47 protein-coding genes and 9 pseudogenes (2 of these 56 cut by a window edge) are annotated in these 57,671 nt (G+C 59.4%); 25 read left to right on the top strand and 31 right to left on the bottom strand.

The features are described from left to right. On the top strand, window positions 1–1,576 hold the 3' portion of the coding sequence (locus tag ACZYHG_RS33200) for a hypothetical protein (RefSeq protein WP_464615242.1). The gene continues 998 nt to the left of window position 1, outside the view; only the last 1,576 of its 2,574 coding nucleotides appear in the window; its start codon lies beyond the left edge, outside the window; the stop codon is at window positions 1,574–1,576. A 98-nt stretch (window positions 1,577–1,674) separates the two neighbouring features. Here the strand turns inward: ACZYHG_RS33200 and ACZYHG_RS33195 are convergent, their stop codons facing one another. Continuing rightward, entirely contained in the window at window positions 1,675–3,126 is a 1,452-nt protein-coding gene (locus ACZYHG_RS33195) for a type ISP restriction/modification enzyme (RefSeq protein ID WP_464615349.1), read from the bottom strand. Between ACZYHG_RS33195 and ACZYHG_RS33190 the strand changes: the two genes are divergently transcribed. The 4 genes and pseudogenes from ACZYHG_RS33190 to ACZYHG_RS33175 all read left to right on the top strand — a co-directional run. Continuing rightward, complete coding sequence (locus ACZYHG_RS33190) at window positions 3,094–4,119, top strand: IS5 family transposase (protein WP_464615241.1); 1,026 nt, start codon at window positions 3,094–3,096, stop codon at window positions 4,117–4,119. The genes ACZYHG_RS33195 and ACZYHG_RS33190 overlap by 33 nt on opposite strands. Window positions 4,120–4,155: 36 nt before the next feature. Continuing rightward, window positions 4,156–5,145, top strand: a complete 990-nt coding sequence (locus ACZYHG_RS33185; RefSeq protein WP_464615238.1) for an IS5 family transposase — start codon at window positions 4,156–4,158, stop codon at window positions 5,143–5,145. A gap of 314 nt (window positions 5,146–5,459) precedes the next feature. Continuing rightward, on the top strand, window positions 5,460–6,488 hold the full coding sequence (locus ACZYHG_RS33180; protein WP_464615240.1) for an IS110 family RNA-guided transposase: 1,029 nt from the start codon (window positions 5,460–5,462) through the stop codon (window positions 6,486–6,488). A 254-nt stretch (window positions 6,489–6,742) separates the two neighbouring features. Further along, window positions 6,743–7,141, top strand: a pseudogene (locus ACZYHG_RS33175) (transposase); the annotation flags it as partial. A gap of 33 nt (window positions 7,142–7,174) precedes the next feature. On the opposite strand, the gene ACZYHG_RS33170 reads toward ACZYHG_RS33175, so the two are convergent. Beyond that, a complete protein-coding gene (locus ACZYHG_RS33170) occupies window positions 7,175–8,119 on the bottom strand; it encodes a LysR family transcriptional regulator (protein ID WP_464615239.1) in 945 nt (314 codons plus the stop codon). A 169-nt stretch (window positions 8,120–8,288) separates the two neighbouring features. Between ACZYHG_RS33170 and ACZYHG_RS33165 the strand changes: the two are divergent. Continuing rightward, window positions 8,289–8,789: pseudogene (locus ACZYHG_RS33165) on the top strand (IS5 family transposase); the annotation flags it as partial. Continuing rightward, window positions 8,781–9,236: pseudogene (locus ACZYHG_RS33160) on the top strand (hypothetical protein); the annotation flags it as partial. The pseudogenes ACZYHG_RS33165 and ACZYHG_RS33160, both read left to right, overlap by 9 nt. 27 nt (window positions 9,237–9,263) lie before the next feature. On the opposite strand, the gene ACZYHG_RS33155 reads toward ACZYHG_RS33160, so the two are convergent. The 3 genes from ACZYHG_RS33155 to ACZYHG_RS33145 form a co-directional block, all read right to left on the bottom strand. After that, window positions 9,264–10,253, bottom strand: coding sequence for an IS5 family transposase (locus ACZYHG_RS33155; RefSeq protein ID WP_464615238.1), 990 nt, complete (start codon window positions 10,251–10,253; stop codon window positions 9,264–9,266). Between the two features lie 521 nt (window positions 10,254–10,774). Further along, window positions 10,775–11,485, bottom strand: coding sequence for an SMC-Scp complex subunit ScpB (gene scpB / locus ACZYHG_RS33150; protein WP_464615237.1), 711 nt, complete (start codon window positions 11,483–11,485; stop codon window positions 10,775–10,777). Window positions 11,486–11,488: 3 nt separating this feature from the next. After that, entirely contained in the window at window positions 11,489–12,514 is a 1,026-nt protein-coding gene (locus tag ACZYHG_RS33145; RefSeq protein ID WP_464615236.1) for a DUF1403 family protein, read from the bottom strand. A gap of 167 nt (window positions 12,515–12,681) precedes the next feature. Between ACZYHG_RS33145 and ACZYHG_RS33140 the strand changes: the two genes are divergently transcribed. Genes ACZYHG_RS33140 through ACZYHG_RS33130 form a run of 3 tightly spaced genes read left to right on the top strand, consistent with a single transcriptional unit; the run spans window position 12,682 to window position 14,467 of the window. Beyond that, window positions 12,682–12,939 carry a type II toxin-antitoxin system VapB family antitoxin gene (locus ACZYHG_RS33140; RefSeq protein ID WP_258581089.1) on the top strand — a complete coding sequence of 86 codons (258 nt, stop codon included), beginning with the start codon at window positions 12,682–12,684 and terminating at the stop codon, window positions 12,937–12,939. Next, entirely contained in the window at window positions 12,939–13,325 is a 387-nt protein-coding gene (locus ACZYHG_RS33135; RefSeq protein WP_258581088.1) for a type II toxin-antitoxin system VapC family toxin, read from the top strand. Before ACZYHG_RS33140 ends, ACZYHG_RS33135 begins: the two co-directional genes overlap by 1 nt. 2 nt (window positions 13,326–13,327) lie before the next feature. Then, entirely contained in the window at window positions 13,328–14,467 is a 1,140-nt protein-coding gene (locus tag ACZYHG_RS33130; protein WP_464615235.1) for a site-specific integrase, read from the top strand. 31 nt (window positions 14,468–14,498) lie between these two features. Here ACZYHG_RS33130 and ACZYHG_RS33125 read toward each other — a convergent pair whose 3' ends face one another. The 4 genes from ACZYHG_RS33125 to repA all read right to left on the bottom strand — a co-directional run bounded on the left by ACZYHG_RS33125 (window position 14,499) and on the right by repA (window position 18,721). Next, on the bottom strand, window positions 14,499–14,846 hold the full coding sequence (locus tag ACZYHG_RS33125) for a helix-turn-helix domain-containing protein (RefSeq protein ID WP_258581086.1): 348 nt from the start codon (window positions 14,844–14,846) through the stop codon (window positions 14,499–14,501). Between the two features lie 271 nt (window positions 14,847–15,117). Then, window positions 15,118–16,323, bottom strand: a complete 1,206-nt coding sequence (gene repC, locus ACZYHG_RS33120; RefSeq protein WP_464615234.1) for a plasmid replication protein RepC — start codon at window positions 16,321–16,323, stop codon at window positions 15,118–15,120. A gap of 155 nt (window positions 16,324–16,478) precedes the next feature. After that, entirely contained in the window at window positions 16,479–17,444 is a 966-nt protein-coding gene (repB, locus tag ACZYHG_RS33115; protein ID WP_464615233.1) for a plasmid partitioning protein RepB, read from the bottom strand. 74 nt (window positions 17,445–17,518) lie between these two features. Next, window positions 17,519–18,721, bottom strand: coding sequence for a plasmid partitioning protein RepA (repA, locus tag ACZYHG_RS33110; protein WP_258581083.1), 1,203 nt, complete (start codon window positions 18,719–18,721; stop codon window positions 17,519–17,521). A 1,354-nt stretch (window positions 18,722–20,075) separates the two neighbouring features. Here repA and ACZYHG_RS33105 point away from each other — a divergent pair. After that, entirely contained in the window at window positions 20,076–20,414 is a 339-nt protein-coding gene (locus ACZYHG_RS33105; protein WP_464615232.1) for a hypothetical protein, read from the top strand. Between the two features lie 230 nt (window positions 20,415–20,644). Here ACZYHG_RS33105 and ACZYHG_RS33100 read toward each other — a convergent pair whose 3' ends face one another. The 3 genes and pseudogenes from ACZYHG_RS33100 to ACZYHG_RS33090 all read right to left on the bottom strand — a co-directional run bounded on the left by ACZYHG_RS33100 (window position 20,645) and on the right by ACZYHG_RS33090 (window position 22,320). Beyond that, a complete protein-coding gene (locus ACZYHG_RS33100) occupies window positions 20,645–20,848 on the bottom strand; it encodes a helix-turn-helix domain-containing protein (protein ID WP_258581082.1) in 204 nt (67 codons plus the stop codon). Further along, window positions 20,827–21,126 (bottom strand): autoinducer binding domain-containing protein, encoded by a 300-nt coding sequence (locus ACZYHG_RS33095; protein WP_464615348.1) that lies wholly within the window; start codon window positions 21,124–21,126, stop codon window positions 20,827–20,829. Before ACZYHG_RS33095 ends, ACZYHG_RS33100 begins: the two co-directional genes overlap by 22 nt. Before the next feature lie 75 nt (window positions 21,127–21,201). Beyond that, window positions 21,202–22,320, bottom strand: a pseudogene (locus ACZYHG_RS33090) (tyrosine-type recombinase/integrase). 268 nt (window positions 22,321–22,588) lie between these two features. On the opposite strand from ACZYHG_RS33090, the pseudogene ACZYHG_RS33085 reads away from it, so the two are divergent. Further along, window positions 22,589–23,265 (top strand): annotated as a pseudogene (locus ACZYHG_RS33085) (DUF1403 family protein); the annotation flags it as partial. Window positions 23,266–23,269: 4 nt separating this feature from the next. Then, window positions 23,270–23,512: pseudogene (locus ACZYHG_RS33080) on the top strand (SMC-Scp complex subunit ScpB); the annotation flags it as partial. A 573-nt stretch (window positions 23,513–24,085) separates the two neighbouring features. On the opposite strand, the gene ACZYHG_RS33075 reads toward ACZYHG_RS33080, so the two are convergent. From ACZYHG_RS33075 to ACZYHG_RS33065, 3 genes are all read right to left on the bottom strand, one after another. Next, window positions 24,086–25,927, bottom strand: a complete 1,842-nt coding sequence (locus ACZYHG_RS33075) for a type II toxin-antitoxin system HipA family toxin (RefSeq protein ID WP_464615231.1) — start codon at window positions 25,925–25,927, stop codon at window positions 24,086–24,088. Window positions 25,928–26,388: 461 nt separating this feature from the next. Beyond that, the gene (locus tag ACZYHG_RS33070; protein WP_258581075.1) at window positions 26,389–26,754 is read right to left on the bottom strand and encodes a response regulator; all 366 of its coding nucleotides are present in this window, start codon (window positions 26,752–26,754) and stop codon (window positions 26,389–26,391) included. A gap of 54 nt (window positions 26,755–26,808) precedes the next feature. Further along, a complete protein-coding gene (locus ACZYHG_RS33065) occupies window positions 26,809–27,165 on the bottom strand; it encodes an ATP-binding protein (RefSeq protein ID WP_464615230.1) in 357 nt (118 codons plus the stop codon). Window positions 27,166–27,172: 7 nt separating this feature from the next. On the opposite strand from ACZYHG_RS33065, the gene ACZYHG_RS33060 reads away from it, so the two are divergent. The 5 genes from ACZYHG_RS33060 (at window position 27,173) to pmtA (ending at window position 32,099) form a co-directional block, all read left to right on the top strand. Beyond that, window positions 27,173–27,415: a hypothetical protein gene (locus ACZYHG_RS33060; protein ID WP_464615229.1), complete on the top strand. Its 243-nt coding sequence runs from the start codon at window positions 27,173–27,175 to the stop codon at window positions 27,413–27,415. 333 nt (window positions 27,416–27,748) lie between these two features. Then, on the top strand, window positions 27,749–28,906 hold the full coding sequence (locus ACZYHG_RS33055; protein ID WP_258581072.1) for an IS110 family RNA-guided transposase: 1,158 nt from the start codon (window positions 27,749–27,751) through the stop codon (window positions 28,904–28,906). Window positions 28,907–29,693: 787 nt separating this feature from the next. Beyond that, window positions 29,694–30,539, top strand: a complete 846-nt coding sequence (gene panB / locus ACZYHG_RS33050) for a 3-methyl-2-oxobutanoate hydroxymethyltransferase (RefSeq protein ID WP_464615228.1) — start codon at window positions 29,694–29,696, stop codon at window positions 30,537–30,539. Further along, a complete protein-coding gene (gene panC, locus ACZYHG_RS33045) occupies window positions 30,536–31,426 on the top strand; it encodes a pantoate--beta-alanine ligase (RefSeq protein WP_464615227.1) in 891 nt (296 codons plus the stop codon). The genes panB and panC overlap by 4 nt, the downstream gene beginning before the upstream one ends. A 76-nt stretch (window positions 31,427–31,502) precedes the next feature. After that, complete coding sequence (gene pmtA / locus ACZYHG_RS33040; protein WP_464615226.1) at window positions 31,503–32,099, top strand: phospholipid N-methyltransferase PmtA; 597 nt, start codon at window positions 31,503–31,505, stop codon at window positions 32,097–32,099. A 662-nt stretch (window positions 32,100–32,761) separates the two neighbouring features. On the opposite strand, the gene ACZYHG_RS33035 is transcribed toward pmtA, so the two are convergent. From ACZYHG_RS33035 to ACZYHG_RS33025, 3 genes are all read right to left on the bottom strand, one after another. Next, complete coding sequence (locus tag ACZYHG_RS33035; protein WP_464615225.1) at window positions 32,762–33,034, bottom strand: bifunctional hydroxymethylpyrimidine kinase/phosphomethylpyrimidine kinase; 273 nt, start codon at window positions 33,032–33,034, stop codon at window positions 32,762–32,764. Window positions 33,035–33,245: 211 nt separating this feature from the next. Further along, a complete protein-coding gene (locus ACZYHG_RS33030; protein WP_183455314.1) occupies window positions 33,246–33,494 on the bottom strand; it encodes a DUF982 domain-containing protein in 249 nt (82 codons plus the stop codon). A 39-nt stretch (window positions 33,495–33,533) separates the two neighbouring features. Beyond that, on the bottom strand, window positions 33,534–35,183 hold the full coding sequence (locus ACZYHG_RS33025; protein ID WP_258599844.1) for an MFS transporter: 1,650 nt from the start codon (window positions 35,181–35,183) through the stop codon (window positions 33,534–33,536). Window positions 35,184–35,486: 303 nt separating this feature from the next. Here ACZYHG_RS33025 and ACZYHG_RS33020 point away from each other — a divergent pair. Next, window positions 35,487–35,909: pseudogene (locus ACZYHG_RS33020) on the top strand (IS5 family transposase); the annotation flags it as partial. An 823-nt stretch (window positions 35,910–36,732) separates the two neighbouring features. Here the strand turns inward: ACZYHG_RS33020 and ACZYHG_RS33015 are convergent. After that, entirely contained in the window at window positions 36,733–37,059 is a 327-nt protein-coding gene (locus tag ACZYHG_RS33015) for a hypothetical protein (RefSeq protein ID WP_464615224.1), read from the bottom strand. A 263-nt stretch (window positions 37,060–37,322) separates the two neighbouring features. Beyond that, window positions 37,323–37,484: a hypothetical protein gene (locus ACZYHG_RS33010; RefSeq protein ID WP_464615223.1), complete on the bottom strand. Its 162-nt coding sequence runs from the start codon at window positions 37,482–37,484 to the stop codon at window positions 37,323–37,325. A gap of 1,221 nt (window positions 37,485–38,705) precedes the next feature. Between ACZYHG_RS33010 and ACZYHG_RS33005 the strand changes: the two genes are divergently transcribed. Continuing rightward, entirely contained in the window at window positions 38,706–40,082 is a 1,377-nt protein-coding gene (locus ACZYHG_RS33005; protein ID WP_258581067.1) for an AAA family ATPase, read from the top strand. 471 nt (window positions 40,083–40,553) lie between these two features. On the opposite strand, the pseudogene ACZYHG_RS33000 reads toward ACZYHG_RS33005, so the two are convergent. From ACZYHG_RS33000 to ACZYHG_RS32975, 6 genes and pseudogenes are all read right to left on the bottom strand, one after another. After that, window positions 40,554–40,896: pseudogene (locus ACZYHG_RS33000) on the bottom strand (site-specific integrase); the annotation flags it as partial. 304 nt (window positions 40,897–41,200) lie between these two features. After that, window positions 41,201–41,518, bottom strand: a complete 318-nt coding sequence (gene fdxB / locus ACZYHG_RS32995; RefSeq protein WP_464615222.1) for a ferredoxin III, nif-specific — start codon at window positions 41,516–41,518, stop codon at window positions 41,201–41,203. Further along, a complete protein-coding gene (locus tag ACZYHG_RS32990) occupies window positions 41,515–42,210 on the bottom strand; it encodes a CCE_0567 family metalloprotein (protein ID WP_464615149.1) in 696 nt (231 codons plus the stop codon). Before ACZYHG_RS32990 ends, fdxB begins: the two co-directional genes overlap by 4 nt. An 18-nt stretch (window positions 42,211–42,228) precedes the next feature. Next, window positions 42,229–42,492: a hypothetical protein gene (locus ACZYHG_RS32985; protein WP_464615150.1), complete on the bottom strand. Its 264-nt coding sequence runs from the start codon at window positions 42,490–42,492 to the stop codon at window positions 42,229–42,231. Between the two features lie 79 nt (window positions 42,493–42,571). Beyond that, window positions 42,572–43,729, bottom strand: a complete 1,158-nt coding sequence (locus tag ACZYHG_RS32980) for a TlpA disulfide reductase family protein (RefSeq protein WP_464615151.1) — start codon at window positions 43,727–43,729, stop codon at window positions 42,572–42,574. 404 nt (window positions 43,730–44,133) lie between these two features. Continuing rightward, on the bottom strand, window positions 44,134–44,214 hold the full coding sequence (locus tag ACZYHG_RS32975) for a hypothetical protein (protein WP_464615347.1): 81 nt from the start codon (window positions 44,212–44,214) through the stop codon (window positions 44,134–44,136). 137 nt (window positions 44,215–44,351) lie between these two features. On the opposite strand from ACZYHG_RS32975, the gene ACZYHG_RS32970 reads away from it, so the two are divergent. The 4 genes from ACZYHG_RS32970 to ACZYHG_RS32955 all read left to right on the top strand — a co-directional run bounded on the left by ACZYHG_RS32970 (window position 44,352) and on the right by ACZYHG_RS32955 (window position 49,133). Beyond that, on the top strand, window positions 44,352–44,753 hold the full coding sequence (locus tag ACZYHG_RS32970; RefSeq protein WP_464615221.1) for a transposase: 402 nt from the start codon (window positions 44,352–44,354) through the stop codon (window positions 44,751–44,753). A gap of 766 nt (window positions 44,754–45,519) precedes the next feature. Then, window positions 45,520–46,878 (top strand): dicarboxylate/amino acid:cation symporter, encoded by a 1,359-nt coding sequence (locus ACZYHG_RS32965; protein ID WP_464615220.1) that lies wholly within the window; start codon window positions 45,520–45,522, stop codon window positions 46,876–46,878. 253 nt (window positions 46,879–47,131) lie between these two features. Then, window positions 47,132–48,163, top strand: a complete 1,032-nt coding sequence (locus ACZYHG_RS32960) for a LacI family DNA-binding transcriptional regulator (RefSeq protein WP_258581064.1) — start codon at window positions 47,132–47,134, stop codon at window positions 48,161–48,163. 166 nt (window positions 48,164–48,329) lie between these two features. Next, window positions 48,330–49,133, top strand: coding sequence for a TIM barrel protein (locus tag ACZYHG_RS32955; protein ID WP_183455299.1), 804 nt, complete (start codon window positions 48,330–48,332; stop codon window positions 49,131–49,133). Between the two features lie 50 nt (window positions 49,134–49,183). Here the strand turns inward: ACZYHG_RS32955 and ACZYHG_RS32950 are convergent, their stop codons facing one another. The 3 genes and pseudogenes from ACZYHG_RS32950 to ACZYHG_RS32940 form a co-directional block, all read right to left on the bottom strand. Beyond that, on the bottom strand, window positions 49,184–50,101 hold the full coding sequence (locus tag ACZYHG_RS32950; protein ID WP_258581063.1) for a LysR family transcriptional regulator: 918 nt from the start codon (window positions 50,099–50,101) through the stop codon (window positions 49,184–49,186). 526 nt (window positions 50,102–50,627) lie between these two features. Beyond that, window positions 50,628–51,545, bottom strand: a complete 918-nt coding sequence (locus tag ACZYHG_RS32945; protein WP_258581062.1) for a LysR family transcriptional regulator — start codon at window positions 51,543–51,545, stop codon at window positions 50,628–50,630. Window positions 51,546–51,803: 258 nt separating this feature from the next. Next, window positions 51,804–53,076, bottom strand: a pseudogene (locus ACZYHG_RS32940) (IS256 family transposase). A gap of 562 nt (window positions 53,077–53,638) precedes the next feature. Between ACZYHG_RS32940 and nifA the strand changes: the two are divergent. Further along, a complete protein-coding gene (nifA, locus tag ACZYHG_RS32935; protein WP_464615346.1) occupies window positions 53,639–55,459 on the top strand; it encodes a nif-specific transcriptional activator NifA in 1,821 nt (606 codons plus the stop codon). 245 nt (window positions 55,460–55,704) lie between these two features. Here the strand turns inward: nifA and ACZYHG_RS32930 are convergent, their stop codons facing one another. Beyond that, window positions 55,705–57,609, bottom strand: a complete 1,905-nt coding sequence (locus ACZYHG_RS32930) for an ABC transporter ATP-binding protein (RefSeq protein WP_464615219.1) — start codon at window positions 57,607–57,609, stop codon at window positions 55,705–55,707. Continuing rightward, on the bottom strand, window positions 57,609–57,671 hold the end of the coding sequence (locus tag ACZYHG_RS32925; protein WP_464615218.1) for an ABC transporter ATP-binding protein. Its footprint extends 1,806 nt past the window's final position; the window shows 63 of its 1,869 coding nt (coding positions 1,807–1,869); its start codon lies off the right edge, out of view; it ends in the stop codon at window positions 57,609–57,611. The genes ACZYHG_RS32930 and ACZYHG_RS32925 overlap by 1 nt, the downstream gene beginning before the upstream one ends.

Here is a 57,671-nt window from a genome sequence, read left to right as displayed (position 1 = left end):
TCACAACCTGCCGGGGCTTACCACGGAAGACTGGGACACCATCGAGGTCAACCAGACCCAGTACGAGGACACTCCGTCCGCAGGCATTCGAAGCGGCGTCGCACTGGCCGAAGGAACGCGTGTCCTCTTCGATTTAGGAGTGTTGAGAGAATTTGAGAACGTGGCTTTCACGTTGAATGCTTCTGATGGCAGCGAAATCAGCCAAGCGGGAGGGCTCACCGTTGAAGATCGTTTTGCCGTTCTGGAATTTTCAGCGCGTGACATCGACAGGGCCACAACGCTCCAGGGCACAATGGCAGGCGGCGTCGTTCTCAAACTTATCCTCCATCATGCTGGTATGGTGGAGGAGCAGGCGCGCACCGGAACGCAGCGGCGTTTCAAAGATGCTCTGCTCAGCCTGGATAGCGACACTCCAGACATAGCTCTGCTAATTCAGTGCATTGATAAGATCATATTTGATGAAGACAACGCCGTCGCGCCGACACCGCTTAGAAAATCCGTTGCTCGCAGCGTGGATCAGCCAGACGAGTCCGATATTCCTGAAACGCTGGCCATCGATGTAAGCGAGATGAGGAAGCGCGGAAAAAAGCGTCGCTTGGAGCATTCGAGCGACTTTGCATATTTGCTTGATGCCCTGATCTTCCACCTGCGTATGCAGGACGACAGGTCGCACGAAGAGACCGATCGATTTGGCCGGACCGAGGAAGAACAGATTGGCGCTGACGACGATGCCGATGGTCAGATCACGAATCTTACGTCCGAAAAACAAGCTGATCTGCTTCGCATTTGTCATTCGAAGGTACGCACCATCATCAACAGGATGGTATCGCAGCTAAAAGCCTTCTCCGAAGGAAAGCAGTCGCTTCCAAAAGTATTGATCCGCTTGTTGGGTGTGCTGGCCGTCCTTCGAGAGTTGCGAACCTGCGATGGACGTGTCGCATGGGTCGCAAAAGGCACAACTACAGTTCCGAGGGATCAGCGGCTCCATCTCCTTGAGGCAGTCATATTGAATCTCTTTGAGCAAGACTCTTCATCCAATACGTCACTGCTCAGCCTGGAACCGCTTGGAGAGGATTTTGGCGAAAGCGATGATGTGGCGCGTCTGAAGGGCTTGCTGCTGTGGCTGGCTTGGGACTGCGGACTGACTTTGAATCTGCAGAAGCCATTCAGGGAGAGTCCTGAAGCAGGCGAGCAAAGGATTAAACAGAACGCGATGATTCTTGCGCTCTCGCAGATCATCCTTTCAGACGAAGCGGTGATCCATGAAGCACGTCAAAGCATCGGCGGCCTAGCCACAATTGAGCTGGATTGGCTAAAGGATATTCAGCGATTGGCCGACGACTGCGAAACACTTCGCGGGGATTTGCCAAAACTGCAAAAGGGAGAAGGCGCGGAATCCGGCGACATCGCGTTTCATCGAACAGCTCACGACTGGATTATTCGGATGGTTGCGAGCCGCAACGGCAATAAAGTCTCACTAATTGCGCTGAGTGAAGACAAGCCCCGCCTTGTCTACCGGGCCGACCATCTGACTGTGGCTCAAATCTCGTTTGGAGACCCATCTGCTGACGCATGAATGCCCGAACGCGCTAAAGCGGTCAGCCACTGAGCGGTTGGCGCGCCATCCTTCTTTCGAACGGCCATCCATCACTACCCGTTACTGTGCGGCTTGCGCTAAGTCACCGGGGCAGCAAAGGCATCTGGCCAACCACCATGACGGTCGATCACTTGATCGATCTCCGCCATAAGCCGGATGGTTTCGCGCAGCGCGACTGTGATGCGGCGGTAGTGGAGAATGTCATCGGCCGACAGAACGCGCCCCGATGACGGGCTCTTGCCGCCCTTACCCGCGCGGTCTTTCAGCCACTTCTCGCAGACCTGATACCCGCCGATATGAAAATCCCATACATCCGGAGTAACGTCCTCGAACCAACAAGACGCGTTTATCATCACCTTGCCATTCTCGTATCTCGGATATCCCCTCTCCACGCGGGGCTCCGTCTTCCCGATAAAGCGAGTTTCGGGATTGGCGATCTGGCTCGCTTGCGTGAAATCGAGCAGGTGCAACGCTGCAAGCCCCCTGCCCACCGCGACCAAGCGGCGAAAGACTTGGGGATCGGAAGGGATTGGCACGCGAGGGAAATCTGATTTCAGGAAATCACCATAGCGTATGCGATAGGTGGGTGAGTGCAGCACCGCATAAATGTAGTCAAAAACGTCGCGAGGACCGAAAGTCTGCTTGAGATCGCCGCGCCCCATTCGAACATCGGATAACGATGGTGATGCGTGGGACGTGGAGGATCGCAGGTCTGCATCCGGCTTGATGTCGATTCGACTGCTATATGCCATTCCAACGGAAGCAGAAAAGCTCTTTGCGAATTCAGCTCCAATGTTTGGTGCGATATCAAAACGATTCTGCTGTGTCTGATATAGAAAAAGCGGGAATGTCGACGACTGAGTTGTTCTTTCTCCGCACTTCGTTTCAACTACCATATTCGAAATAAAGCAGTGATCCATAGTGTTCGACTTATTGCTTCGTGCTGATATTAGCGAAACATTAGGGTGTCGAAGGTGCGACATAACGCGATCTCGCCGATGAACAGCGACATGCGAGTTATATACAGTATATCTATAATCGAATGGTCGATAGTGGATCGGTACAATCTGATCAGACAACGTTTTAAGGTTGGATAAATGTGCTTTGGCCTTTGAATAATTCCATTGGTTTTGAGTACACAGCTGAAATAGCGCTCTTGCCGCTGCTTCGTTCGCAGTGCCGATTAGTGCACGGACTTTTTCGCCTGCTTCTTGGGCAGTCCACGAAATGGCGAACTCGTCATGCGTGGTGACGATTCCAGGCGCCGGATCGCCATTTGGCGAGAAAATTGCGGGTAGGCCGAAGAAGGCGCGGTACTCTGTTTCAACACCGACGTCCTTCTTCTCGAATGGCCACTCCGGTGAAACGGATTGGATAGGCTCAAGCTTAACCCCCGAAAAGGTGCCTGAGCTCAGGAAGCAGCGTTGGTGCATGGATCCTTTGTCAACGGTTTGGCGATAGGCAGGCAGGATCGAAATCAGCTTGATTTGAGTGCCATGCCGTACAAACACAACGCAGATCGTCGTCATCACGTGGGAAAGATGAAATTCAGGGTGACGAATTGGCGTGACTACGAAGCAGGTCTGCGCCGGCGTGGTAGCCTGAGCTTATGGGTAACGCCGGAGGCACTGGCGGGATGGCGCGCTCCGCGACGCAAGACCCGCGGCGGCCAAGCCCGGTATTCCGATCTCGCCATTGAGACAGCGCTGACGCTGGGTTGCGTCTTGGCAATGCGGCTGCGCCAGACCGAGGGATTGCTCCACTCGCTGCTGGATCTCATGGGGCTGAAAGTCCCAGTTCCAGATCATACGACGCTGAGCCGTCGGGCACAGAAGTGGGAGCCATCAGCCCGACGAAACCCGCCGCTGCCGGACGGCCCGCTGCATGTGCTTGTCGATAGCACGGGATTGAAAGTCTACGGCGCCGGGCAATGGCTGGAGCAGAAACATGGCGCCAGATCACGTCGCAACTGGCGCAAGCTGCATCTGGCAGTGGATGCCAAAAGTGGCGCGATCATTGCCCAAAGGCTGACAGATCAGGACACGGATGATCCTTCCCAGGTGGCACCGCTGCTCGATCAGATCGACGGCGAGATCGACCAGTTCACAGCCGACGGAGCCTATGACGGCAAGCCAACCTATCGGTCTATCCTGCAGCACAGCGCAACCGCGAACATCGTCATTCCACCGCGTTCCACGGCGGTGGAAAGCGGTGATGCCGGACCGCCTGGTCAAAGGGACAAGCACATTGCCGCAATCGCAAGCGACGGTCGGCGGAAATGGCAGGCAGCCACCGGCTACGGCAAGCGGGCGCTGAGCGAAACAGCCATCGGACGATACAAGGGGCTGATCGGACGGCGCCTGCGAGCACGCTCTCTTCCGGCTCAACAGACCGAGGTTGCCATCGGTTGCATCGTTCTCAACCGCATGCTGGCATGGGCACGCCCGGAGTCTATCGGCGTCAAGTCACGCAGGCATAACCAACGGCGTTGGTGCACGGATCTTTTATTGGTGTGGGTTTAGGCAAGCGGTCACCGCAATAGCCTTTGTAGCGTAGCCATGCCTTTCAAACACAATACCAGCCGCCGCCATCATATTGAGAAGATGAAGTTCAGGGTGACGAACTGGCCAGAATATGAGGCAGGACTTCGTCATCGCGGCAGTTTGACCCTGTGGGTGACGCCGGAAGCCCTGTCCAGGTGGCAAGCGCCAAGACGCAAGACACGTGGCGGCCAGCACCGCTATTCTGATCTGGCGATCGAGACCACCTTGACGCTGGGCCTTGTGTTTGGCCTGCGGCTGCGCCAGGCAGAAGGCTTGCTGGAATCGGTGCTGCAACTGATGGGGCTGGCGCTCGCTGTCCCCGATCATACCACCCTGAGCCGTCGGGCGCGGAAATGGCAATCGCCCAACAAACGTCATGATCGCCAGGTTCCGCCGGAGGGACCAGTGCATGTTCTTGTCGACAGCACCGGCCTGCAGGTCTACGGCGCGGGTCAGTGGCTGGAGGAGAAGCACGGCGCCAGATCCCGTCGCAGTTGGCGCAAGCTGCATCTGGCACTGGATGCCGACAGCGGCGAGATCATTGCCCATACCCTGACTGATCAGGACACTGGCGATGTCTCTCAAGTTGAGCCACTACTCGACCAGATTGGCTGTCCGATCGGACAGTTTACTGCTGACGGCGCCTATGACGGAAAACCGACTTACGACGCAGTCATCGATCACAGCGCTGCCGCCGCAATCGTCATTCCGCCTCGCGTCAACGCGGTCGAACCATTCGACGATAGACCTCCCGGCCCAAGGGACCAGCATATCGCCGCAATCGGCAGAGACGGCCGGATGAAATGGCAGGTCTCCAACGGTTATGGCAAACGCTCGCTGGTCGAGACCGCCATAGGGCGATACAAGTCCACCATCGGGCGGCGTTTGCGGGCACGGTCGCTTCCCGTTCAGCAGACCGAAGTCGCCATCGGCTGCGCCGTCCTCAACCGCATGCTTGCCTGCGCACGCCCGAAATCCGCCCGCCGCAAGGCGGCTACGGCATAGTCTGCCGCTTCAAAGATCGACATCCGCTCAAGTCCGGACCCATGCACCAACGCCACGGCCAGACCGAGGGTCAGATCACCAAGGTCAAACTCATCAAGCGGCAGATGTACGGCCGCGCCAAGATCGATCTGCTCCAGGCGCGCCTTGTCGGTGCAACTTAGGATGAGATCGCAGCGAGAGTGCGTCAGACCCAAAATTGGACGCCGATCCGGGGTCAGTTTTGGAAACGATGACGTAATTGCTGCCGTCGCTCCTTTGAACGAAAACTCGGCTGACGGCAAAAGCCGCCGACCATTGAGATCAAGGAGGCCGCAGTGAAGCAATATGTCGGACTGGATGTGTCGCAGAGAGAGACGAGCGTCTGCGTGGTCGACGATACTGGAAAGACGGTGTTCCAGGGAAAGGCAAAGTCCGATCCAGGAGCCTTGACGGAGCTGCTGCATAAACGTGCGCCTCACGCCGAGCGCATCGGATTTGAGACTGGTGCAATGTCCAGCTGGCTCTGGCACGAGCTGAAAAGGGTCGGGTTGCCGGTCGTCTGCCTTGATGCTCGGCATGCAAAGGCAGCGCTTTCAGTCCGAATGAACAAGAGCGATGAGAACGATGCCCGCGGCCTGGCCGAACTGGTTCGCGTCGGCTGGTATCGGGAAGTGAAGGTCAAGAGCGCAGAAAGTCAGGCCACCCGGTCCATGCTCGTCGCACGGTCAAGACTTGTCGAGATCCGTCGCGATCTCGAAAACCAGACACGGTCCATGCTGAAGGAATATGGGCTGCAGTTCAGTCGATCGATTGGGTCACAGTTCCGGCGAAAGGTTTGGGAACTGGTTGCTGACGGCCATCCGCTTCGCCCTTTGGTTCAGGCGCTTCTGTCTGTCCATGAGCAGGTCTGCTGTGAACAGGAGAAGCTTGATCGGCAGGTCCGGCATCTCGCTCGTGAAGACGAAACCACACGCCGGCTGATGACAGTCCCCGGCATCGGCGTGGTGACCGCGCTCACCTTCCGCCACACGATCGACGATCCCTCGCGCTTTCGCTCGGCCGCCAACGTGGGAGCCTATCTCGGCCTGACTCCGCGACGAAAGCAGTCCGGTGAAACGGATATCAATGGCCGCGTCTCACGTTGGGGAGATCGACTGCTGCGAACCAATCTGTACGAGGCGGCCAGCGTGCTCCTGCACCGGACGAAGAAATGGTCCACGCTGAAAGCCTGGGGGATGCGCCTGTCGAGACGGATCGGCTTGAAGAAGGCAAAGGTGGCGGTGGCACGGAAGATCGCCGTTCTGCTCCACTGCCTCTGGGTTGACGGCACCAGCTTTGAGTGGGGTAACGAAAAGATGGCTTAGTCGACTCCACCCCAAACGAGTTCTCGGGCTGCTATCAACGCGGAACTCGTGATGTCCCCGCCGGGACGGTGGTTGCGGCGACCTCGGTCAAACGGCTGACAGCAGTTCATCTGCATCTCGTTGGAAACGTTGAGGCGCCCGACCCGAACATCATCATGAGGCATTCGACCTCGGAAAGGACCATGACCCCGGCGATGGCAATGCGAGATCCGGATTGACAACTACCCGCCATTAAAGGGCCGTTTGACAAGCACCGCTATTCTGATCTGGCGATCGAGACCACCTTGACGCTGGGCCTTGTGTTTGGCCAGCGGCTGCGCCAGGCAGAAGGCTTGCTGGAATCGGTGCTGCAACTGATGGGGCTGGCGCTCGCTGTCCCCGATCATACCACCCTGAGCCGTCGGGCGCGGAAATGGCAATCGCCCAACAAACGGCATGATCGCCAGGTTGCGCCGGAGGGACCAGTGCATGTTCTTGTCGACAGCACCGACCTGCAGGTCTACGGCGCGGGTCAGTGGCTGGAGGAGAAGCACGGCGCCAGATCCCGTCGCAGTTGGCGCAAGCTGCATCTGGCACTGGATGCCGACAGCGGCGAGATCATTGCCCATACCCTGACTGATCAGGACACTGGCGATGTCTCTCAAGTTGAGCCACACCAATAAAAGATCCGTGTACCAACGCCGTGTTCAGGCAGAAATTCCACTTATAACCCCTGTCCAAATTTCCCGATCCAGCTCTGCCTCCTGCATCATTATCTCTCGCATCCAGATGCTTGCCGGATCGCTATTGTGGAGAGCCGGCCACTGGGCGGCTTCGGTGAAACCGGGAAGCGGCAGCGGAAGTTCGACAACCTGAAGGGGAAACGTGTTTTCGAAATGCCTGACCAGCCGGAGGGGCACGGTCGCTATACGAGCTGTGCCGGACACCATGGGCGGGATCATGCTGAAGCCCTGCACGACGACTTCGACACGTCTTTTAAGACCATGCTCAAGCAAGAACCCTTCCTCGATGGAGGGCTTCAGCAAACGTCCGAACCTGACGCAGACGTGCCTCATCGACATGTATCTCTCGAATGTAAGGTGCCGTGGCAGCTGCTTGTTCGTGGGACAGCCTACGCATACGAGCCTCTCGTGGAAAAGCGCCACTCTTGGATGCGCGTTCGACATGAACACATCCGGAGTGATCAAAAAATCGACCTCACCACGCCGGAGGACCTCATCGGGGCTGCCGTCGAGAGGCATCAATTCGAAGCTGACGGCGGGGGCTTCCCGGGCAACACGCTCCACGACCTTTTCAAAAAACACGAGCGTGACGAAATCGGAAATAATGATCCTGAAGCGGCGATCGGATCGAGCAGGGTCAAACGGATCCGACGAAATAAACGAGGACTGGATGTTTTGGAGGGTCTCGCGGACTGCGGGGCCAAGTGCTGCCGCACGTGGTGTCAGAATACGTTCTCGGCCGCTCATGCTGAACAGTTCATCGCCGAAAAAATCGCGCAGCCGGGCGACGGCCGCACTCATGGCCGGCTGACTGAGGTTGATGCGGCGTGCCGCCGCCGAGAGATTGCGCTCGGCCAGCAGGGCGTCGAGCACGACGAGAAGGTTCAGATCAAGCCCTTTGAAACGCATGCCTGCGGCTATCCATAGAGGGTCGGCATTCCTGGCGTGCCTCAGGCTACCGGTCATCGACCGCGTGGCCGACCATTAGTTTAGCACTTTCTAATGGCGTTGGTGCACGGATCTTTTATTGGTGTGGGTTTAGGCAAGCGGTAACCGCAATAGCCTTTGTAGCGTAGCCATGCCTTTCAAACACAATACCAGCCGCCGCCATCATATTGAGAAGATGAAGTTCAGGGTGACGAACTGGCCAGAATATGAGGCAGGACTTCGTCATCGCGGCAGTTTGACCCTGTGGGTGACGCCGGAAACCCTGTCCAGGTGGCAAGCGCCAAGACGCAAGACACGTGGCGGCCAGCACCGCTATTCTGATCTGGCGATCGAGACCACCTTGACGCTGGGCCTTGTGTTTGGCCTGCGGCTGCGCCAGGCAGAAGGCTTGCTGGAATCGGTGCTGCAACTGATGGGGCTGGCGCTCGCTGTCCCCGATCATACCACCCTGAGCCGTCGGGCGCGGACATGGCAATCTAACAAACGGCATGATCGCCAGGTTCCGCCGGAGGGACCAGTGCATGTTCTTGTCGACAGCACCGGCCTGCAGGTCTACGGCGCGGGTCAGTGGCTGGAGGAGAAGCACGGCGCCAGATCCCGTCGCAGTTGGCGCAAGCTGCATCTGGCGCTGCCGCGCGGGCGCGCCTCTTCAACCGGCAAGCACGACCAGGTCGTCAATTATCGGCATGTCATCCATTCGCTGCGCCGCAAGCCGATGGCGCTGCTCAACCTCGTCTATCGTGACCAGCTCTTCCCCCGCGAGGCCTACCGGCGAACCTTCGACGTGCTCATAAAGCGACTGCCTGAGCGGCAGGCCTGCCGCACCATGGTCGAGCTTCTCGCCATGGCGCACGAGCGCGGCTGCGAGAGCGAACTGGCTGATCTACTGACCGCCTCGCTAGAGGCACGGCGATTGCCCGACATGGCTGCTTTGCGCGAACGGTTCGCGCCGGATCCCGCCCGGCTGCCGAGTGTCGTCGTGCGTCTTGCTCCGGCGTTGGTGCGCGGATATGAAATCGAACGCATTTCGATCATTAATGTAGTTGGTTATGGCGTTGGTGCATGGGTCCGGACTTGAGCGGATGTCGATCTTTGAAGCGGCAGACTATGCCGTAGCCGCCTTGCGGCGGGCGGATTTCGGGCGTGCGCAGGCAAGCATGCGGTTGAGGACGGCGCAGCCGATGGCGACTTCGGTCTGCTGAACGGGAAGCGACCGTGCCCGCAAACGCCGCCCGATGGTGGACTTGTATCGCCCTATGGCGGTCTCGACCAGCGAGCGTTTGCCATAACCGTTGGAGACCTGCCATTTCATCCGGCCGTCTCTGCCGATTGCGGCGATATGCTGGTCCCTTGGGCCGGGAGGTCTATCGTCGAATGGTTCGACCGCGTTGACGCGAGGCGGAATGACGATTGCGGCGGCAGCGCTGTGATCGATGACTGCGTCGTAAGTCGGTTTTCCGTCATAGGCGCCGTCAGCAGTAAACTGTCCGATCGGACAGCCAATCTGGTCGAGTAGTGGCTCAACTTGAGAGACATCGCCAGTGTCCTGATCAGTCAGGGTATGGGCAATGATCTCGCCGCTGTCGGCATCCAGTGCCAGATGCAGCTTGCGCCAACTGCGACGGGATCTGGCGCCGTGCTTCTCCTCCAGCCACTGACCCGCGCCGTAGACCTGCAGGCCGGTGCTGTCGACAAGAACATGCACTGGTCCCTCCGGCGGAACCTGGCGATCATGACGTTTGTTGGGCGATTGCCATTTCCGCGCCCGACGGCTCAGGGTGGTATGATCGGGGACAGCGAGCGCCAGCCCCATCAGTTGCAGCACCGATTCCAGCAAGCCTTCTGCCTGGCGCAGCCGCAGGCCAAACACAAGGCCCAGCGTCAAGGTGGTCTCGATCGCCAGATCAGAATAGCGGTGCTGGCCGCCACGTGTCTTGCGTCTTGGCGCTTGCCACCTGGACAGGGCTTCCGGCGTCACCCACAGGGTCAAACTGCCGCGATGACGAAGTCCTGCCTCATATTCTGGCCAGTTCGTCACCCTGAACTTCATCTTCTCAATATGATGGCGGCGGCTGGTATTGTGTTTGAAAGGCATGGCTACGCTACAAAGGCTATTGCGGTGACCGCTTGCCTAAACCCACACCAATAAAAGATCCGTGCACCAACGCCGATCAGCGGAGGATGTTTGCCCAGCAGGACTCAGGTTGGTAGACGAAGAGGCGCTCACCCGGCAAGCACTCGCTTCGAGGCCTGCTCCAAAGCTTATGTGTGTGCCCTTCGATGCACCAGCAGTCCGCGGATACTCGTTGCAGCGGCCTTAGGCCAATTCGCATCCCAGATTCAGCTGAGATCTAACATTGGACCTTGGCTAGACGCGCGCGATCGACGAAGTCAATCGAGTGGAGGCGAGCAAAGCGCACGAATTTACACCTAAATGGCTAGCATTGCTGACAAACGAGGTCCGGCTGAATTTCGATCGTTGTCCGAAATATGTCTACAAATTTCGGACAACGACGGCGCCAAAGAGCTCCTGACCGCTGTCTGCTGGAGCCGTCAGCCTATTGAGAAGCCGCTAACATGCGCAACCGCCAGCCGCTGCTACGCGGCAGCGGGCGGCTAATCCTCGATCTCGAGGTCGGCGTTTTGATAGGACAAGTCGGGCACTATATCGCCCGCCAACAGCTTCTCCTTTGACAGCAGTCCGGCATCCTCGAGCGCTTCGAAATCCGGCAGATCGCGCAGCGTGTCGAGGCCGAACTCCAGCAGGAATTCTTTTGTGGTGACGTAGGTGTAGGGCGCGCCCGGTGTTGGGCTGCGCGGGCCGGAAGCGATCAGCTTGGCGCCGCGTAGATGGCCGATCAGGTCACGAGAAATCTCTTTCCCAAAAAAGCTGGACAGTTCTCCACGCGTAATCGGCTGGAAATAGGCGATGCACATCAGCACCAGCACGTCCGACTGCGTCAGGTCCGCGGCACGTCCGCCCCCGCCGCCGGCCGTGCCAAATGCACTGCGGATGGCGTCGGCATAGGCAGGCCGGGTCAGGTGCCGAAAACCGCCGGCGACGGCGACCAGGTCATAGGGCCGGCCGCGTAGCTCCTCACGGATGTCGTCGATGAGGAGATCAATGCTGCAACTTTTGCCAACGATCCGGGCCAGCGTCTCGCGGCCGACCGGCTCATTGGCGGCAAAAATAGTCGCCTCAACGCGATGCATCCATTCCCGCCAGCGCGCCTCCGGCGGCAGCTGATCCAGCTCCCGATCAAACAGGCGGTCGCCTGATCGATGGTCATCTGACCGGCCTCGCCTTTTGCGCGCTGCTTCGGCCATTTCCTAAAGCCCGTAGATGCGGAACGTGGTGCGGCCGGACAGCTCGCGCACGGCGCCAAGTTCAAGCAGCCGGTCGAACAGGCGGCGCAGGCCGCGATCGCTCATGCCTGCGATCTTTTCCGAGGCAACGATCGCATCCTCGGACAGGAGCTTTTCGACAACAGCGTCCGCTGCCTTGGCCCTGAGTTTCGGGGCAACGGCAAGCAGTTTTTCTGCACGCCGCCCGAGCTCTCCAGACAGGTCGATGGCGCGCAACGCGGCCCGCGCCTGGGCGGCGAGCAGCCTCTTTGCACGGTCGGCTTCATCCTCGGCGCTCACCGCCACAATGGCAGTTGACGGGCGACGAGAGCGGCCGGGACTTGAGCCCAAAACCACCTCCGCGCCCAGCAGCGGCACCGCGTATGCCCAACCCAGCCGTTGCGCCAGCAGGGCGTCCGCGAGCCAGCATCCGAAGGCTTGCGCGAAGCCATATCTTTCGGCGGCCATGAACGCACCGGTCAGCATGCCGACCATTCCGATGCCCGCGGAAAGCTGTCGAAGATCGCCTGCCAAGTCGCTGACTGCGTCGTCGTTGCGGTGGAGACCGAGGTCATCCAGCACCGCGCCGATGGCCGCCTCGGTCAGCAGATTCTCGGCGGGCGTTCCGGCCAGCCGGCGCCAGGCGAGCAGCAAAAGCCCGGCGGGACCGACGGACAAAAAATCGCCCGGTCGCGCGAGCAGCACGGCATCGCGCAGCGCGCTTTCATCCTCGACGCGGCCGGCCTGCCTAGCCGTCACCGCTGCGGCGGCAAGCGCCAGCCGCTGCCGCCAGGCGCCGGCCCACCGCTCCTGCCGGCGGACCACCGCATCAAGGGCGCCGATGGTGGCGCCTGCGGTGTGCGCGAGGTCCTCAATCTCTTTTCCCGCAAGGCTTTGCGCATCCGGAATGGCCCGGCGCAGCCAGGTCGGGACGGGGACCGCCGGAGTGACGGTTGCCGCGCCATGAAGCGTGCCGGGGTGGTGCGAAAGAGATTTGGGCCGCAGAATCATCGTTTGCAGGATGAATCATTGCGGCGCTTCCTGCAAGATAGAATGCACAAAACCGCCGCGCCTGTCGTGCCAACATAACGAATGATAATGTTGCATTATCGCTCATATTGACATCTTTGCCGACGACAGGTAGAAACTGACGCAAAGGTAGACTTTTGGAGCCTGTCGTGTCCCTCAATATCAAAAATCCGGCAACCGTCGCGCTGGCCGACGAGCTCGCGCGCCGCCAGGGTATCAGCAAGACGGCGGCTATTCATCAGGCCTTGAGCGAGCGCCTGCATCGCATGGGTTTCGGTGACACTGCGCAGGAGCGCCTGCTCGCGGAGCTGCGCTCAATCCGGGAGAGACTGGCGCGGTTGCCTGAACGGGATAATCGCACTGACGAGGAGATCATCGGCTACGACGAACACGGAATTCCCAACTGATGGTGATCGACACTTCAGCCATTGTGGCGATCCTGCGTAGCGAACCCGAGGCAGCAAGGCTTGAACAAGCCCTTGTCTCCGATCCAATCCGTCTGGTTCCGGCGACTTGTGTGCTCGAAGCACGCATGGTGCTGGTCAGCAGGCGCGGCGAACACGCATTGGCGGAGATCGATCTCTGGCTTCACAAGATCGGGGCCAACATCATTCCCGTTGATTCCGAATTGGTTGATCTGGCCACCCAAGCTTGGCTCTCCTACGGCAAGGGCCGTCATCCTGCCGCCTTGAACTTTGCCGATTGCTTCTCCTACGCTTTGGCAAAGCGTGCCGATGAGCCGCTGCTTTTCATCGGCAAGGACTTCTCTCAGACGGATATCGAGGCGGCATAAGGATGGCTGACGAAGGTCAAGTTTCAGCAGCTACTTCCGAAGAGAGCGATCTTCCCGACATCATCGATGTGGTCATGGAGATGGGACGCGCACCGGAGGAACCGTCAACCGAAGCCCCCTCCCCACCCCTTCCGGCCGTCGCCAATCCCCGCCTGCCGGCACATCTCGACGCGCTCGCCGAGCGCGCTCGCGATTACGTCGAGGCGGCAAGCTCAGCCAACACCCGGCGCGCCTACGCCGCCGACTGGAAGCATTTTTGCGCCTGGGCGCGCCGCCAGCATCTCGATGTGTTGCCGCCCGATCCGCAGCTCGTCGGCCTTTACATTACGGCCTGCGCGTCCGGTAAGGTAACGGGCGATAAGAGGCCGAACGCCGTTTCGACAATCGAGCGACGTCTCTCTTCGCTGACCTGGAATTTTTCTCAGCGTGGCCAGCCGCTGGACAGAAAGGACCGGCATATCGCCACCGTGCTGGCCGGCATTCGCAACAGCCACGCCTCCCCGCCCCGGCAGAAAGAAGCCATTCTGCCGGAAGACCTGATCGCCATGCTCGAGACCCTTGACCGCGGCGCGCTGCGCGGCCTGCGCGACCGCGCCATGCTGCTTCTGGGCTTCGCCGGCGGGCTGCGGCGCTCGGAAATCGTCGGCCTGGACTTTTCGCGCGATCAGACCGAGGAGTCTTCGGGTTGGGTCGAGATTTTGGACAAAGGAATTTTGGTCAACATACGCGGCAAAACTGGCTGGCGCGAGGTGGAAATCGGCCGCGGTTCCGCGGATGCCACATGTCCGGTAGTCGCTCTGCAGACCTGGCTGAAACTGGCGCGGATTGGCCATGGCCCTTTGTTTCGGCGCGTCACCGGTCAAGGCAAGGCCGTTGGCGCCGAGCGCCTCAACCCCCAGGAGGTCGCGCGGCTGGTCAAGCGCGCTGCACTGGCTGCCGGTGTTCGCGGCGACCTGGCCGAAGGGGAGCGTGGGGCAAAATTCTCGGGGCATTCGCTGCGCGCCGGCCTTGCCTCCTCGGCCGAGGTCGATGAGCGCTATGTGCAGAAACAACTCGGCCATGCCTCCACCGAAATGACCCGCCGCTATCAGCGCCGGCGCGACCGTTTTCGTGTTAATCTCACCAAGGCATCAGGACTGTAAACGGCGATAAAACCCCTCCCCTGCCCAATTTTCAGTGAGGCGCCGCGGCGGTTTGAATTTCCTCGGCAGACTTGTCGATTGACAGAGCCCGCAAGACGGCTTCGGGCTCTTTCTCCATGATCCGACGCAAGGTTCGAGCAGCACCACTGGGTTGCCGCTTTCCTTGCTCCCATTTTTTGTAGCCGGAAGGACTTGTACCGTGCACAGTCGCCATTTCATCCTGAGTGAGGTCAAGCTGCTTGCGGATTGCCTTCGCATCAACTGTGCCGACATCCACAGCGCTCACGCGAACGCCGGGAACATTCTTGCCCTGCGCATGAGCCAATGCTTCAGACATGGCCTGGATCAGATCCGCACCGAATTTCGTCATCTCGCTCATGTCCTGCTCCTGTTTGCAGCCTTGATCGCCTTTGCAAATGCTGCAACCGCCTTAGCCTCTTCCGGCTTCAAATCCGTCTTTTCGTTCTTGCCGTCGGCCAAAAGGGCATAAAGCGGGGCATCGTCACTGTAGCAATAGCAGATCCCCCGCGCTCCGCCCCGCTATGTACAGAAGCAGTTCGGCCACATGTCGACAAATTGGTATTCTATCGACATGATTAAACGACGTGTCGATGCCCACGACATATGCACAATCGTGGATGACCCCCATACTATCCGGTCATCCTTGCTATCGAGCCGTTGGCCTTCAGCGCCGCCATGAGCATCGGTCCGACAGAAAACTGCCCTCCCCTCGCCTTTTCGGTCAGCACCCGCAGATAGCCGCCTGCCGAGTTGATATGTTGCGCTCTTTGCAGGATGCAGGCGATCACGATCGCGGCAACTTCCTGGCCCATCACATGGCAGGCCTCCTCATACGCTGAGGGCGAAACGCCAAGGTACCCCCGCACCTGGGCAGCGGTCATCATCAAGTCGCGCCAATTTCCGATCCCGTTGACGGCATAGTCCGCAATTTCGGGGCACGCTCTCAGCACAAGTCCTATCGGGTAGCCTTTCGGTTTCTCGGCCGAAACAGATGTTGGCTCGACCGCCGCCCTGCTTTTTTCGAAAGCCGGTTCAAATACAAAAGTGGAGTCTGTGTTTGAATCAGATTGCTGCCGCTCATTTTGGGACTCATTGCCGCTAGGATTCTTGGACTTTGTGAAGCTTTCCAGCATCCTGTCCACTTCATCGTGCAATGCGGTCAGCTCCGCAACGAAGCCCTCCAGGTCAGATAGGCCGGCTCGGCGGGGAATGGCCCCCACGATGGTTCGGAAACGCCTCCAGATGGCTCCCCAGTCGCCAGGAACGGCCTCCTCGATCGCAGCCTCGACAAGCTTATGGATGTCACGGCGATGGAGCGTGACCCGCTCACGCATCAATTTCAGCGCCCTAGAGTCGGCGCGGACCTGCTCGGCCGCCAGCTGAAACTCCGCGGCCCGTGTCAAAAGGGGCGCCAACGAGAACCCGAACGCTTCCACGACAGCCCCGCCCTGCCCCTTGCGAGCGAACCTTTTGCCATTGGGGCTATCGCGGCGGATGATCAGACCGCAATTGACCAGCTCCGCCAAGTTCCTGCGCAATGTGGAATCGGCCATGCCGTGTGCGCGCAACGACAGCTGAGCGTTCGACGGAAAGACCATCAGGCCGTTTTCCTCGCTGATCTGGTCGTCTGGGTAGAACGTCAACAGGCCGCTCAGCACCGCCAGCGCGCGGTCTCCCACGCCGAGAGCCGACTTTCCCTCACAGAGCCAACGATAGACCTGCCACTTCTCGACGAGAGATCCTTTCGGGATCTCCCGCGATGCCGTATTCGCTTGCACCAGGGCAAGCGTCATCGGCCGCCGCCCGAAGGGCGTCGTCGCGTACCCACTCTTCATTTCCCTCACCTTTCAATCAGGCAAAAGAACTCTGCTCGCCGAAACGGCGCCACGACTCTTGACAGTGATTCGGGGAAGTGCGATTCTCAGCTTGCTAGAGACATGAGAAGGGCTTCCGCGACGGTGACGTTCGGGGGCCTTTTTCTTTTGCGGTTTTAGTCTCCTGCTTTCTTCGCAATTTCCGATTCCCGAAAAGCCTCGAAAAGCTCGTCGAGCTTGCCGGCAATGAATGCGCCGAAGGGTGATGCTTCCTTGGATTTCAAGGCAAGCGTAAACACTTTTCCAGTGTCGGTGATGTTGGCCCGGACCGATTTGTCCCGGGGGATCCACGACTTTTGCTGAGACTTTGATGGCGCCGGCGGGCGTTTCACCGGGCCACTCAGATAGTCGAAGAGATGGGCGAAACGGCCATCACTCCCCGGTTGGGCAAAATCGGCGCTTTCCACATACTCTGTCGCCCTGGCTGCAGCCCCAGGATGCTCCAACAGTTTGGCAAGTTGCCACCAGCGATCCCGGCCAATGCCCTTGGCGGCGCCGACTGCCAGAATGACCTGCTCAGGAATGCTGCTGGTAACGGAGCGCATCTTCGAGAAGGTCGTATCATCGAGTGCAAGAGCCGACTTCACCGTATCCGGCGAATGGCCCCGCTTGAGAATGCGCTCCGCGAAAAGCGTCCGCTCGATGAAGGACAAATCAGACCTGGCAGCATTCTCTTGACCCTGGGCGATGACATGGTCCTCATCGCCCATCTTCTTGACGACAGCACGGACAGGCCTGCCCAGTTGGCGGGCGACCCTGACGCGCCTATGGCCAAAGACGGTCTGAAACCGACCGGCAATCTCCGGATGAGGTCTGACCAGTACAGGGGAATCCTGTCCTCGGTCACGAATCGCCACCAGCAACTCCTGAAAGGCCTCATCGTCACCGGCCATGCGGTCAGAGACGAATGACGTGTCGACCAATGCCGGATCGAGATCGACGACAGAACTCTTCGAGAGCTCCTCGAACGACTGTATAATCGACCGTGATGCGCCGCGAACGGCATACCCCGATACATCCTGGTTATTCGCGACTCCAGTCGCTGGGCCCATAACACTGCCGAATATGTCCTTGCGCGCCATTCAATCGCTCCCATTCTCGGTTAGTCGACTGATTTCACGAGCAAACTTGTCATTTTTTACTGCCGTAAAAGCCGTCATGACCGTCCCCATGCGCGATGGACTAATGTCGCGATCTCCGAGTTCACCGCGTCCAGCGATTCGAGTGCCCGGTCGTAGGTTGAACGGGTAAAAGACGATTTCTCCACCTCGTAGAGCGTCTGTTTCGTCAGGCCCGCGTCCGAAATCGCCGTCGACTTGAGCATGGGATTTTCGAGGATCTGGCCAGCAAGCATCGATTGCATGAAGCCGACCATCTGCGCCTGCGGAATGTCTGTCGGTTCGTAGCGCGTGATCAGATAGCGAAACCAATCCAGCTGTATCGATGCGCCGGCCGCTTTGATGGTCTTCAAGATGCCGCCGAGCATCAGCAGAAACTGGCTCATCGACATCAAGTCGAGCATCTGCGGGTGAACGGTGATGAGAACGGATGTCGCCGCCGACATCGCCGTCAAGGTGAGATAGCCAAGCTGCGGCGGGCAATCGACAACGACGACGTCATAACGGCTGTCTACTTCTGACAGCGCCTTTGCGATCCTGGTGAAAAACTGGCGGCCGGCATTGGACGATTTGTCCTGCATGGCGAGCGGCGTGTCGTACTCATACTCCTGCAGCTCAAGATTGGCCGGAATGATATCCAGGCCAGGGAAATTCGTCGGCACGATCACCTCGGAGATCGGCTTGCGCTCATCATCGTAGCGGATCGCCTCATACAGAGAGAGGTTGCGATCGAGTTCCGGCTGAAAGCCATGGAGCGCGGAGAGCGAGGCTTGCGGGTCGAGATCGATTGCAAGGACACGGTGACCGGTCAGCGCCAGGTGCTGGGCGAGGTGGGCGGCGGTCGTTGTCTTGCCGCTTCCGCCCTTGAAGTTGACGACAGCAACCACCTGGAGCTTGTCGCCGGGCTTGCGGTGGGGGACGTACTTTTTCACCTCGGTCCGGCCGTGGCGGTCAAGGAAATGGCGCAGCTCAAGCATTTGCTCGGCCGTGTAAGATCGCCGGCCGGAGGGGACTTGATCGGGCAGCGGCCCTTTGCCCTCAAGATGAAGGCGCTTCAAATTGTTTTGCGACACACCAAGATAGTGGGCCACCTCAGCCATCGAAAAAGAGCGTAGCGTCTTCGTCGCGTTAGGTGGGAACTTCTCCATGCGTAGCTGGTTGAGGCGTCGCGATATCTCGGCACCCTGCTCGAGAATTTTGTCATCGAACTCAAAGCGTGGTAGCCGCATGGCGATGTTCATTCTCGTCGGAACCTGAATTGGCGCTTTTTGCGATGAAACTATTCAACAACCGCCATTAAGCTCCGATTCGGCCAACCCCCGCAAGAAGTTTTAGGTTAAGAGAATGTTAACGATGCGGGTCGGCCCCTTTGCTGCCGGTTGACGCTGGTATAACATAATCCGTACCCATTAGCCGAAACTAGGAGGTTTCCGCTCTCCCATCTAAATGTATGTTTTCTCTGCCATAAGGATCAGTTTTTACGGCAGTAAATCACGGTCGTCAGCAGCCAAAGATTGCAGATGCCGGCTGCGCAGGGCAGTGCGTTTGGTTCCCGCCGGCGAGACCGGGGAGGGACAATCTGGCCATGTGAGACAGAGGCAAGGGCCGCCCGTCGAAGGGGAGGCAGGTGAGCAATGGTCGAAGGTCCAAGCTCAATTGGGCCGATTGGCTCCAAGCAAGTCGCGGGGCGGCGTGGATGGAGCAACTGTCGGCCCCCATTATCTTGTTCGAGAAATCAAGCAGCCGTGTCGATAGCGGATGTCGGTGGCGTCGTGCGGGTGCATGAGTGTCTCGCATTCGTGTGCTTGATAATCCCTTCCTCGGCGCCCAAAGGATAGAGGGCGTATAAACCGCAATCCAGCGCGCGTCACCAACGTTGGACAACCTTCGCGCGGGGGATGGAGGAAATTCGCCCCCGTCGTGGCGGTGAACGGGACAGCCGCAGGAGCGTTCTCTAATTGCGGGCCCGGGGTCAACCGTTCTCTAGCCTTGCCGATGTCCGGAACGTGCACAGCGTCTGGATCGAGGTGCAGCGCGACCAGGTCGGCAGGGTGACCTTCACGCAGCTCCTCGGCGGACAGCTTACGGTGCTGAAGTGTCCACAGAACCCAAATAGCCGCTCACGCCCTTCATTCGCGGATCGTTCTAGCAACACGTCGATCGCCAGATAAAATTCCTACTGGCCCTTGGACGAATGACCTGCCTCCTGCCGGTTTCAGCGTTCTCTTCGTGGTCGAACAGTGCTCGCCACAGCATGGCATCGGACGCTGCGGCTCCCAATGTCAGCAACGCAGTCCGCTCCGATGGAAGGGCTGCATAGCTCCTGGCGGGTTTGCCGCTGCTCGTCCCGGCAAGGGACAAGATTACCGTCGAGCGACGGATTTCTTCGGGTTCACCTCCATCTTCATGCGACTGCCTCCGCTTCAGCGGCCGACCATCGGAAGGATACGGAAAGCAAAGTCCTAGCCACTTTCCTCCATCTCGATTCTGGACTCGCCTGCCAGCCTGACGCATTCTTCGGAGGGGCGTTGGGGCGGGTAGTTTAAGCAAGCGACGAAGGCTTGGCGTTCAATAGCTGGGACTAAAAGGGGGCAGGTGGCGCAGATCGTGGCGGTCGCATGTATAAATCACCTTCAGACTGCTCGCGTGTCGATGTTCACCTTATTTGATCAAGGATCGCCTATGCGAGAATTGCCAAAGAATATCGATGCCGACCTTGTAATCGAGATTAGTCAATTGCTCGATGATCATCCTCCTTTGGTTCCGGTTCCGGTCTATCAACTCACCGTGCTGGTTCGCCAGCGGGTCAAGACTGGTTTGCCCGATCGGTCCATTGAAGAGTTGATCGTCGAGATGGCTACGACACGCTTGCTGGCAATGGCTTTTGATCTGCCAGGCGAGGGAAATGTTGTGGCCCTCCCGGTGAGACGATAAGACGGAGGCTATGCCTACCCAGGGCGCCTCAGAGAGAGAGAGCTGGTCCAGTGCTTTTCGGCGACAATCAATCAAGATTGGCAATCCTTGGTCGCGCCAGCTGGTAGCCTTGACCATTTTGTCTCCAAATGACGAATGTTTCCATGATTCGGTGGCATAGGCACCTATCACCAGAACGTCTGTCTTCTAGCTCACACTTCCCGAGAAGCCACCGCGGTCTGCAATCGAGCTTAGATCCAATTGTGCTTTATCGCGATGTCGAGGGCCTGGTAGGTAGTCATGACGTTGAGCTTCCGACGGATGTTCGGCAGTTGGAACTCGACCGCCCGTCTTCTGACATTGCCAAGTGCTGCGATATCGCCGTTGGTCTTGCCCTGCAGGAGCCATGCGAGGCATTCCAGCTGATAGCTCGTCAGTGGGAGGGGGCTGCGCATATCAACCCGTCGTCGCTGCGGCTCTGTAGGTAGCCATCGATGAAGGCACCAAGTGTCAGAACGGAATACCCGTCCGCTACCATCGCGGGGTCGGGTTTCCGCTCACGGGACGGGAAGGTAAAGAGGGCACGCCTTCCGGACCCGTCGAAGATCGGGATCGACATCTCCGAACGGATGCCAAACTTTCGGGCTTCGCCACAGAACGTTGGGTGAGACCTTCTTGCTGGAACGGGCAAACCTTGCTCCGACCAGGCGTAGGCTCCGCGTCTCGGGGAGATTAGCGAGGCCGCTGTCGCCCTTAACTCCCGATGTCAACTGAAACGCTAAGTAGAAATCTCGCCCTAGGGGGCCGTTCAAAGCCCGGAAGCCTTGGTGAGGTTGGTGCGGAACCGCTCACGCCGGCGCTGATATTTGCGGGTCATCTCGGCCGAGGCGTGGCCGAGTTACTTCCGCACGTAGCGCTTCTCGATCTCAGCCGAAGAGGCGAGACCTGCTCGCAGCGAGTGTCCGGCGAACAACAGCGCGCTCCGCTTCCGGAAGATCGGCGCGGACGCCACCGGCGAGCGCCGTTTGCTTGACCAGGCGGGCGATTGCTTGTTGGACAACCGCTCGACGTCGACGGTCTCGTTGTCCTTGAAGATGCGGCGGAAAAGCGGGCCTCGCGCAATGCGGCCCAGCCTGATCCAGGTCTCCAGCGCCACCACGGGGCAAGACAAATCGCTGGAGCCGCTGCCCACCTCGACCTCGCGCCAGCCGGTCTTCCCACGCAGCGTCACCAGCACGCCCTTGTCCGGAAAAATCTCGATCCAGCCGGCGCCGTCACTCTTGTCGTCTCGCACGACGTCGAGGCCGACGATTTCGGAGCGGCGCGGGCCGCCGGCGAAGCCCAGGAGCAAAATAGCGCGGTCGCGCAGGCCGCGCAAATTATGGCCGAGCGTCGCGATCATCGCCAGGAGATCGTCGCCGAGCACGGCTTCTTTCTGCCGCGGTGGCTTTGCGTGTTTTCTGCGAATGCCGGCAAGCACCATGGCGATATGCCGATCGGATCGATCGAGCGCAAAACCGCGCTGGGTAAAGTTCCAGGCGTGGCCGGACAGGTGGCGTTCAATTGTGGCGACCGAAAGGGGTAGCAAGCCCCGGTGGGCCTCATCGGCGGCGCTGCCTGCACAGGCGCTGATATAGAGGCCGATTGTTTGTACCTCTGGGGGCAGGGGCTCGAAACCGTTGCGCCGGCACCAGGCTGAAAAATGCCGCTAATCCTTGGCGTAGGCGGTTTGGGTGTTTTCGGAGCTGGCGACCCTGGCGTAGCCTGTTGCCGTCTCGACGAGCGCTTCGAGATTCGCCGGCGCCCATGGGGTGGTGGATGGGGCCCCCATTGCCAGCACCAGATCGACGATATCGGGCAGATCGCCATCTGGATGGTCGGCGGGCGAGAGGTCGATTTTGGCGGGTTTCCATGGGGAATCTTCCATGATTTGGCAGGCTAGCGCCATACGTCCGATAACAAGATTATCGTTCGTAACAGTTGCACGACAGGCGCGGCGGTTTCTCCTAAAGTACGCTGCCACAAGCGCCGCGCCGATTCATGCTCTCGGCGATGATTCTCCGCCCGAAATTGATCCGCCATCGCCCGCTTGTCACCGCGAGCTCGGGCCCGGTTGCGTCGCTCCGGTGCCGGCCTGGCTGCGCGCCGCGGCGGCCGCTCCGCAATCGCTTGAAGATGCCGCTTTTGCCGCCGCCGCGGCGGCGGAAGCGGCAAAACGCGCCGGCCGGATGGAAGACGCAGCGGCGTTGCGCGACGCACTGCTGGTCACCCGCCCCGGCGATAAATTCGGGCCCGCCGGCCGCATGCTGCTGATCTAGCGCAGGCTGGCCTCGCGTCCGGTCGCGACTTTGGTTGGCGAAGCGGCGCTGGGCGAGATAGGCGCGGATCTGGGGAGTTTCCTCCATGAGGACACGGCAGGGCGTCTCGGCGATGAAATCAAAGGCTTGCTGGCGCACACGCGAACGCGGTCGGCGTGGCCGCCGATGTCATCGCGACGCTCGAGCGCCTACCCGCCACCGCCGACAGCCGGCGATCGGTTGTCGCCAGCGGACCAACGGCAAGCGCAGCCGGCATCGCGCCAACCCATTTTTGCCGCATATGCGGGGGCGGCGCTGCAGGCGGTGGATCTTGCCGCCGAGCTCGGCCGCCGCGCCGACCATCTGCTGACTGTTGCGCCAAAATTGCAGGCAAAAGGTGCGGACGCGGTGATCGAGACGCTTCTCGGCGATGACGCCGTCGTCGCCTCGCGCGGTGATACAACAAGACCGGCATGAGCGATCGCGGGTTGCGCCGGCTGTTCGACCGGCTGCTCGAGTTTGGCGCCGTGCGCGAACTGTCGGGCCGCCCGACCTTCCGCATCTACGGATTGTGATCGAATGGTGGAACCGACACGACGCACACGAGAAAAACGAGATGTCCAGCGAATGCTGGTCGACCGCGAGTTGGATCATCTGCCGGCGGAGGTTCGCTGGCGCGAGTGGATGCATCGCGTCGAGGCGACCATTTTTGCCGCCAGCGAACCCGTTTCGCGTGAGGCTCTTGCGCGCATCGTCAGCAAGAGCTGCAATCTCGATCTGATCATCGATGACATCCGCGAGGAACTGCGTGGCCGCCCCTATGTCGGACTACGCATCCCTTGGGTTCCTTGCGCAAAGCGATTTCGGACGCGATCAGTAGGACGGGTCGCGCCGCTGCCAGCCATCAGATCGCCTGCTCCGCCGCTCGCAATTCGGGCGTAACATCCATGACGCCGGGTATGTCCCAGACAGTGTCGCGCAGCATGAACCTCCAGCCTTTGACGCTATCGACGTACGTCGCGCGCGGTTCGACGACTTAGTACGGATGATGGCTGCCCTGGTGACACGGAACTTGCCATCGAGCAGGACAGCCGCGAGCCGGTCAAAAGGTCTGTCGGGGAGTCGGCGGATAAATCCGAGCTGACGGGAACCGCCCTGTGTTTCAAGCTTGCGGCACTTTATCTGATCGCGCACCCCCTCGGTATCGATGGCGTCAGCATCGGCGGAAGAATTGCTGTTGAGGGTCCACCCGAAGGCTCTGGAGAATAGGAGCTCTCCGTAGTCGCCGGTTGGATTGTTGGCACTGCGCACGATCTTACGACGCCGCAGCTCTGCCAACAAATCGCCGTGCAGTTCAAGGAGGGCAGAGACCGGCGCGTCGGTGAGATCGATCATCTACGCAAACCCTTCGATACGTTCGCGGACAATCGTGCGCATTTGCTCCGCCATCTTCGCGCCTTGAGACCCGTCTGATAGAGGCGATGGCAATTCTAGGTGATCGAGTGCGTGCGAAAGAGCGGCGACAAGATCGTCAATTGCGTTGTCTGCTTCGGCAGCCTTGAGGCCTGCAGTGCTGGCGAAAGTCATGAAGTCGGCGCGGCGCAGACGATCGTCCTTGCCGTTCAGTTTGAGCGCCATCCGGTCTCTTTCGAGACGTGGAAACACGCGGGTCGTGGCAGCATCGTAGAGCGGTGCCATACGAACCGAGCTGAATTGCGCGCTGCCCGGCTCTGCGATCTTGAGGAGCGCCATGTTCTTAAGATGCATGTCGCCATCGGCGATCAGCCAGGCGAACAGGGATCGCTTCAGCACAAGCAGAACATCCTCTTCCGGGGCGGTTGATAGAGGTCTCAGAGCCCGCGCGATGCGCTCCATCGTGCCGTCGTATTTTGCTTCGGTGGGCACACCCAGCACGGAACAGAAATCCTCAAGCGCAAGAAGATGCTTGTCATCAAGGCTCGTCCTGATGTCGAACCGCTCAACCACGAGCGCGGGCGGCATCCCGTCAGGCATGGGAACGAGTGCGGTCGGGGCCGTTGTGAAACCGGATCGGCGGCCCAACGCGAGCGACTGCCATTCAATAACCGGCAGAGCCGCAAATCCGCTCGTGCCAGCAGGTTTGAGGATATGGGTGAAGGGTTTGCCGGTGCTGGGCGACAAGGTGCCATCCGCATCGAGGAACATTGGCGCTTTGATCTGGACACCCGACAAGCGGGGTGTATCGGTGCGCTCGAATATCTGTGCGAGATTGCGTTCGAAGCTTTGCTCCAGGTCGCCGCGGCCCGGCCCGGCATACTGGCCAGTGAATAGAGAGTTCTTAGTGAAGCCACTGAGCCGGGTCAGCAGTATGTCAGGCGGCAGGGCGGCGAGATCGTTCGCGCGATCAACGATCGTGATGTTCGACATGTAGCGCTTGCCCGAGCGCAGCATCGCGCGCTCGTCGCGGTCGTTCAAGACTGACTCAAGCCAGCCTTCGGGCAGCAGCGACAAAATGAAGGGCGGGAGTTTACCCGGCGTTGTCTGGCGGACGAGCGGCGGGCCGTCCTGATCGTTGGGATTCCAGCGCCATTCAAAACCGTCATGAGTTAGGTTGCCCAGGGGCGCGCCGTGCCATGCGACAATCAAATCAAGTGCGGCCTCGTTGCGCGCTGCTTCCGCTGGCGCGGGACGCCGGAGCAGGAAGCGCTCGGCATGCTCACCTTCGCGATACCACTTATTTTCGCGGGCAAGTGACCATATGGCATCGGCCGCACCCTGGGCGCTGTCGTACTCTTCGATGAGGCGGTTCGCGATTGTCTCGCGCATCGTTTCGTCGATGGATGCCGCGTGCTCGCTGCGCAGACGGAAGGCTTCGAGGAAGCGTTGGCGCATTGAGGAAACGTCGATCCGGAATTCTCCCATGCCGTCATCAACAATCGCCGCGGCCACAGATGGATGATCGGGAGCCGCGTTCTGGATGATTTCGAGCAAGCGGATGGGCGTGCGCTGTATCCGCCGCCCGCTTAGGAACAGGCGGCCGTCGCGGGTTGGCCCGAGAAGGACAGCGCTCGCCGCTGACAGGTAGGCGTTGGGGTAGAGATATTTTGCGATGCGGACGGCATGCTTGAGTGCCGTCGCCTCGATATCCTCCCCGGCATTGACGTAGATGCCGCGCATCAGCTGGACGAGTTTGCCCGTCTCAGCCTGATAGTGGCTGCGGGTTTTGTCGATGTTCTCTCCAACTAGGTGCAGGGGCATTTTCTAACTTTCGCGTATCTCACATACGGGAAAGTAACACGGCAGGCTTGAAACGGCAATGATTTCTAACTTTAGCGTATTTCAAATACGGGAAGGTTAGGAATCTGAGGCCCATGCCTCCAAGGCCGAGCTGACCGAACTAAGGGCGTGGCGACAACAAGCCGTGCAGCGGCTCATCGGCAAGGTCAGCGGCCCAGCGCCATACCTCGCTTCAGATTCCACACGTCTGGCGAGCGGGTAACATTCTTGGTGAGGCAGCAGGTAACAAAATTACGTGAGGCAACACGACAACCATCTCGACACGAGGAAGATGCGACGGCAGTGTACCCGGTTGGCCCGACGCTTGACAGTCTTTGCCAGACGTTCCGTGGGAGCAGCCTGCTCGTTCTCCTTCTCGCCGGCCGCCTCGATCCGCTCGGCTGCTTGCCCTTGCCAGGGGCCGTACTGTTCGCTAGCGCAACTTACATTTCTTCCTTGTCAAGGAACGCGGCAAGGACCTCCAGACTCAGTGGCTTCTCGGTGACTTTGGCGCCAAGGGCTTCGGCCGCCGCGACCACCTCGTCGGTCAGATTGCCGCTCATCAACATGACCGGAGTATTGATTTGCGACGAGCGGAGGATGCTCATTAGCTGCAAGCCGGTCATCCTGGGCATATGCTGATCTAGGATAATATGGTCAAAATTCTCCAGCTCAGCGTTGAGGAGGTCCGCGCCTGAAGAGAAGCCTTCCGCAGACCGCCCGAGCGCATCGAGAAGAAAGTTGAGCGCCTTCCGAGCGTCCTCGTCATCGTCCACAACGGCAATCATGTTCCGATTGATATTACTCATGCAGATACCTTTGCAGCGGTTCGCATTATGCGCCAAGCAGCCCACAAGAATAGATTAGCTCTCCAGCTCGTCCTTGATGCTAATCAAGCGGGCGCGGCTTTTTGCAGCGTTGCTGTCCCGCCTCCTGCGTTGTGCTCGGCCCACAACTGCCCCCTCGAACTCGACCATTCGCCGACAGATCGACAGACCAATCTCCATGCCGGTGGATTTGGTGGTCACGAAGGGTGGGAACAGGCGGTCGCGTCCCTCCGGCGCTAAACCGGCGCCGGTGTCGGCTACTGCCACTGCAACCATGTCATGTGCAATGGGGAGGTTGAAAGCCGCAGCACGTCTTCCGGCGCGATCCTTGGCTTTTATTGCATTAGGATCGAGGTCCAGCAGGTGCTGTTGAACCTTATCCGCTGAGGTCATCGACGCATTGCTGGCGAAGCTTCTCGAGATAGCGGGCAAGCGCTCCGTCCTGGACGTCGAGGTAGCCGTCGACCCGTTGGATGATCTTGTCTCTGAGGCCTCGCTCAAGCTGGGTGCGCAACTACCGCAGTTGCTTGTCAACGTGGCCGAGCTCAAGCCATCCCTGATCGTCGTCGAGCTCGTGATAGCCACCGATCGCTTTGCGGATGACCTGGCGGCTTTGACGATCCACGAGTTCGCCGGTGCGTAGCGCTTTCTGCGAGACCTTGAGGGCCTGGAGCGTTGGGCGTCTCGCAATGGAGCGGTACTTCGAAAGCGGGACGCACGAACGCCATGTCGCCCGCAGGAAGCTGACCCGTGGGCGGGTCTTGGGGTGAGCTAATGCAAAAAGCCGGTTGATACCGCCCGATCAGGAGAACCCCAATTGGGCCGTGCACCTTCGAGTGCGAGCTTTCGATCGGGACCTCAGCCGCGCGAATGGCATTATGGCCAGCAGCATATGTGAAGCGCCGCACCTACAGATCCCATGATTTGCGGCGCAGGCAGATTAGACTGCGCCATTTCAAACTCTGGAGGCCTGATCATGTCGCAATCATTCAACGGCGCAGAAGTTGTCCAATACGATCGTACGCTCGTGCTGGCTATCGAACTAAGCAACAAAAACTGGGTTTTGGCCGCCCAGGTGCCCGGCCTGCCGCAGACCAAGGCGAAGCGTGCCATTGAGCCAGATAAGCTTGCTCTTCAGTCCGCAATCCATGGCTATCATGCTCGTGCTGCTGCTGCCGGCCACCCGGTAGATCGGGTGGTTGCGACCTACGAAGCTGGATGGTCCGGGTTCTGGCTTGCCAGATGGCTGATTGCCAAAGGCGTGGAGGTCCATGTCATCCAGCCTTCCAGCGTGCCCGTCGATCGTCGCATGCGTCGCGCAAAGTCGGACGGGATCGACGCCGAGTTACTCCTGCGTACGCTGTTGGCGTGGCTTCGCGGCGAACCGCGCGTCTGCTCCATGGTACCGATCCCTGACGAAGCCGATGAGGATGCACGGCGCTCTGTCCGCGAACGAACAGAGCTCGTGTCCGAACGTGTCAGCCTTGCCAACCGGATCGGTGCTGTCCTCGCGACGCTCGGCGTCGAGGATTACAACCCGCTCCTGAAAAACCGCCGGCGGCGTCTGGCCGACCTTCGTACCGGTCTGGGTGACCCAATGCCACCTCACGCCCTCGCCAAGATCGAACGGTTACTGAGCCGGCTGGAGCTCGTTCTTGATCAGATCGCCACGCTGGAACACGACCGCGATGCGGTAGCGGAGGTGCCCGCTTCGGATGATGCCAGTCGGATGATCCAGCAGCTGTGCAGTCTGCGCGGTATAGGGGTGCAGAGTGCCACAATATTGGTCCGCGAGGCCTTCGTCCGTCGCTTCGCTAATGCCAAAGCGCTCGGATCTTATGCAGGTCTTACTGCGACGCCTTACAACAGTGGTGGGGTGGAACGCGAGCAAGGGATCGGAAAGGCCGGGAACCGGCGGCTTCGAACGGTGATGGTGGAGCTGGCCTGGCTCTGGCAACGCTACCAGCCTGGTGCTGCCCAGGTCGCCTGGTTCCGGGAACGCACCGGCTCTACTGGCCGCCGCGTCCGCAAGGTCATAGTGGTCGCCCTCGGTCGCAAGTTGCTGATCGCTCTGTGGCGCTTTGCCTTCGATGGTGTCGTACCGGAGGGAGCGACCATGAAGCCCGCCGTATAATAATTATCGAGATCGGGCAGCTCTGCGACGGCAAAGCAGCCCGGTGACCGAGGGAACCACGCCGTTGTCCGGCGTGGTGCTTCAGTGCCGTCTTCACAGAGTGGTGCCGTTCCTTTGGAGCTCTCCCGTCCCGAATGCGGTAGACCTTCAACGCCGAGATTCTGATCGCCGTCCCTCGGCGCGAGGCTGACGTCTGGATCGGAGAGCAAAGACGTTTTCAGTCCTATGCTTGGTGCTTCGATAGTCGCATAAAAAGGCAGTCTCGAATACGGGTCTGCTGCCACGGGTTCGAACCGATGGGGCGCCAATCGTCGCCTTTGGCGTCGTCAAAATGACTCGCCATTCGATGAACGTCCGCTCGTCGGTCGTCCCTCTGCCTGCCGACCGCAGCCAACGCGCTGGAACCTGCGTCTGCAGCGCTTTATCGGGCACTGAGCAATGAGTCCCTCAGGCTCCAGCGCGCTTGTATGGCGAAGCATTAGCCTGCCCGATGGTAAGCATGCCTGGGTCACCATTCGTCAGGGCGACCACGACGGCGATCAGGACCGCTTTGACGTCGTTCGCCTTGCCTCCCGATCTGCCTTCCTGGTTGGCTTTGCCTGATGGCCATGATCCTTGGGCCGGTTGGCAGGTGCGCTGCTGAAGCAGCTTGAACCGATTTGATTGATTCTGACGATGACCGTGGCCCGTCAACACCACGCGCATCGCGAATTTAACTCTTCGCACCTGCACAAAAATGTGCCAAACGCGGCACCCATGGTTGGTAACGTTGGGGAAGGAGTCCTTGTTGAGTGCGGTTGCTAACACCAGGCCGATCACACCGCCGGATATTCGTTCGCGGAAGGGCGGAACGCCGCTCGTCTGCCTGACGGCCTATACCACGCCGATCGCAAAGCTCGTTGATCGGCATTGTGACATTGTTCTCGTTGGCGACAGCGTCGGCGTGGTGCTCCACGGCTTGCCGTCGACGCTGGGCGTGACGCTGGAGATGATGATCATGCACGCTCAGGCCGTGCGCCGTGGCCTGGAGCAGGCGCTGATGGTCGTCGACATGCCGTTCGGTTCCTACGAGGAAAGCCCAGAGCAGGCGTTCCGCAATGCTGCTCGTGTCATGGCGCAAACCGGCTGCGCGGCGGTAAAGCTCGAAGGTGGCGAGGCAATGGCCGAGACGATCCGCTTCCTAGCTGCACGCGGCGTCCCGGTGATGGGCCATGTCGGTTTGACGCCGCAGGCGGTTAACACCCTCGGTGGATACCGCGTGCAGGGAAGAGGCGACGATGCCGAGCGCATCCGGCACGACGCCCATGCCGTTACCGGGGCAGGGGCCTTCGCGGTGGTGCTGGAGAAGGTGCCCGAGGCACTCGCCCGCCGTATCACCGCAGAGGTAGCGATCCCGACCATCGGTATCGGCGCCTCGGCGGCCTGTGACGGACAGATCCTCGTCGTCGACGACATGTTGGGCATCTTCAGCGACTTCCGGCCCAAATTCGTCAAGCGCTATGCCGAACTCGGTGAGATCGCCGAGGCGGCGATCGCCGCCTATGCGCAGGACGTGGGCGACCGCCGCTTTCCAGCGGCCGAGCATCTGTTCGGCGATGCGCCAAGGACGGTCAATTGTGGAGAAGGCGCATGAGCATTCCGATCGCACGAACCGTCGCCGAGTTGCGCATGGCTGTGGCCGGATGGCGTCAGAATGGGCTGAACGTCGCTGTCGTGCCGACCATGGGTGCCCTGCATGAAGGCCATCTGAGCCTGGTGCGTGCCGCGCTCGCCAAGGCCGACCGGGTTATCGTGACGCTGTTCGTCAACCCGAAACAGTTCAACAGCGCGGCCGATCTCGTGGCCTACCCGCGCACTGAGCATGACGATGCCGCCAAGCTTGCGCCGCTCGGCGCTCATCTGCTCTACGCGCCAAATGCAGCGGACGTGTATCCGGAAGGTTTCGCCACTACGATCTCGGTGAGTGGGGTGAGCAGGGGGCTATGCGGCGCGTTTCGTCCGGGCCATTTCGACGGCGTGGCAACCGTCGTCGCCAAGCTCTTTTTACAGACGCGTGCTGATCTCGCCTTCTTCGGCGAGAAGGATTTCCAGCAGTTGCACGTCGTTCGCCGGCTCGTGCGCGATCTCGACATTCCCATCGAGATTGTAGCATGTCCAACGGTACGTGAAGCCGACGGCCTGGCGATGTCGTCGCGCAATGTCAGGCTCTCGGCCGCACAGCGCTTGGCAGCGCCAAGGCTCGCCGAAGTCCTCTCGGCTTCGGCTGGGCGATTGTCGGCGGGATTGCCAGCCGAGCTTGTGCTTGGCGAGGCCAGGCAACTGATCCTCGCTGCCGGTTACGACGAGGTCGAGTATCTCGAGCTACGAGCAGACCATGACCTGTCGCCGCTTTCCGCCGCGGATCGACCGGCCCGCCTGATCGTCGCCGCCTGGCTGGGCGGGACGCGGCTTATCGATAATTTCGGAGTTCTGCCCTTGCAGCGCAAAGGCGAGCTGCTCGCGGCAGCCAATGCCGCATGATTGAAAATGCCGCAAGGCTTGTACAAAGGCGCCTCGGCAGAACGACCCAGACAAATAGCAGTAGCAGGGAGTGGATATGGTCTTTCGATTGAAGGAGCGCCTCGGCAGGAAGTTCGAAGAAGAAGTGCAATTCTTCAAGGGCTGGCAGAAGGACAAGAAACGAGTGGGCGCACTCATGCCAACGTCCGTTCATGCCGCGCGTCGTATGGCAAGCGTCATCAATCCGGCATCCGGATTGCCGGTGCTTGAACTTGGCGCAGGAACTGGCGTCATCACCAAGGCAATCCTGGAAAGAGGCATCAAGCCGCATCAGCTGATTTCGGTCGAATATTCCAAGGATTTCTATCAGCGCCTGACGCGGGCCTTTCCAGACGTGGATTTTCGACTGGGCGATGCGTTTGCGCTGGGAGAAGTGCTGGCCGAACGGCGCGGGGAGCAATTCGACTGCGTGATAAGTGCGGTGCCGATGTTGAGCTTTCCAATGGAACAGCGTGTTGGCCTGCTCGAGGACCTGCTGGCCCGCATACCGGCTGGCAGACCGGTGATTCAAATCACCTACGGACCCTTGTCGCCGGTGATCAAAATGCCCGACCGCTACGTCGTGTCTCACTATGATTTCGTCGTCCGCAACATCCCGCCCGCACAGCTCTGGACTTACCGACGAGCAGTCTGACGGCGCCCGACGCGCGGGAGACCGTGGGCCTTCGCAAAATCATGCTGAAGGACACGACGGTGATCGTCACGAAATTCGCATCGATTGCGCTTTTGTAGCCGCCTCCGCTTTGCGGAAGCGGCCATGCCTTTTAGCGCACACTCATCTGCTACGGACTTCGCCCTGCGGACAACAGACCGCGAAGCTACCGCCACCTCGAAAATCTCGCGACGGCGTCTCGATGCCGGGACCGGCCTGCCATTTTTGAGAAGTGATCCGTGCAGGTGCTTGACGCAAATCATGCCATCCCGTCCTTGACCATATCATAGCCATCGCCCTCTTTCAGCTGCCCGAGCCTCCCGGCAGCCGGATCAATGATGACGATCCCCCGAATATTCTTTTTTGAAGAGCGTGACGGTCTACGCCATCTTGTGGTGCCTCAGCTTGTACGATGGCCTCCTGGCCTTCCGTGCCATGCTAGCGACGAGGTTCGGTCACTTTACCGTGCAATGGCGTTCGGAAATACGACAGGCGAACCACAATAGTCATGTTTAGGCTGAAGACTTTTCAGTGGACCGCGAAAAAAGAAAACTGCAGCCCTTCCAGTTCTTGCAAAGCGCTTTAATTCGCTTTCGTTGGAGAAGCGTCGTCGCTAGTCCAACTCTTCCGATCGTCACTCGCTGTCATGTGACTGCATGCTTCAAGAGCTTCTCGAACACAAACAGCTCGCCTTCGCGCACGCTGTCTTCAAGGGGCCGCAAGTGCGCCAAGTGCGCCGCAATCGCGCCGGCCAGCATGCAACCCGTCCCGCGCATCGATGCGGCGAGGCGCGGCGTGTCGAAGCGGATCGGTTGTTGATCGCGGAGTAACAGAATGTCGGTCGATCGAGGTCCCGATGCGTGGCCGCCGCCCTTGATCAGCAGAGCCTGAGGCCCGGCGGCCAGCGGCGCGTTCACCCTGGAGATCGGATACCACCTGATTTCGGGCGAAGACTTTACGCTGCTTGCGGGCGTTGCTGAAGACGTAGACCGGTGCATTCTTGTCAGCCAAAGCGGCTCTTTACATATTTTCTCGCCGCTTCGGTCAGCGTCGGGCGACGCGGGCTCGACGTCTTAAACGCTCGTTCGGCTAATGGAGGAACTGATGAACGATACGAATTTTTGACCTTTAATCGCCGCGTAGGATATTTGCTTCGCGCGCGGCCGCGACGAAGGCCCTTCGGGCGGCGGGTGGATGAGCCTTACCCCGTAGAGCCTTCAAACAGGCGTCCATCGCTGCCCTGCGCTTCTCCGTCTGACGACCAGAAACCTGCAGCAAGATGGCGGCCGCATCATTGACATCGAATACGGCACGTTCTGGGCTGTGGCGGCCAATCTGGACCACGACTTGCCTCTCAAATCTCACCAAACCGGTCATCTCGCTGTCCCCCAAGCCCTACCAACCCAAAGCCGGCGATCACAGCCGGAAGAAAAATCGCGTCGATTGATCCCGCCTCTGGGTTGCCACGGTCGGTCGTTCAATCGAAAGCTTGGTACGAGGCGGATTTGCCATGTTCAATTCGAGCAGATGTTGGTCCAACGCCTTGTCCGCCGTCGTCAGGCGATGATTCAGCCGCAAATAGTCCATCCAGGTCGGCGTGCGGAAGGTTTCTGTCCAAAGCAAAGGATCCTGAAGATCGCGCTGGAGGTTCCAGTGCCGAGCACCGACGCGGCTTTGCACTCGCCGTCGTTCCTGCATCCGGTCCAGGAAAGCTTCGACGTTTGCCTCCGGTATTGAGTACTCGATCTTGACGACGATCGGCCCGCTTCTCGGCTTCAGGTCGAGGGCGAGCTGTGGCGTTTCGAAGCCAAAAGGATCCTGATCAGAGTCCTGCCATTGACGGATAGGCATCAGGAAGCCGGTGGCCGCGACCATTACCAGCGCTCCAGCGGAAACCTCGAGGGACAAGGTAAGCGAATAGGTCTCAGCCACTGAGCCCCACAGCCAGCTGCCGGCCGCGATACCGCCAGACGAGAGGGCATAGTGGATCGAGAGCGTGCGACCGACGACCCACCTTGGGCTTGCCAATTGGACACTCACGTCGAGCCCCGTCCAGGTGACGACCCAGCCCGCGCCGCCGAGCGCCAGCGCAATAGCCGCCACCGCCACTGAAGTAGTGAGAGCAAGAGATAGACAGCACGCCGCACAGGCAATGCATGCCAGTGTTGTCAGCCGCTCCTGGGACAGCGACCGCCTCAAGACATTGTTGCAAATGCCGACGCACAAGGCGCCCGTCCCGAAGCCGGCCATCAGGACACCATAAACGATTGGTCCTCCCCCTAGTTGATCGCGGGCAACGAGAGGCAGCAGCGCGAGTATGGAGATGCTGGTCAGGCCAAAAAGCGCTCCACGCGCGATTGCCGCCTTGATCTCCGCCGACAGGGCCGTGAAGCGCGCTCCGTCATGGATGGCGGTGGTCAAAGGCTCGCGCGGGAGAGGTGAGGTGCGAACATCCCATTTGCGGCGCCCTATGGTCCACAGCAGCGCTACATAGGTCAGTGTCGCCACAGCGAAAGCTGTCAGAGGTCCAAAGGAGGCAACGACGATGCCACCGAGCGCCGGGCCGACGCTTCGAATGGCGTTGTATCCAACCGAGATGAGCGTGACCGCGGCTGGGACTTCGCGTTTTCGTAAGATATCGCCCACCGACGCGTGCCAAGCAGGATCGGTGAAAGCGGCGCCCGCTCCGGCCAAACAGCTGAAGGCAAGAACCATCCATGGATTGAAAATCCCGAGGGCCGCAAGAACAGTCAGCATCGCCGAGGACAACGCTATCATGCACCAGCCAGCGAACATGAGATTGCGGCGGCTGTAATTGTCCGCCAGGGCCCCGGCGATGATCGACAGGACGAATATGGGGAGTGTCGTCGAAGCCTGAACCAAGGCGACCATAACGTCCGAAGTCGAGATGGTCGCCATCAGCCAACTGATGGCGACAGTTTGAATTAGCCAGCCAAGGCTGGCGACCTGGGTGCCAAGCCAGATCGATCGAAAGGTCGCATTCTCGAGCGGCGCAAATGTCGCCGACGAAGCTGGACTCGCATCTGCGCGCGGCACCCTGCTCATTGGGTTGAGCCCTCCCTCGGTCTATCGGTCGTTTTAGAGGTGCCCTCCCGCCGCACGTGCCCATGGAGGAATGGCACCATGAGCGCATTTTGTCGGGGCAGCGCAAGATATTTCTTTACCGCTGGCACTCTGGCGCAAGCGATTACTTCATCTGGAATTGCCGCCAACGCGCTTTCATAATCGCTGGGTCTATGTCACGTCCTCGCGAAAAGAATTTCCCGGACTACGCATACCTGCCTGGCAAACATCCACATCCGGTTCGCGACCCCTTGGGTCACAGTCGTTCCCATATATGGCGCGACCGACGCGGGGAAGAAGATCGTCGGGCGCAAGCGCCATATTGCGGTCGATACGGACGGACGGCTCCTGATGGTCAACCTGACCACCGCTGACATCTCCGACAGCGCGGGTGCGCAGGCGAAACTCGACGGCATCCGCAAACGCTGGCCGTGGGTCAAGCATCTCTTCGCCGACGGGGCCTATGACCGGCTCAAGCTGATGGATAAGGCCTGCTATCTCGACTTCATCGTCGAGATCATCCGCCGCGCCGACGACCAGAAAGGCTTCAAGGTTCTACCGCGTCGCTGGGTCGTCGAACGGACGTTCGGATGGATGATCCGGTGGCGACGCCTCGTGCGCGATTACGAGCAGCGCATCGATGTCTCGCAGGCCATGATCCTCGTCGCCATGGGCGGCATCATGCTACGCAGAAACGCCCATCCGTGATTTTCCAAACCGACTCTGAGATCTCTTGTCGTTCGAGCAGGAGAAGCTGACAGGATACTGTTGAGATACGTGTCGAACTTACACGAAGCAAGCAACTTGATGCGAGTGTAGGTGGCACTTGCTGCACCTAAGGGATCAGATATAAAAATTGATGTTTTTCGTCCTTACATAATGGCAGAAGTAATCATTTCGATAACCGTCTTTTTCTTCGCACTTTGGCAGTTTTCTTTTTCACAAAGTACGCGGGTAAGATCAAATTTGCTGACAGCATGCTCAGAACAATAATTGGCTTCTGCATCTGCATCGTCACCAGCCTTTTGGGATTACCGCGGTAGGCCAGTCCCTGCGCGAGCGCCTCGGCTGGCGTTATTCGACGTTCCGCCGACCCCTCGATATCGCGGCGAAGAAGATCGCCGCGCGGCTCAATGAAGAAGGCGTGAATGCTTGGTAAAGTGCTCCTCTGGACCCCCTATTTCGCTTCTCCCATTAAAGTTCCACAGCTTTAGAATGAGCTGCTGTTCTGAACGCGAGTAAGTCTGAACACGTATGCCGGCAGGAAACTGAGCTCGCTGCCGGGCCGGGTACGCCTTGGGAGGTGGCGTAAGTCAGCGGCTCTCGTGGCGGTGGGACCACTCAGTCGCGCGTTTGCTGAACAGCGCGCATGTAGCGTGCCAAGCCAAAAAGCATTCAACCTGTCAAAATCTCCTGACGCAACCTTCCCAAAGCACTTCAATCACGTAAAACAAACCCCGCCGAAATTCGACGGGGTTTGTCAGCGGTCTGAGGTCAGCCTCGAGGCTGACCTTTCCATTTGCGTTGCGGGTCAGACTTTAAGAGCGTCCTCCTCGCAAAGATTGATATCCCGGATGACCTTTTTGCGGCCATCTTCGTACTCAATCAGCACATCGAAGCGGCACAAGCCGCCCGGCCGCTCCACCATGATCTCGGAGCCTGGATCCAAGTAGGACGAACCCAGAAGATCCGGACCCCAGCGCTTGGCGCGGATGGGCTTTATGTGGAGCTCTTCTACGGCAACGTCACTGTGATTTTCGACATCGATCCAACATTCGTAAATCTCTGACTGCGCAAAGGATGGAAGGGAAGAGGCAATGATAGCCGCCATTGCCAATACGCGAAGTCTGTTTTTCATGTTACTTCTCTGTGTAGTATTGCTTCATCTTCAGCAGGGCGGACAGGCGACCCTGTCGTCGTCGACGATGAGAACCTGGTCCGCCATGCTCGTTTGTCTGCTCCGACTCGAAGCTGTGCAGGCCCGACATGTAGCTTTCCTTCTTCTGTTCGATTCATCGCGGCTGCCCGCGACATGAATGCCGGTCGGCAGCTCTCGCCGCCTCGAACCGAAGGGCTTCAGAACTCGTGCCAACTTGGCCGAGTTGGGCCGAAGTTTTCATTTTATAAGGTCTCCTGATTGGTTGTTCCGATAACACCTTTTTTGCCAGCCCTAGCTGACAGCAGCCTGAAAGCTACCGGCGATTTTGCGCGACGGTGATCCTGCGTGGTGTCGCGAACACGCGTGAGAAACGTGACGAAGGGAACCTTTTTTTGAACGGTCATTCAGCTTGCTCCTCTAGAAAAACTGGCGCACTGGACTGAGCTCGCGGGAGTACCGCGCTGGGGCCCCGTACCAGGCGCGAGATGATGCCACGCGGCTCCCGATCCATGGGAACGGTCCGGCTCCAGATGTTCCTCACCCGAACGATATCGATGTGAGGGATGAGGGGACTTTCGAGCGGCTCGATCCGTCTTACCGCGACTGCGGCGCCGGAACCGGCATGGATCACCCACTGCTCATGCCCGGGGTGAAACTCTTGACAGCCGGAAATGGCCAGTAGCGGGATAAGCGTATGAGTCGCAAATGTGAGTCTCCACGCCACAGACTGGCGTGGCTGAACTGGTTCAGCGTATTGGCTAGCTGATGCGGACCGGTACACGGCAAATGCGCGAGCATCATCTGGCGTGTCGGCATCGGACCCCCTCTGCAAAGCGACCTCCGAGGACGGATCTCCGAACCGGACGATGTCCCGGTCTTCAGCGAGGACGACCACCGTCGCCTTTGTCGATCGTTTAGGGCTTCGCGTGTCAACCATGGTCCGGTAGTCGCTTTCTTCGTGGTTTGATGGGCTCTAAGCACGAGGAGCAAGCGGCATGCCATTTCCAATGAAATGCTTCTGCACAAACGCTTTGGCTTCGACGACGTGTTCGCCAAGGTAGGGTGCGCGCTATGGCCGCCAGGTCATCGCATTGAAACAAAAGTTCTGTGTAGCGATGAATTTCACGCTTCCGCACCGGCTGGCAAAAGACGGACCAGACAGCGCAAGCCCATGCAATACCGCACACGGGGGGCATTGCAGCGATTGCACAGTGTCTACCCTAGCGTGTTTTTGTGTACGCAGAGCCGCGACTAGCGCGAACGCACGCCCGTGGCAGCACCCCAATGGCCAGCCGCTCTTCAGCAAGCGCCTTCGATGAGCATCGAATTGGGCTGGGGTGCGACGTTTACATGCTTGGGGTTCCAATTTGGTCTCGCCGAGCGTGCGTATCGAGACCTTCTTGTGTCCGGAACTGGACTAGAATGTCGCAAGGCCGACCGAAAGGTCGCCAAGAAGCGCCGCTGGCTAGCGGGAAGCGGTGGAACGCCAACGGAGCGCCAACCGGGCACGCAAATTGCTTCGATAATCTTGCCGGTGGGAGCAATTCGGGGGAGCTCGGCGGCGCCGTAACGACAAATGATGCAGTCGCATCGTTCTTCCCTCAACCGCAAAAAAGGATTCTGCTGTGACCGATATCGATCGCTATGCCTGGCAGGCACTAAATCGGCATTTCAAAACCGATGATTTGACGGGTCTCGCTAGCTCGCGCCGAAAGTTTGCTGCCCATATGCTGCCTGACCTTCAAACGGTCATTGAAGAGCAGATTACGACTTTATCTCCCAAGCTCATCGGCGTCCACCAGTGGGACGAGTTCGAAGCCATGAAGCTGTCGGACATGGTGATTCGCGACGGTGACGCCGTTGCGCTGACACCCTTGCAATATCAGGACATCGATATCGGCGAAGATGTGCCCTACGCGTCTCTGCACAATGGCCTCTGGTTGTTCCTTATCGGCCAAGAGCCTGTCGCGATCCTCCTATCGCAGTTTTTTGACCACTGGGGCGGCCGAACGGTTCAAGTGGAAATCGCCTATTTGCCTGGCGAGCAGGCATGCGCCTTCTCGCGCGGATTTCTGAGCAAAATCCAGGCGGCAGGCGAAAGCTCGCGATACTACCGCAACAAGGTTCTCTCTTTCGAATTCGATGCACGAAACTCCGGGATGCCGGGAACGATTCGGGTTCATCGCCTTCCCGCCGTACCCCGGAACGACGTGGTGCTTTCGGAGGCAACTATGGCGCGTCTTGATGCCAACGTCTTCGACTTTGATCGACACCGAGAGGGGTTGAAGCGCCTCGGCCAACACGCGCAAAAGGGTATTCTGCTTTATGGTCCCCCTGGTACAGGCAAGACGCACGTCATCCGTTATGTTTCTGCCAACCTGCCCGGACGCACTACCGTTCTGGTTACGGCTGAGCAGACAACGGATATTGCGTGCTACATCGCGTTGGCCCGCACCCTTCAGCCGAGCATCGTCGTACTTGAAGACGTGGATCTGGTGGGTCGGTCGCGAGAAAACATTTACAGCCCAAAAGCCGAATGCTTGCTCAACCGTCTGTTGAACGAGATCGATGGCCTTGAACCAAATGCAGATATCCTCTTCCTCCTGACGACGAACCGGCCGGAGGACATTGAGGACGCGCTCGCCTCGCGGCCAGGCCGCGTGGACGAAGCAATTGAGATCCCGCTTCCCGACGCCGGTTGCCGCGAGCGGCTGATCGCGCTGTATGGTCGTGCGCTCGTCTTCGAAGACGGGGCGCTGGCGGATGCCGTCGCACGCTCGGAGAACAGCAGCGCGGCCTATGTCAAGGAGATGGTCCGTCGTTTGGCTCAACGGAGCCTGGCACGGGATGGCAGTGATGTCGTCTCGCGCGAGGATGTGGAGATGGTCTTCGGCGACACCCGAACATTGTCGAGCCGTCTCAATAGCCGCCTTCTCGGCCTCAGTGAGAAAACCTCGAGAGGGCAAAGAGCCGAAGAAGATGAGAGTGGGTGCTGCGGCTAATGTTCTGCGGCCAGAGTTCGCCTTGTGCTGGTTTTTCAATGCTGAGCTCTTGCACGGCGCCGAAGGTGCCGCATACGTGCGGCCCCTTTCGGGCGTCCTGCCCCCCGCCAGGCCACCTTAGCGATGCGCCCCTCGAGCACGACGCGCTTCCATCTCGGCCCAGTCCATTTCGACTCAGGTGGACCGCCCCGGTGATCCGACGGTCTCAATTCCGGCCGGGTCTGCTTGTCACTGGTCACACCGAGGCGCAAGGGCTTGCGCGCGCCGGCTCTGCAGGTCCAGAAGGCACTGAAACCCGATCCTTTGGGACTTCTTTTCTGTTTCGGCGGATCTTGAAGGTGATCTGGCACGGTGGCTAGAGGGGCATGCCGGTTCACCAAAGGGCTGAAGCTGGCCGCGATCACTGAGGCGCCGGTTCTGATCTCCACCGATCGCCGTGCATCAAGGCGGTTAACTCTCTTATGACCGTGGTCAATAGTGATGGATGTACTTGTTCGCCCCATGTCCTTTGTCACAGGGTAAATAGCACTCGTCGACTTTGGCCGGGGAGGCGAGCGCCGAATGGCCGGCAGAGCTTTCCGCGTTTGCCTTCCGGCAAGTCGCCGCGTACTCTAGCCGCGAGCGCAGTCCGCTTGACTAGGCGGGCGACCTCCTGATCGTTGAGCCGATCGTGCCGACCGCCTTGCTCTGGCCGGTGACGCGTCGGAAGACGGAACGTGCGCGATACGGGCGAGCTTGAGCCAGTTCCACGGCTATAACCGGGCAGGTGGCATCGGACGATGCCAAGCCCGATTTCGACCTCCCGCCAGCCTGATGGTCTTCAAGCTCGTCATGGCCGCCGCAACATCCTGGCGAAGATTGAAGGGACAAAATCAGTTGCCCAAACAGCTGGCAGGTGCCAGGACAGCATCGAGGTCATCGAAATGAAGCCGCAAAGCGCCGCTTGATCAACCCAGTCACCCAAATTCCGTCATAGCTCTGACAACTGCTAGACGGATGGAATGCGAGGCGAAGTAGACAGCCACAGCGTTGCCGCACAGGACCAGCACAAACACGCCATGAAAGATTCTAAAGGGCAACGACGTTCTCCTGGTTTTCGTCTCGTCAAATCATGCTGCTCATTCAGCGAGCTCGTCGGCCGCAACATGGGTCTGGCAGTTCTTCGGGCAGACGCGGGCGCAGGCTCCGCAGCCAATGCATCGGCCGGCATTATCGACAACCATGATCATGCGATTGAGCTCGCCATCGAAGTCGTCGTCTTCGCCGTCGCAGACGCCGAGGATTTCACCCGCGTCATCGACGCCGTGAAGGTGCATGACCTCGCGCGAGCAGACCTTGAAACAGCGGCCGCAGCCGATACAAGTCCTGCCATCTATAGCGGTCAGATATTCCGGCAGCCATATGGAGCCGTCGCGGGTGGTGAATGTGCTCCTCATCGTAAATTCTTCATTGCAGCGAGCTCTCTCTTGGCATCATCCAACTCGGCAAAAACGGCGTACGCTTTCTCGGCAACCTCCTCTAGCTCAGTCCATTGGACCGGGAGATCCTCTGCAAGGTCGCGCAATTTCATCTTCGCAACTGCCGCACGCAGCTGAAGCTTTCGGACTTTCTTCCCCATCTCATCTAGGTTTGACATAAATCCTTCCTCGAAATCAGTTTCTTCACGGCCGCGCCACGGCGGGAAGCCAATAGCTGCAGTCGCATCGTCGACCAGTTTCGTACCGGCCTCCGCGAGTTTCCGGAACGTCTCGAAGCCAAACCGGTGGACGTCTCGACAGAACGACCAACCGCCCGGCCGTGGAAACCAGGCGCCCGAAGCCCCCATCGGTTTCATCTCCTTCATTGGCGATGTGATCAGGCCGGAGCGCTCCTCGATCGCAAGACTGACGGCGGTGTAAAACATGTCCAGCCTCCACAGCACGTCCGGATCAGGATCGCCGATGATGGGGATGGCACGGCGCTGTTCCTTCGTGATGATGAAGCCGGCCAGCAGCTCGGTGTCAGCCTTGCCTCGCCATGAGCCGTCAAAGTCTTGGGCACGGATCAGCCGCAGGAGGCATTTGACAAACGGGGTGGCAAGGGCCGCCTCGTGCTCGTTTACAGCAGGGCTAACCGCGGCATCAGACATTTCACCTTCTCCTCAATTTCAGTCCTCGTCCTCGAAGGACGATTTCTGTTTTCGGGGCGCCTGCTTCGGGCACACTTGCGCAATCGACGTCCGGCTCCAGGCGGCCGATTCCACGCAATTGATGTTCCGCTGGCCGATCTTGAAGAGGTCCTCGACTGCGGGGGCTTCCACCGCGGCCAGAATCGCGTCGAGTATCCCGTCTCCCGCGATGCAGCCGGAGGGCATCGCAAGTTTTGAACTCCAACCTGCGGCAAGCGATGCGCCCTGTGCTGCAATGGACATACTTACCGCGGGCCCGCCGCAGAAACTGGACGAATTGGCCAGGGTTCAATTCCAATTGTCATCCCTTTGCGATCTTTGCTCATGAGGCGACTGCGGTTTGAGTTTCGGAAGTCTTGTTTTGCGGAACCACGCAAAGATCCGCGTAACAGGCGTGCTCACCCGTGTAGTTGGCCAGGGCTTGGAGCAATGGGCTAAGGTAGTACTGTTTGAAGTGGTCCGGCATTGTCTCCGGATCACCCAGAGATTTCAATGCCACCTCGATCAACTCGATCGCGCGATCCTTGTTGCCGCTCTCGTAATAATACTGAGCGACCGGGAGGTACCAACGGAATTTAAGGGGTCCGTCGCCTTGTGGGGGATTCAGTGTCAGGATCTGTTCCGAGAGCTTGTCGCCCATCGCAAAGCGCTCAGTACGGGGGAGATGGGAGTTGTCCATTTCCGGATCGAAGAGTTGGTTCAGGGCCATGACCATCCAAGACACGGCCTCGAATTTTTTGTCGATCGCGTCCTCGACTAATTGGCGCATGGCTGGCAAGCCGGCCCGCATGTCGCGCCGCTTGTGAAGCAGTAGATTCGCATGAGTTTCCCGGAACCCGCTATCATCTGGCATTAAGGCGAGGCCTTCTTCGATGGCCGTGAGTGCCGCCATCCAATCCTCGGCCTCCATCGCCGGCCGAAGTTTGGCGTATATCGGCATGGTCAGCGATAGTTCGCGCGCTGTGCGTTGGTCACTAGCGACTCGCCGTGTATCGGCGGCTTTCGCTTCATCGCTGCTGCGCCAGCTGCCGTTAAGAACCTTCGGCAAAACGTCCTCGAGGTCCGCCGGGTGGCCGATAAAGGCGATGTGGCCGTCTCGGTCGACCACGAACGAGGCCGGAATCCCGACGGACAAGCTCGGTTCCATCCAAAGCTTGTTCATTTCGCCTGTGTAGTCGAACGCGATCCGATAGTTCAGATTCGATCCCTTTTCGGTCAACCACGCGTCCAACTTGGTTCGGGCCTCAACGGCCGTTGGAGCGTCTTCAGAAGCCGCGACTCCGACGACCTCAAGTCCGCTGTCTTTGTATTTCTGCTGGAGCTGCACCAGATGGGGCATCGCCGCCACACATGGTCCGCACCAAGTTGCCCAAAATTCGACGATGTACACTTTGCCGGGCTGGAAGTTCGTGAGGGGCTCGCCACGCAGCCAGTCCTCCACTTTGATCGAAGGAGCCGGGGACTCCATCTGCAATACCATGTTGCTCTCCAAAGCTATTGCCAAAGGTTGCGCGCTTTATGCGCGAGCTTGTTTCCCTCAGGCGGGGCAACACGGGAAAGGAGAGCATCGCTCGTCTTGTTCGTCTGCATGCAGTCAGCCTTCCGCATCTCAATTCGCAAAGGCCGTGCCAGCGCGCTCAGCGCGCAATAAGCCCATGATTGCGGTTTGAAAAACCTCCAAGTGTCCAAGGTGTCCGGTTGTATTGAACCCGACATGTTTTCTGCCGCTGTCCGGTTTTGGACACGCATCCCGCGCTTCGCGCCGCCGGAAAAAGCGTGGCCTCGGACGACGCACCATATATTCGGATTGAGGGACGAGCAGATGGACATCATGACTGCGCGGGCCACGCCATGCTCCTATCATCGTCCGCTGCGATGGAATTCCTAGCTGGCGGCATAGGAGTTCTTCACGACGAAGCCGGTCCAGCTGCGGCTCGCGAATACCACCATCGTAAGATTGACGATGATGGTCGTGGCGACAGGCCAGGATGAAGGCCGGCATGTGCCGGCCGGTGAACTCTTCGGGATTCCTGCTTTGTGAGAGCTGGCTCGGCAAAATTGAACAGGGGGTTAAGTGGAATGTCTGCCTGAGCTGAGCCAGAGTGGCTCACGAACAGGAGCTGAAATGCCGAAACTGTGCATGGCTGCTGAGTGAAGACACGACTTTGCTCGATGAGCAGACCGGGCAATTCTTGGGCCATCTCTATGACTGCGCGCCGGAACTCTTGAAGGCGGGTGACTTGGCTCGACGTTTCGCTGCACTGATACGCGGCGACGATGATGCCGGCCTCGAGCAATGGATCGAGGACGCCACGGACAGCGAACTGGCTTCCCTTGCAGCAGGCATCGGCCGTGACATTGCGGCTGTTCGGGCCGCAATCACCCAGCCCTGGAGCACCAGTCCCGTCGAGGGACAGATCAACCGTCTCAAGACCATCAAGCGCCAGATGTATGGGCGCTCCGGGTATCCGCTGCTGAGAAACAGGCTGCTGGCAGCCGCCTAACGACCGTAGAAACAGACGGGGGAACCAAGGGAACGACGCACCCTGCACCAAATATGCGGAAGAACCCAGAATTGTCGCGCCACAGGTTGGGAACGTCGCCCGGCTTTGAAGCGCGGCGCTACTGTCGAAGTTCATCTTGGCTGACGCCGGCGTAATGCCGATCTTGTCGGACCTGACGTAGACCGTATGGAGAACCGCTGGAGTGCCATCAAATGGAGCCGTACGGGGAGAGCCTCCATTTGAGATCGGCGGCCGTGGCGTGGGAATGTTCGGTAGGCGGTCTGAGCCCTCCTGACTCGACGAGTTTCTTCGTCTGGCGGGCTGAGCGGGCCCCACCATCGCGCCGATCATCTGACGCCCGTAGCAGGGGGCGGAACAAACACCCAACCAACCTGACTTATGCTGTGAGGGTTGCAACTTGAGGTCAAGTGAGAGCGACACCCCACTCGGTTTATGGCCTGCGACTGGAATCAATGAGGGCGGAAACGTCCGTCTTCTGCCGCAGGGAGCTATGAAGAGCACGTCGGGAAACAAGTGGCTCGGCGATCTTCGACGCAATGCTCCGCTCAGGTGCCGCAAACCAGACGGAAAATGCGGGGTCATCCAACTGCTGGCAAAACCGCAAGCCTGAGGGGCGTCTGGCGAAGGTTTTCATTTGGCACGGCACTTGCGGCCGAGATGGCAGCAGCGTTGGACCGGGGCGCCGCGTGGGAGAAGCCTGGGAAGGGAGGAAGCGCCCGCCCCGACCCGGTCAGGGAGAGAGACAGTGTTAGCTCCAGAGATCCGCAGCGCGAACGCAGGCCCTCATAAACCCCATTTTGCGCGGCTTTACGTGCAGGTGCTTGCCGCAATCGCGCTTGGCGTCGCACTTGGCTATTTCTATCCGGAGATCGGCGAAAGCGTGAAGCCGCTCGGAGATGCATTCATCAAGCTCGTCAAGATGGTCATCGCGCCTGTCATCTTCCTGACAATTGCGACCGGCATCGCCGGCATGAACGATCTTCAGAAGTTGGGCCGGGTCGCCGGGAAGGCGATGTTCTATTTCCTAACCTTCTCGACGCTGGCACTGATCGTCGGCCTCATAGTTGCTAATGTCGTTCAGCCCGGCGCCGGCCTCAACATCGATCCGGCGTCGCTCGATGCCCAGGCGGTGAGCACCTATGCCGCAAAGGCGCACCAGCAGTCGGTGATCGGCTTCCTGATGAACATCATCCCGTCAACGGTCGTCGGTGCCTTCGTGGAGGGCGACATCCTGCAGGTCCTGTTCTTCTCGGTTCTGTTCGGCATCGCTCTGGCAAAGGGCGGAGACACGGGGAAGCCTGTGCTTTCTCTGCTCCAGGCGCTCATCGCGCCGGTGTTCAAGCTGGTCGGCATTCTGATGAAGGCCGCACCGATCGGGGCTTTCGGCGCGATGGCCTTCACCATCGGCAAATATGGAATCGGTTCGATGGTCAACCTCGCCCTGCTGGTCGCGACGTTCTATCTCACCGCGTTCCTATTCGTGTTCGGGGTGCTCGGCGCGGTCTGCCGTTACAACGGCTTCTCCATCTTTTCTCTCATTCGCTACATCAAGGAAGAGCTGCTGCTTGTTCTGGCAACGTCCTCTTCGGAGGCCGCGCTCCCCTCGCTCATGGAGAAGATTGAGCGGGCTGGCGCCAAACGTTCTGTCGTGGGTCTCGTCATCCCGGCAGGATATTCATTCAATTTGGACGGCACCAATATTTATATGACGCTGGCCGCCCTCTTCATAGCACAAGCGACGAACACGGATCTGTCGATCGTCGATCAGGTGCTCCTGCTGCTCGTTGCGATGCTTTCCTCAAAGGGTTCTGCAGGCGTAACAGGTGCGGGCTTCATCACGCTTGCCGCTACGCTCGCCGTAGTACCCAGTGTCCCCGTCGCTGGCCTCGCTCTTATCCTTGGCGTCGACCGCTTCATGTCGGAGTGCCGTGCGCTGACGAACTTGGTCGGCAACGCGGTGGCAGCGCTCGTCATCGCCCGCTGGGAGGGCGAATTGGATAAAGCGCAGTTGGAAGCCGCCTTCTCCGGTCATCAGCTTGCGGAGACATTAAACCGGCCGATCGATCGTGCGCCCATCGCGCCTGCTAAGTGGCCGGGCCCGTGACTAGATCTAACGATCGCCTCGCTGGCCTGAAAAAGCGCTTGGGGCTAAGTGCCATCAGGAGCGTTAAAAGCGGTGAGTGCATATTATAAGTGGCCTAAGCAAACCGAATCGTATGCTGATACGCGCTCGCAGTGCTGTCCATCGATAATGATGTCGACCACGGGCATGCCGAGCCCTTCACTTGCAGTCTGGGATCACCGCCCAGGCTGCTCGATCATAGAGCCACACCGCTCATAACCATTCAGATTTGATAATGGCCAAACGTCCCACAATTGTCGATCTTGCCCGCGAAGCCGGGGTCAGTGTTGCAACGGTCGATCGGGTTCTGAACGCCCGCCTTCCTGTGCGCGAGGAGACTGCGCGGCGCGTCCACGAAGCAGCCCACGCGATCGGCTATCATGCTGCCGGTCTCATCACGCACCGCTTCAAGCGGCACCTGCCGCGCTACCGGCTGGGCTTCATCTTGAGAAAACCGGCCCAGCATTTCTACCAAGAGTTCGCGCGCGAGGTCGAGGCCTCGGTAAGTTTGTCCCAATCCTTCCACGGCATTCCGCTCATCGAATTTGCTCCGTCACATTTGCCCGGGGATCTGATCCCGCTCCTTAAGAGCCTTGGGAACCGCTGCGACGCGATCGCCATGGTGGCGCCGGACCACCCGAAGATCACGGCAGCGGTCGAGGAGCTCAAGGCGAAAGGCATCCCGGTGTTCTCGCTGCTTTCTGACTTCGCCTGCGGGGTGCGCGAGGGTTACATCGGTCTTAATAATCGCAAAGTCGGGCGGACGGCCGCTTGGATGTTTTCCAAGGCCGCCAAACGGCCTGGGAAGGTGGCCGTGTTTGTTGGCAGCCACCGTTTCCAGGGGCATGAGCTCCGGGAGGTCGCCTTTCGTTCCTATTTCCGTGAGAACGCACCTACCTTCGAAGTGCTCGATACGCTCGTGAACCTGGAAGAGCGGCAGATCACTTACGAAGCCATGCTGGATCTCATTCAGCGGGAACCTGAGCTCGTGGGCTTCTATATGGCCGGCGGGGGCATGGAGGGCGCTATCTCCGCGCTGCGCGAAGAGGGCAAAGGTGTGGATCTTGTCGCGATCGTGAATGAAATCACGCCCGAGACGCGGGCAGCGCTCGCAGATGAAATCGTCACCATGGCCGTCGCCACTCCACTGCGTCGGCTTTGCCAGGAGCTGATGTTACTCATAGACCGAGGCATCAAGACCGGCACCGCGGAAATGCCGGGCCAGACATTTCTGCCGTTCGACATCTATGTCCCGGAAAACATCTGACATTGATGCGATTCTATCACGGAGCCAAAATTCCTTTCATAAATGGAAGGAACGCTCGATTGACTGGCTTGCTTCAATCAGGCTTGTGCATCGGCCTGCGCTGGGGGGCGCGGCATAAGCCAGACAGGCAAACTGGCGGCCGCACTTCTGAAAGGAAAGCCAAGCCATGCGCCAGGTATCTCCCCGCTTTGCGGTCAACCACATGGCAGCGCCCCCTCTTGACGTCAGTGCATTTTTCGCGCTTGCGCGTGACCAGGGCCTAACCGATGTTCAAATCCGTGACCTTCATTTCAGCAATCCTGTTGCATGCGCCATTCCTGCTGCGGACGTCCGGTCTGCCGCCACCGAAGCTGGCGTAACCATAATCTCGGTCAACGCCTTGCAGCGCTTCAACGACTGGACTCCCACGCGTCAGTCGGCGGCGATCAAGCTCGCCGACTATGCGGCGGCGTGCGGGGCCAAGACGGTCGTGCTGGAACCGGTCAACGACGGCTCGTGGGCGTGCAATGGCGAGCGCCATGACAGTCTGCGCGTCGCTCTAAACGCGCTCAAGCCGATCCTCCAGCCGCGCGGTCTGATAGGTCTCATCGAGCCGCTGGGCTTTCGCACCTGCTCGCTTCGATCAAAGAAGCAAGCGGCCGAGGCCATTGCCGCGGTTGACGGCCAGTCAGTGTTCCGCCTCGTGCACGACACGTTCCACCACACCCTGGCCGGGGAGACGTTCTTGTTCTCCGAGCTTACCGGCCTGGTGCACATTTCAGGTGTGAATGACCCGACGTTCTGGATTTACCCGGATCGCTTCCTTGGAGGTTCCGACAATGGCAGCCAGATCCAGGCGCTGCTTGATGGCGGCTATGAGGGACCCTTCTCGTTCGAGCTGATCGAGGTGGTCCGCACGCTGGACGATCTTGCAGGCGCACTTGCTGCCAGCATTGACTTCATTCAGCGCCGGCTATTGACGCCAGATTAAGGAGTGGCAGGGGTACCAAATGTAAGTTCGCCTGGAAGCCTCCCGTGGTTTCACAGCGGAGGAGCCATCCGAGATGCCTCCTGCATCATGATCTCCCGCATCCAGATGCTTGCCGGATCGCTGTTGTGGAGTGACGGCCAACAGAGGGTCTCGGTGAATGCGGGAAGCGGCAGCGGAAGTTCGACGATCTGCAGGGGGAACGATTTTTCGAAATGCCTGACCAGCCGGGAGGGGATGGTCGCGATACGGGCCGTGCCGGACAGCATCGGCGGGACCATGCTGAAGCCCTGCACGGCGACCTCGACACGTCTCTTGAGGCCATGTTCAAGCAAGAACCATTCCTCGATGGAGGGCTTCATTAGACGCCCGAACCTGACCGAGACGTGCCTCATCGACATGTATCTCTCGAACGTAAGCTGCCGTGGCAACTGCTTGTTGGTGCGACAGCCTACGCACACGAGTCTCTCCTCAAACAGTGCCACGCTTGAGTGCGCGCTCGACGTGAACAAATCCGGAAGAATTAGAAAATCGACGTCACCGCGCTGGAGAAGCTCATCGGGGCCGTCGTCGACAGGCAGCAATTCGAAGCTGACGCCGGGGGCTTCGCGCGCAACACGCTCAACGACTTTCTCAAAAAACACGAGCGTGGCGAAATCGGAAAGAATGATCCTGAAACGGCGGTCGGATTGAGCTGGGTGAAACGTATCCGAGGAAATAATCGAGCACTGGATCTGCAGGAGAGCGTCGCGAACCGCGGGGGCAAGTGCTGCCGCACGCGGGGTCAGAAAACGTTCGCGGCCGCTCGTCGTAAACAGTTCATCGCCGAAATAATCGCGCAGCCGGGCGACGGCCGCACTCATGGCCGGCTGGCTGAGGTTGATGCGGCGGGCCGCCGCCGAGAGATTGCGCTCCCCCAGCAGCGCGTCGAGCACAACGAGGAGATTTAGGTCAAGCCCTTTGAAACGCATGTCTTTAGCTATCCATAGCGTGGATGCCGTTGATCGAAACAAACCATTTTATCACTTTTCCGAAATCTCGCATGGACAAAACACCTGACGCACCGATCACCCGCTGCTCTATCGCGTGACCTGTGCCTTATGACCAGCTCGAAAGAGAAAAATTTTCTATTTACTGCGAAGTGGGGTGGGGTTGTGCGGGGAGAATGGCTTGCAACTGGCTAAGCATGTCGAATCCGCCCTTTTCCAAAAGCCTGCGCAGCGCGAGCGCGGAGGTTCACGCAATTGGCAGCGACTCACGTCCCTCATCATCGGAGCCTCCGCCGTAGCCCGGCCGGAACTCACTGCGGCTTCTATGATTGCTGGGCTCGGTCCGTCGGACAAGCTTGAGGCGAATTTTCGCGACGCGACGGTCTTCAGGAAAGGGGCGCTCCGACCCGCGGATCAGAGTCCGTCGTCTCTTCACTCCTGACAACGACGTCAGAGTGGGTGGCGTGACGCTGAGTAAATCCAGGAGCGCCTGGAGCCTCCCTTGGTTTCACAGCGGAGCAGCCATCCGAGATGCCTCCTGCATCATGATCTCCCGCATCCAGATGCTTGCCGGATCGCTCCTGTGGTGAGCCGGCCATTGGACGGCTTCGGTGAACGCGGGAAGCGGCAGCGGAAGTTCGACGATCCGCAAGGGGAACGTTTTTTTGAAATGCCTGACCAGCCGCAAGGGCATGGTCGCGATACGGGCCGTGCCGGACACCATCGGCGGGATCATGCTGAAGCCATGCACGACGACCTCGACACGTCTTTTAATACCATGCTCAAGCAAAAACCATTCCTCAAAAGCCGGCTTCAGCATACGCCCGAACCTGACCGAGACGTGCCTCATCGACATGTATCTCTCGAATGTAAGCTGCCGTGGCAACTGCTTGTTGGTGGGACAGCCTACGCATACGAGTGTCTCATCGAACAGCGCCACGCTTGGATGGGGGCTCGACATGAAGAAATCCGGAAGAATTAGAAAGTCCACGTCACCGCGCTGGAGAAGCTCGTCGGGGTTGTCGTCGAGAGGTAGCAATTCGAAGCTGACGGCGGGGGCTTCGCGTGCAACACGCTCCACGACTTTTTCTAAAAACACGAGCGTGGCGAAATCGGAAATAATGATCCTGAAGCGGCGATCGGATTGAGCTGGGTTAAACGGATCCGAGGAGATAATCGAGCAATGGATGTGCAGGAGAGCGTCGCGGACGGCGGGGGCAAGTGCTGTCGCACGCGGGGTCAGAAAACGTTCGCGGCCGCTTGTCGTAAACAGTTCATCGCCGAAATAATCGCGCAGCCGGGCGACGGCCGCACTCATGGCCGGCTGGCTGAGGTTGATGCGGCGGGCCGCCGCCGTGAGGCCGCGCTCCGCCAGCAGCGCGTCGAGCACAACGAGGAGATTTAGGTCAAGCCCTTTGAAACGCATGTCTTCGGTTATCCACATGGCGGATATATTTCGGCGAAACAATCGCAGTTTTGCAGCACGTCGCAAGCGCAACTTTCAAAAGCGCCCTAAACAAAACTTGATGTCTGCGTCGGCTGCGAGCACATTTATCTGACGTATGCCTTCCGGTTTAGGCCGAACAGCCGGGTCGCACGTCGGTTCCTGCTGAGCCCCTCGCTGATCTGGGGGATGTCCCGAAGCTTGTTGAACTTCGGCTGAGCGACGTTGCGCGATCTCATGTTAGGCAGCCCTCGATGCCGGACCAACGGGCTTTGCGGCGAGGCGCTGCTGATGGGCGATCAGCGCAGCGCCCAGGACCGGCAACTGCTTGTGAGCCTTGAGCTTGCGGAAGCCCTTGGTGGCCTCGATCATGCCGGCTGCGACCCATCTGAGGGCCATCTTGCTATTGCGCCAGCGCTTCACGTTGCGCGTGACGCGGCGGATCGTGCCCATCATGTTCTCGGCAATGTTGGTGCAGGCGAGCGAGCGGCGAAGCTGCATGGGCAGCTTCAGCCGGACGACGGTGAGTATCTCGACCAGTCCTTCCAGGATGCTGGCCGCGACGCCTGGCCGATCCTGGTCGAGCCGACGCGCGAGGTTTCGGATGAGCTTCGGCCTTGCCGGCGTCGTCGAGCTCCCAGGCTTGGCGCAGCACCCGGCGCGTCGAGGCGTGAAGCTGCTTGGGCAGCCTATCCATGATGTTGCGCGCCGTGTGAATCTGGCAGCGCTGGATCAGGCTGTCCTTGCCGAAAGTCGCGCGGATCGCCTTGGACAGCGCCTTGGCGCCGTCGACGATGAACAACCGCGCTACCGCCGGATCGAGCCCACGTTCTACGAAATTGTCCAGAAGCGCCTGAACGGTGGCGGCGTTCTCGGTCGCGCCCTCGACCAGCGCGAGAGGATGCTTGCCGCCTTTGCCGTCAATGCCGATCGCGGCGACGAGCACGAGATCGTCGCTCACATGCAGCCCGTCGATCTGGATGACCAGGAGGTCGAGATCAGACAGATCCGCGCTCATGACGGCGTCGAGCTTCTCCGTCGACAAGGCCACGAAGCGTCGCGACGCAGCCGATTTCGACACGCCGCTGCCATGACCCGCCGGCACATCGCCTTCCGGAAGTCGCACCGCCCGTCCGAACCGCCGCGTCGAGACGTTGATCAGCATCAGGTTCATCGCCCAGAGGCCGAGCCAGTCCTCCGACATCGCGCGATCCCAGCTCGGCAGTGCCATCTCCCGCCCATCGACGGTCCGGATCCGCGGACGCTCGACCGCGACCTTGCCGCCGTGAAACCCGATCCGGCCGCGCGTCGAGCCCCAGCGGTGCGCCTCGCGCTCTTCAACCCGGCCGTGGCGCGGGCCGCAGGCTGCTTCGACGTCCGCCTCCATCATCGCGCCCGGCGCCTCCATTCCGGCCGCAAGGCAGAGCCTCTCGAAGCTCTCCTGAACGTCGGCGAACGCTTCTTCCAAAGCTCCGCTCGCCGCAGCCGTCGGCAATGTGATATTCCTTTTCATGGCGTTGCTCTCCTCAGTGGAATCGACACCCCGAGCCTACAGGCTCGAGGCGACCAACGCCGCCCCTTCAGAATTTCAACAATGACCGGGACATCCCCCTGATCTGCGCAAGCTATATCGCGTCAGCTCGATGTGTGCTTAGGCGCCTACTCAAGGAAACACGAAAAGTTACGAGGTCTTTCCATGCGCAGGGAGTGCGGTGGACGTTGTGCTTATCGTCAGCCTGCGCCTTCTACGAAGCCATTCGAAGCGGCCGTAGTGGGCCCGCGCGAGGCCGCAGGTCCGTAGCCTTGGCAGCGACGAGCACGGCCGTTACATCCACCTGCCACCTGCCCGAAAATTACATGATGGGATTCTCTCATGGGCGTCGAGTTCGCTTTCACAAATGAAAGAAAGCTCGGTTGACTAGCCTCCCTCCTTCCCGTCTGTAGACCAAAGTATGGTTGCGCTCGGGAGGAGCCTGAAACGCGCCACGCCACTTAACGAGAGCGCCTACGCGCCGACGGCGTCACAGGCGCACATGCCGCGAGCATTGATTTCGTGGCCCGAGATCGAGGATGACATGCTAGACTTGGAAAATAATCGGGAATCCGAACCGACTGCTGAGCAGACGCCGTCATGCTCCATATCGCTGGGCGCGAAAACGGACGAATCAAAATCCGCGACGAACAACGCGGTCCCCATTGTGCCGTCGCAGGAGAGCACGCTTACCGGGATCTTCGAAATATCGAAAGCACTCACCGCCCCCTCCCGGCTCGAAGTCACTTTGGCCAAGGTCGTCGATCTTCTGCGATCGTTTGTGCCGATGCGGCACGGCATCATCTCTCTCTTCGACGGTGATGGCGAACTGGACATTACCGTAGGCGCCGGCTGGAGCGAGAGCTGCGATGAGCGCAGCCGGATGTACCTGCCGCGGAAGGCAATCGACCAGATTGTGACGACGGACACGCCCCTCTACGCCGAGAACATAGCGGTGCATTCGGCCTTCAGTGCCGCCGACACGGACGTGCTCGGGGTCTCCGACAACATGCCAGTGTCCTTCATCGGCGTTCCCATCCGCGTCGATGCGAATATCGTGGGCACGCTGACCATCGACCGCATACTGGACAACAGGTCAAGATCTTGGCTCGATTACAACCTCCGTCTGCTACCCGCGATCGCCAACCTGGTTGGACAGGCAGTGAAGTTGCATCGCTCATTCGCCTGCGACCGCGAGCAACCGATGGCGGAGAAGGAGCGGCTGCAAAGGCAATTCCGCGAGCTCAAGCATCCTGCGCGAGAGCGTAAGAAGGTTCACGTCGAGGGGATGATTGGCGACAGTCCGGCGCTACACGGTATGCTCGAGAAGGTCGCCGGGGTGGCCAAGGCGAAGATTACGGTTCTGTTGCGAGGCGAATCCGGTACCGGGAAGGAGCTGGCCGCCAAGGCTATCCACGAGTTGTCGCCGCGCGCCAAGCGGCCCTTCATCAAGTTCAATTGCGCGGCGCTGACCGAGACAGTCCTGGAATCCGAATTGTTCGGTCATGAGAAGGGTGCATTCACAAGCGCGTTCAACTCGCGCAAGGGGCGCTTTGAGCTCGCCGACAAGGGGACGTTGTTCCTGGACGAGATCGGCGAGATCTCGCCCTCGTTCCAAGCAAAGCTCTTGCGCGTGCTGCAGGAGCAGGAGTTTGAGCGCGTCGGCGGCAACCAGACCATTAAAGTCGATGTTCGCATCATTGCCGCCACGAACAAGAACTTGGAAGAGGCAGTTGCCAGCAATGAGTTTCGTGAGGACCTCTATTACCGCATCAGTGTGGTTGACTTGCTGGTGCCGGCGCTACGCGAAAGGCGCAGTGATATTTCGCTCCTCGCAGCCGAGTTTCTCAGGAATTTCAACGGTGAGAACGGCAGTATGCTGACCTTCGATCCCAGTGCGATTGAAGTGCTGATAAACTGTGATTTTCCCGGCAACATTCGCGAGCTCCAAAACTGCGTGAATCGGACAGCGGTGCTGGCCGCGGGACCATCAATCGGGAGAGACGACTTTGCATGCTACCAGGGCCAATGCTTCGCTGCGGCGCTGCATAAGGCCAAATCTGGCAAACTCGCGCTGCAACCCCGGCCGATCGTGCCGGTGCCAGTGGTTCCGGCCATACCGCCGGCTGCTGCCGGGAGTTCTGCCGCCGTCGCAGTCCCGCCTGAGACCGCAGGGGAGCCGCCGCTGGGCCCTGCCGGCGCAGTGCACTTAAATGGTGCGAGAACGACCGATGCCGAACGTGTCATCGCAGCGATGGAAAGATGTGGCTGGGTCCAGGCGAAGGCGGCACGCCTGCTTGGACTGACGCCGCGCCAGATTGGTTACGTGCTGAGGAAATACGGCATCGAGATCAAGCGTCTGTGAAAGAACGGCTAAGCCAATAACCAAGACAATTCATGCGCTGGTGTTTCAGTGGGGCCATGCGCCAAATGGAAGAGGCAGGCGCCAACGAGACCAAGAAATTCGCTTGGAGATCAATTGGTGTCGCAGCGCAGAAGTTTGCATTAGCAGGCTGTGGAAAAAGGATCGGAGATACCCGTTTTGAATCTGGTTTGTGCTCGGTCTGATTCTGATACGTTCCGTGAACAAAACAGTTTTTCAACAGCCTGTTAGGTCGAAGAGGAGGCTTGTACCCCCGTATCGGATTTCTTTTCGGGAATGTCGTCGAAGGATGAGTAGTTGAGATTGTATAGCTTGGAATAGAGCCCACCCAGGGCCGTTAGTTGGTCGTGGTTTCCGGTCTCAAAGACTTGGCCGTTCTGAAGCACGATGATGCGATCGGCACTGCGGATCGTGGCGAGCCGGTGGGCGATGATGAGGCCAGTGCGGCCTTTAAGCAATTTTGAAAGAGCCTCCTGGATCAGCATTTCCGTGTAGCTGTCGATATTGGCGGTGGCCTCGTCAAGAACGAGAATCTTGGCGTCGGCAACGAGAGCACGCGCGAAACTGACAAGCTGGCGCTGGCCGAGAGAAAGGTTGCCGCCGCGTTCGCCGAGCTGGGTATCGTATCCGTCTGCAAGGCTCATAATGAAGTCATGAGCGCCGACTGCCTTGGCGGCCTCGATCACGTTGTGCCACGTGGCATCCGTCTTGTGGTAGCGAATGTTTTCGAAGACCGTCCCGGTGAACAGGAACGGCTCCTGCAGCACCATGGCGACCTCTCGGCCGAGCGATTCCTGGGTGAGATCTCGCACATCGTATCCGCCGACCAGCACTTGGCCCTGCTGAACATCATAGAAGCGGTGGACGAGGGCCATCGCGCTCGATTTACCAGAACCGGTCGGCCCGACCAAAGCGACCGTCTCGCTGGGCATGACCCTGAAGGAAACGTTTTTCAGCACCGGATGGCCGGGATTGTAGCCGAACGTGACGTTCCTGAACTCGACCGAGCCATCCATTTCCGGCGAAAGCACTCTGGCATTCGGTTTGTCCTGAACATCGATCCTAACGTCCAGCACATCGGTCAGCCGCTTGCCGGAGGCCATGGCGCGCTGCATGACCGAATACTGGAGGGTAAGGGAGCGAATTGGGTCAAAGAAGCGCTGGATATAGAATAGGTAGGCGACCAAAACGCCCAAGTCGATGCGACCATTCATGATCATGGAGCCGCCGGCCACGATGACGATAGCCATGGCGAGCCCGGTGAGGCCATCGACGATCGGCACCATCACCTGTGCATACTTGGCAGCGGTCAGGTGAGCACTGAGGTCGGCATGCGCCTTGTCGTCATAAAGCATGAAATTTATCTGCTGGCGGTCCATGCACTGGACGGTGCGCACGCCATGAATGGCTTCCGCCAGCGCGCCATTGACGACCGAATTGGTTTCGTGTGCCGCCATGAAGGCTTCGCGGGCACGCGGCAGCCAGACGATGCGGATGATCAACAGGGCCGGCAAGACCGAGAGTGTCAGGAAGCCGAGGCGGAAGTCGAGGCACAGCATCACGAAAACGATGCCGAAGAGAAGAGCAATGTCTCCTACGGAATAGACTGAGGTCTCGACGAATTCGTGGATCGAGCTAACGTCGCCTTGAAGGCGGGACATCAGGCGTCCCACCTCGGTCTTGTCCATGAAGGAGAGCGAAACTTTCTGCAGATGGGCAAACATTGCGCGGCGGATATCAAAGAGGACGTTGTCAGCCATTTTTCCGACTACGGTTTCCTGCGCGTAGGCGGCGCCGAAATTAACCAGAATAGCGAGCGCAAACGCGCCGGCGGCCCTGAGCAGGGCGGAGCGATCAACGCCTGCCGGAGTTATGGCGTGATCGATCGCGCGGCGGATGATCAGGGGGATGAGAAGCTGCGTGCCGACGAAGATCAGCAATGCGGCACTCGAGATGACTACCCTAGCACGGTAGGGACGAACGAAAGTCCAGATGCGTCGAACGATGCTCTTGTCGAAAGCCCTGCCGAACATCTCCTCCTTGATGCGGTGGGAGCCGACCACCGCGTGCGGGGGGCGTCCGCCGCCGTCATTAGGTTCGATTTCAAGTTCGGCGGCGTGCCCCTTGGTCATCAGGGCGCGCCTCTGTGCGTGATCGCACTGTCATCTTCCGGGCGCAACTGGAGATCATAAAG

It is taken from the genome of Mesorhizobium subarcticum, assembly GCF_055456085.1.
The sequence above is the reverse complement of the archived record's forward strand: the minus strand, read 5'-3'. Positions and strand labels throughout refer to the sequence as shown.

Coding starts and splice junctions, on each gene's coding strand:
- ACZYHG_RS33030 (WP_183455314.1), bottom strand. CDS start 33,494: ATGACCGGTTTGGTGAGATTTGAGAGGCAAGTCGTGGTCCAGATTGGC.
- ACZYHG_RS33170 (WP_464615239.1), bottom strand. CDS start 8,119: ATGCGTTTCAAAGGGCTTGATCTGAACCTTCTCGTCGTGCTCGACGCC.
- ACZYHG_RS33195 (WP_464615349.1), bottom strand. CDS start 3,126: ATGACGACGATCTGCGTTGTGTTTGTACGGCATGGCACTCAAATCAAG.
- ACZYHG_RS32945 (WP_258581062.1), bottom strand. CDS start 51,545: ATGCGTTTCAAAGGGCTTGACCTAAATCTCCTCGTTGTGCTCGACGCG.
- panC (WP_464615227.1), top strand. CDS start 30,536: ATGAGCATTCCGATCGCACGAACCGTCGCCGAGTTGCGCATGGCTGTG.
- ACZYHG_RS32950 (WP_258581063.1), bottom strand. CDS start 50,101: ATGCGTTTCAAAGGGCTTGACCTAAATCTCCTCGTTGTGCTCGACGCG.
- ACZYHG_RS32930 (WP_464615219.1), bottom strand. CDS start 57,609: ATGACCAAGGGGCACGCCGCCGAACTTGAAATCGAACCTAATGACGGC.
- repB (WP_464615233.1), bottom strand. CDS start 17,444: ATGGCGCGCAAGGACATATTCGGCAGTGTTATGGGCCCAGCGACTGGA.
- fdxB (WP_464615222.1), bottom strand. CDS start 41,518: ATGAGGAGCACATTCACCACCCGCGACGGCTCCATATGGCTGCCGGAA.
- ACZYHG_RS33015 (WP_464615224.1), bottom strand. CDS start 37,059: ATGAAAAACAGACTTCGCGTATTGGCAATGGCGGCTATCATTGCCTCT.
- scpB (WP_464615237.1), bottom strand. CDS start 11,485: ATGGCCGAAGCAGCGCGCAAAAGGCGAGGCCGGTCAGATGACCATCGA.
- ACZYHG_RS33145 (WP_464615236.1), bottom strand. CDS start 12,514: ATGATTCTGCGGCCCAAATCTCTTTCGCACCACCCCGGCACGCTTCAT.
- ACZYHG_RS33135 (WP_258581088.1), top strand. CDS start 12,939: ATGGTGATCGACACTTCAGCCATTGTGGCGATCCTGCGTAGCGAACCC.
- ACZYHG_RS33055 (WP_258581072.1), top strand. CDS start 27,749: ATGTCGCAATCATTCAACGGCGCAGAAGTTGTCCAATACGATCGTACG.
- pmtA (WP_464615226.1), top strand. CDS start 31,503: ATGGTCTTTCGATTGAAGGAGCGCCTCGGCAGGAAGTTCGAAGAAGAA.
- ACZYHG_RS32990 (WP_464615149.1), bottom strand. CDS start 42,210: ATGTCTGATGCCGCGGTTAGCCCTGCTGTAAACGAGCACGAGGCGGCC.
- ACZYHG_RS33025 (WP_258599844.1), bottom strand. CDS start 35,183: ATGAGCAGGGTGCCGCGCGCAGATGCGAGTCCAGCTTCGTCGGCGACA.
- ACZYHG_RS32980 (WP_464615151.1), bottom strand. CDS start 43,729: ATGGTATTGCAGATGGAGTCCCCGGCTCCTTCGATCAAAGTGGAGGAC.
- ACZYHG_RS33065 (WP_464615230.1), bottom strand. CDS start 27,165: ATGACCTCAGCGGATAAGGTTCAACAGCACCTGCTGGACCTCGATCCT.
- ACZYHG_RS32985 (WP_464615150.1), bottom strand. CDS start 42,492: ATGTCCATTGCAGCACAGGGCGCATCGCTTGCCGCAGGTTGGAGTTCA.
- ACZYHG_RS33100 (WP_258581082.1), bottom strand. CDS start 20,848: ATGCGCAGCCCCCTCCCACTGACGAGCTATCAGCTGGAATGCCTCGCA.
- repC (WP_464615234.1), bottom strand. CDS start 16,323: ATGAAGAGTGGGTACGCGACGACGCCCTTCGGGCGGCGGCCGATGACG.
- nifA (WP_464615346.1), top strand. CDS start 53,639: ATGCTAGACTTGGAAAATAATCGGGAATCCGAACCGACTGCTGAGCAG.
- ACZYHG_RS33185 (WP_464615238.1), top strand. CDS start 4,156: ATGCCTTTCAAACACAATACCAGCCGCCGCCATCATATTGAGAAGATG.
- ACZYHG_RS33075 (WP_464615231.1), bottom strand. CDS start 25,927: ATGCCCCTGCACCTAGTTGGAGAGAACATCGACAAAACCCGCAGCCAC.
- ACZYHG_RS33130 (WP_464615235.1), top strand. CDS start 13,328: ATGGCTGACGAAGGTCAAGTTTCAGCAGCTACTTCCGAAGAGAGCGAT.
- ACZYHG_RS33190 (WP_464615241.1), top strand. CDS start 3,094: ATGCCGTACAAACACAACGCAGATCGTCGTCATCACGTGGGAAAGATG.
- ACZYHG_RS33125 (WP_258581086.1), bottom strand. CDS start 14,846: ATGAGCGAGATGACGAAATTCGGTGCGGATCTGATCCAGGCCATGTCT.
- repA (WP_258581083.1), bottom strand. CDS start 18,721: ATGAACATCGCCATGCGGCTACCACGCTTTGAGTTCGATGACAAAATT.
- ACZYHG_RS33010 (WP_464615223.1), bottom strand. CDS start 37,484: ATGACCGTTCAAAAAAAGGTTCCCTTCGTCACGTTTCTCACGCGTGTT.
- ACZYHG_RS32955 (WP_183455299.1), top strand. CDS start 48,330: ATGCGCCAGGTATCTCCCCGCTTTGCGGTCAACCACATGGCAGCGCCC.
- ACZYHG_RS32960 (WP_258581064.1), top strand. CDS start 47,132: ATGGCCAAACGTCCCACAATTGTCGATCTTGCCCGCGAAGCCGGGGTC.
- ACZYHG_RS33070 (WP_258581075.1), bottom strand. CDS start 26,754: ATGAGTAATATCAATCGGAACATGATTGCCGTTGTGGACGATGACGAG.
- ACZYHG_RS33155 (WP_464615238.1), bottom strand. CDS start 10,253: ATGCCTTTCAAACACAATACCAGCCGCCGCCATCATATTGAGAAGATG.